Source organism: Corynebacterium sp. HMSC069E04, from assembly GCF_001813175.1.
In the GTDB taxonomy this organism is placed as follows: domain Bacteria; phylum Actinomycetota; class Actinomycetes; order Mycobacteriales; family Mycobacteriaceae; genus Corynebacterium; species Corynebacterium aurimucosum.
Map to the genome: position 1 here is coordinate 1 of NZ_KV811697.1, position 55382 is coordinate 55382.

General features: G+C 61.4%; 55 protein-coding genes, 2 tRNA genes and 1 pseudogene (1 of these 58 running past the window's edge). 37 read left to right on the forward strand and 21 right to left on the reverse strand.

All coding sequences use genetic code 11. The annotated features are described in order from the left end of the window. Positions 1 to 340 precede the first annotated feature (340 nt). The gene (gene pepN, locus HMPREF2896_RS11065) at positions 341 to 2881 is read right to left on the reverse strand and encodes an aminopeptidase N (protein ID WP_070719544.1); all 2541 of its coding nucleotides are present in this window, start codon (positions 2879 to 2881) and stop codon (positions 341 to 343) included. 101 nt (positions 2882 to 2982) lie between these two features. Between pepN and HMPREF2896_RS11070 the strand changes: the two genes are divergently transcribed. Further along, positions 2983 to 3597 (forward strand): mycothiol-dependent nitroreductase Rv2466c family protein, encoded by a 615-nt coding sequence (locus tag HMPREF2896_RS11070; RefSeq protein WP_070564389.1) that lies wholly within the window; start codon positions 2983 to 2985, stop codon positions 3595 to 3597. Here the strand turns inward: HMPREF2896_RS11070 and HMPREF2896_RS11075 are convergent. Then, positions 3594 to 3971 (reverse strand): MFS transporter, encoded by a 378-nt coding sequence (locus HMPREF2896_RS11075; protein WP_210388774.1) that lies wholly within the window; start codon positions 3969 to 3971, stop codon positions 3594 to 3596. The genes HMPREF2896_RS11070 and HMPREF2896_RS11075 overlap by 4 nt on opposite strands. 102 nt (positions 3972 to 4073) lie before the next feature. On the opposite strand from HMPREF2896_RS11075, the gene HMPREF2896_RS11080 reads away from it, so the two are divergent. Beyond that, positions 4074 to 4547: a ribose-5-phosphate isomerase gene (locus HMPREF2896_RS11080; RefSeq protein ID WP_046647313.1), complete on the forward strand. Its 474-nt coding sequence runs from the start codon at positions 4074 to 4076 to the stop codon at positions 4545 to 4547. Here HMPREF2896_RS11080 and HMPREF2896_RS11085 read toward each other — a convergent pair. Further along, positions 4544 to 5374 (reverse strand): aldo/keto reductase, encoded by an 831-nt coding sequence (locus HMPREF2896_RS11085; protein WP_070719545.1) that lies wholly within the window; start codon positions 5372 to 5374, stop codon positions 4544 to 4546. The two genes, HMPREF2896_RS11080 and HMPREF2896_RS11085, sit on opposite strands and share 4 nt — an antisense overlap. Before the next feature lie 172 nt (positions 5375 to 5546). Next, positions 5547 to 5621, reverse strand: a tRNA-Gly gene (locus tag HMPREF2896_RS11090). 202 nt (positions 5622 to 5823) lie between these two features. On the opposite strand from HMPREF2896_RS11090, the gene HMPREF2896_RS11095 reads away from it, so the two are divergent. The 3 genes from HMPREF2896_RS11095 (at position 5824) to tig (ending at position 8267) form a co-directional block, all read left to right on the forward strand. Further along, on the forward strand, positions 5824 to 6627 hold the full coding sequence (locus tag HMPREF2896_RS11095; protein WP_070719546.1) for a hypothetical protein: 804 nt from the start codon (positions 5824 to 5826) through the stop codon (positions 6625 to 6627). A gap of 137 nt (positions 6628 to 6764) precedes the next feature. Beyond that, positions 6765 to 6838: transfer RNA gene (locus tag HMPREF2896_RS11100), tRNA-Pro, on the forward strand. A gap of 73 nt (positions 6839 to 6911) precedes the next feature. Continuing rightward, complete coding sequence (gene tig, locus HMPREF2896_RS11105) at positions 6912 to 8267, forward strand: trigger factor (RefSeq protein WP_070719547.1); 1356 nt, start codon at positions 6912 to 6914, stop codon at positions 8265 to 8267. Between the two features lie 186 nt (positions 8268 to 8453). Here tig and HMPREF2896_RS11110 read toward each other — a convergent pair whose 3' ends face one another. The 6 genes from HMPREF2896_RS11110 to HMPREF2896_RS11135 all read right to left on the reverse strand — a co-directional run bounded on the left by HMPREF2896_RS11110 (position 8454) and on the right by HMPREF2896_RS11135 (position 13917). Next, the gene (locus HMPREF2896_RS11110; RefSeq protein WP_070645377.1) at positions 8454 to 9035 is read right to left on the reverse strand and encodes an NADPH-dependent FMN reductase; all 582 of its coding nucleotides are present in this window, start codon (positions 9033 to 9035) and stop codon (positions 8454 to 8456) included. A 39-nt stretch (positions 9036 to 9074) separates the two neighbouring features. After that, positions 9075 to 9410: a hypothetical protein gene (locus HMPREF2896_RS11115; protein ID WP_141740748.1), complete on the reverse strand. Its 336-nt coding sequence runs from the start codon at positions 9408 to 9410 to the stop codon at positions 9075 to 9077. Further along, on the reverse strand, positions 9331 to 10356 hold the full coding sequence (nrdF, locus tag HMPREF2896_RS11120) for a class 1b ribonucleoside-diphosphate reductase subunit beta (protein WP_083306556.1): 1026 nt from the start codon (positions 10354 to 10356) through the stop codon (positions 9331 to 9333). Before nrdF ends, HMPREF2896_RS11115 begins: the two co-directional genes overlap by 80 nt. 51 nt (positions 10357 to 10407) lie before the next feature. Next, a complete protein-coding gene (gene nrdE / locus HMPREF2896_RS11125) occupies positions 10408 to 12603 on the reverse strand; it encodes a class 1b ribonucleoside-diphosphate reductase subunit alpha (RefSeq protein ID WP_070447783.1) in 2196 nt (731 codons plus the stop codon). Positions 12604 to 12653: 50 nt separating this feature from the next. Next, positions 12654 to 13121 carry a class Ib ribonucleoside-diphosphate reductase assembly flavoprotein NrdI gene (gene nrdI, locus HMPREF2896_RS11130; RefSeq protein WP_005324049.1) on the reverse strand — a complete coding sequence of 156 codons (468 nt, stop codon included), beginning with the start codon at positions 13119 to 13121 and terminating at the stop codon, positions 12654 to 12656. Positions 13122 to 13236: 115 nt separating this feature from the next. Next, complete coding sequence (locus tag HMPREF2896_RS11135) at positions 13237 to 13917, reverse strand: metal-dependent transcriptional regulator (protein ID WP_010190918.1); 681 nt, start codon at positions 13915 to 13917, stop codon at positions 13237 to 13239. Positions 13918 to 14055: 138 nt separating this feature from the next. On the opposite strand from HMPREF2896_RS11135, the gene HMPREF2896_RS11140 reads away from it, so the two are divergent. Both HMPREF2896_RS11140 and HMPREF2896_RS11145 read left to right on the forward strand, forming a co-directional pair. After that, positions 14056 to 14655, forward strand: a complete 600-nt coding sequence (locus HMPREF2896_RS11140; RefSeq protein WP_010190917.1) for an ATP-dependent Clp protease proteolytic subunit — start codon at positions 14056 to 14058, stop codon at positions 14653 to 14655. 21 nt (positions 14656 to 14676) lie between these two features. Further along, positions 14677 to 15300: an ATP-dependent Clp protease proteolytic subunit gene (locus HMPREF2896_RS11145; protein ID WP_010190916.1), complete on the forward strand. Its 624-nt coding sequence runs from the start codon at positions 14677 to 14679 to the stop codon at positions 15298 to 15300. 53 nt (positions 15301 to 15353) lie between these two features. Here HMPREF2896_RS11145 and fabG read toward each other — a convergent pair whose 3' ends face one another. Next, positions 15354 to 16124: a 3-oxoacyl-ACP reductase FabG gene (gene fabG / locus HMPREF2896_RS11150; RefSeq protein WP_070645371.1), complete on the reverse strand. Its 771-nt coding sequence runs from the start codon at positions 16122 to 16124 to the stop codon at positions 15354 to 15356. Between the two features lie 40 nt (positions 16125 to 16164). Then, a complete protein-coding gene (locus tag HMPREF2896_RS11155) occupies positions 16165 to 17469 on the reverse strand; it encodes an MFS transporter (RefSeq protein ID WP_070719548.1) in 1305 nt (434 codons plus the stop codon). Positions 17470 to 17668: 199 nt separating this feature from the next. Here HMPREF2896_RS11155 and clpX point away from each other — a divergent pair, with 199 nt between their 5' ends. Continuing rightward, on the forward strand, positions 17669 to 18964 hold the full coding sequence (gene clpX / locus HMPREF2896_RS11160) for an ATP-dependent Clp protease ATP-binding subunit ClpX (RefSeq protein ID WP_010190911.1): 1296 nt from the start codon (positions 17669 to 17671) through the stop codon (positions 18962 to 18964). A gap of 265 nt (positions 18965 to 19229) precedes the next feature. On the opposite strand, the gene HMPREF2896_RS11165 is transcribed toward clpX, so the two are convergent. Next, entirely contained in the window at positions 19230 to 19973 is a 744-nt protein-coding gene (locus HMPREF2896_RS11165) for a TetR/AcrR family transcriptional regulator (protein ID WP_070447801.1), read from the reverse strand. Between the two features lie 175 nt (positions 19974 to 20148). On the opposite strand from HMPREF2896_RS11165, the gene HMPREF2896_RS11170 reads away from it, so the two are divergent. Continuing rightward, positions 20149 to 21111 carry a malate dehydrogenase gene (locus HMPREF2896_RS11170; RefSeq protein ID WP_070719549.1) on the forward strand — a complete coding sequence of 321 codons (963 nt, stop codon included), beginning with the start codon at positions 20149 to 20151 and terminating at the stop codon, positions 21109 to 21111. On the opposite strand, the gene panC is transcribed toward HMPREF2896_RS11170, so the two are convergent. Continuing rightward, entirely contained in the window at positions 21108 to 21929 is an 822-nt protein-coding gene (panC, locus tag HMPREF2896_RS11175) for a pantoate--beta-alanine ligase (RefSeq protein ID WP_070719550.1), read from the reverse strand. The two genes, HMPREF2896_RS11170 and panC, sit on opposite strands and share 4 nt — an antisense overlap. Positions 21930 to 21939: 10 nt before the next feature. Further along, complete coding sequence (gene panB, locus HMPREF2896_RS11180) at positions 21940 to 22761, reverse strand: 3-methyl-2-oxobutanoate hydroxymethyltransferase (protein ID WP_070719551.1); 822 nt, start codon at positions 22759 to 22761, stop codon at positions 21940 to 21942. A gap of 57 nt (positions 22762 to 22818) precedes the next feature. Here panB and HMPREF2896_RS11185 point away from each other — a divergent pair, with 57 nt between their 5' ends. Genes HMPREF2896_RS11185 through ndk form a run of 6 tightly spaced genes read left to right on the forward strand, consistent with a single transcriptional unit; the run spans position 22819 to position 29210 of the window. Continuing rightward, positions 22819 to 25557, forward strand: coding sequence for a valine--tRNA ligase (locus tag HMPREF2896_RS11185; protein ID WP_070719552.1), 2739 nt, complete (start codon positions 22819 to 22821; stop codon positions 25555 to 25557). Further along, positions 25557 to 27086, forward strand: a complete 1530-nt coding sequence (locus HMPREF2896_RS11190; RefSeq protein ID WP_070447816.1) for a bifunctional tetrahydrofolate synthase/dihydrofolate synthase — start codon at positions 25557 to 25559, stop codon at positions 27084 to 27086. Before HMPREF2896_RS11185 ends, HMPREF2896_RS11190 begins: the two co-directional genes overlap by 1 nt. Continuing rightward, complete coding sequence (locus HMPREF2896_RS11195; protein WP_070447819.1) at positions 27083 to 27529, forward strand: DUF4233 domain-containing protein; 447 nt, start codon at positions 27083 to 27085, stop codon at positions 27527 to 27529. The genes HMPREF2896_RS11190 and HMPREF2896_RS11195 overlap by 4 nt, the downstream gene beginning before the upstream one ends. Before the next feature lie 9 nt (positions 27530 to 27538). Beyond that, entirely contained in the window at positions 27539 to 28423 is an 885-nt protein-coding gene (locus HMPREF2896_RS11200; protein WP_246824023.1) for an alpha/beta hydrolase, read from the forward strand. Positions 28424 to 28428: 5 nt separating this feature from the next. Next, positions 28429 to 28740, forward strand: coding sequence for a hypothetical protein (locus HMPREF2896_RS11205; RefSeq protein ID WP_070447822.1), 312 nt, complete (start codon positions 28429 to 28431; stop codon positions 28738 to 28740). A gap of 59 nt (positions 28741 to 28799) precedes the next feature. Continuing rightward, on the forward strand, positions 28800 to 29210 hold the full coding sequence (gene ndk / locus HMPREF2896_RS11210; protein WP_039676402.1) for a nucleoside-diphosphate kinase: 411 nt from the start codon (positions 28800 to 28802) through the stop codon (positions 29208 to 29210). A 136-nt stretch (positions 29211 to 29346) separates the two neighbouring features. On the opposite strand, the gene HMPREF2896_RS11215 is transcribed toward ndk, so the two are convergent. Next, positions 29347 to 29697 carry an ArsR/SmtB family transcription factor gene (locus tag HMPREF2896_RS11215; protein WP_070447901.1) on the reverse strand — a complete coding sequence of 117 codons (351 nt, stop codon included), beginning with the start codon at positions 29695 to 29697 and terminating at the stop codon, positions 29347 to 29349. A 113-nt stretch (positions 29698 to 29810) separates the two neighbouring features. Here HMPREF2896_RS11215 and arsB point away from each other — a divergent pair. After that, positions 29811 to 30875: pseudogene (gene arsB, locus HMPREF2896_RS11220) on the forward strand (ACR3 family arsenite efflux transporter). Here the strand turns inward: arsB and HMPREF2896_RS11225 are convergent. Next, positions 30872 to 31675, reverse strand: coding sequence for a hypothetical protein (locus HMPREF2896_RS11225; RefSeq protein ID WP_070719553.1), 804 nt, complete (start codon positions 31673 to 31675; stop codon positions 30872 to 30874). The pseudogene arsB and the gene HMPREF2896_RS11225 sit on opposite strands and share 4 nt — an antisense overlap. A 155-nt stretch (positions 31676 to 31830) precedes the next feature. Here HMPREF2896_RS11225 and HMPREF2896_RS11230 point away from each other — a divergent pair, with 155 nt between their 5' ends. The 20 genes from HMPREF2896_RS11230 (at position 31831) to HMPREF2896_RS11325 (ending at position 51027) form a co-directional block, all read left to right on the forward strand. Further along, positions 31831 to 35022, forward strand: coding sequence for a translation initiation factor IF-2 N-terminal domain-containing protein (locus HMPREF2896_RS11230; protein WP_070719554.1), 3192 nt, complete (start codon positions 31831 to 31833; stop codon positions 35020 to 35022). Between the two features lie 200 nt (positions 35023 to 35222). After that, positions 35223 to 35528, forward strand: coding sequence for a 50S ribosomal protein L21 (gene rplU, locus HMPREF2896_RS11235; RefSeq protein ID WP_070447835.1), 306 nt, complete (start codon positions 35223 to 35225; stop codon positions 35526 to 35528). 42 nt (positions 35529 to 35570) lie between these two features. After that, positions 35571 to 35849 (forward strand): 50S ribosomal protein L27, encoded by a 279-nt coding sequence (gene rpmA / locus HMPREF2896_RS11240; protein WP_070447838.1) that lies wholly within the window; start codon positions 35571 to 35573, stop codon positions 35847 to 35849. 160 nt (positions 35850 to 36009) lie between these two features. Beyond that, positions 36010 to 37539 (forward strand): GTPase ObgE, encoded by a 1530-nt coding sequence (gene obgE, locus HMPREF2896_RS11245; RefSeq protein WP_070719555.1) that lies wholly within the window; start codon positions 36010 to 36012, stop codon positions 37537 to 37539. A gap of 91 nt (positions 37540 to 37630) precedes the next feature. Beyond that, positions 37631 to 38791 (forward strand): glutamate 5-kinase, encoded by a 1161-nt coding sequence (proB, locus tag HMPREF2896_RS11250; protein ID WP_246821823.1) that lies wholly within the window; start codon positions 37631 to 37633, stop codon positions 38789 to 38791. Further along, on the forward strand, positions 38791 to 39720 hold the full coding sequence (locus HMPREF2896_RS11255; protein ID WP_070719556.1) for a D-isomer specific 2-hydroxyacid dehydrogenase family protein: 930 nt from the start codon (positions 38791 to 38793) through the stop codon (positions 39718 to 39720). Before proB ends, HMPREF2896_RS11255 begins: the two co-directional genes overlap by 1 nt. Before the next feature lie 15 nt (positions 39721 to 39735). Next, positions 39736 to 40641 carry a D-isomer specific 2-hydroxyacid dehydrogenase family protein gene (locus HMPREF2896_RS11260; protein ID WP_070447849.1) on the forward strand — a complete coding sequence of 302 codons (906 nt, stop codon included), beginning with the start codon at positions 39736 to 39738 and terminating at the stop codon, positions 40639 to 40641. Next, a complete protein-coding gene (locus tag HMPREF2896_RS11265; RefSeq protein ID WP_070447852.1) occupies positions 40641 to 41147 on the forward strand; it encodes a DUF1707 SHOCT-like domain-containing protein in 507 nt (168 codons plus the stop codon). Before HMPREF2896_RS11260 ends, HMPREF2896_RS11265 begins: the two co-directional genes overlap by 1 nt. 74 nt (positions 41148 to 41221) lie before the next feature. Then, a complete protein-coding gene (locus HMPREF2896_RS11270) occupies positions 41222 to 42490 on the forward strand; it encodes a glutamate-5-semialdehyde dehydrogenase (protein WP_070719557.1) in 1269 nt (422 codons plus the stop codon). Between the two features lie 190 nt (positions 42491 to 42680). Then, entirely contained in the window at positions 42681 to 43586 is a 906-nt protein-coding gene (locus tag HMPREF2896_RS11275; RefSeq protein WP_070719558.1) for a cutinase family protein, read from the forward strand. Between the two features lie 10 nt (positions 43587 to 43596). Continuing rightward, positions 43597 to 44454, forward strand: a complete 858-nt coding sequence (locus HMPREF2896_RS11280; protein ID WP_070719559.1) for a cutinase family protein — start codon at positions 43597 to 43599, stop codon at positions 44452 to 44454. Next, on the forward strand, positions 44447 to 45064 hold the full coding sequence (nadD, locus tag HMPREF2896_RS11285; RefSeq protein ID WP_070711108.1) for a nicotinate-nucleotide adenylyltransferase: 618 nt from the start codon (positions 44447 to 44449) through the stop codon (positions 45062 to 45064). Before HMPREF2896_RS11280 ends, nadD begins: the two co-directional genes overlap by 8 nt. A gap of 96 nt (positions 45065 to 45160) precedes the next feature. After that, a complete protein-coding gene (gene rsfS, locus HMPREF2896_RS11290; RefSeq protein WP_070447864.1) occupies positions 45161 to 45628 on the forward strand; it encodes a ribosome silencing factor in 468 nt (155 codons plus the stop codon). Then, positions 45625 to 46323 (forward strand): histidine phosphatase family protein, encoded by a 699-nt coding sequence (locus HMPREF2896_RS11295; RefSeq protein ID WP_070447867.1) that lies wholly within the window; start codon positions 45625 to 45627, stop codon positions 46321 to 46323. The genes rsfS and HMPREF2896_RS11295 overlap by 4 nt, the downstream gene beginning before the upstream one ends. Next, the gene (locus HMPREF2896_RS11300; RefSeq protein WP_070447871.1) at positions 46323 to 47111 is read left to right on the forward strand and encodes a DegV family protein; all 789 of its coding nucleotides are present in this window, start codon (positions 46323 to 46325) and stop codon (positions 47109 to 47111) included. Before HMPREF2896_RS11295 ends, HMPREF2896_RS11300 begins: the two co-directional genes overlap by 1 nt. A 104-nt stretch (positions 47112 to 47215) precedes the next feature. Next, positions 47216 to 47818 (forward strand): ComEA family DNA-binding protein, encoded by a 603-nt coding sequence (locus tag HMPREF2896_RS11305; protein ID WP_070719560.1) that lies wholly within the window; start codon positions 47216 to 47218, stop codon positions 47816 to 47818. Continuing rightward, entirely contained in the window at positions 47815 to 49065 is a 1251-nt protein-coding gene (locus tag HMPREF2896_RS11310; protein WP_070711106.1) for a ComEC/Rec2 family competence protein, read from the forward strand. Before HMPREF2896_RS11305 ends, HMPREF2896_RS11310 begins: the two co-directional genes overlap by 4 nt. Beyond that, complete coding sequence (gene holA, locus HMPREF2896_RS11315; protein WP_070719561.1) at positions 49062 to 50009, forward strand: DNA polymerase III subunit delta; 948 nt, start codon at positions 49062 to 49064, stop codon at positions 50007 to 50009. Before HMPREF2896_RS11310 ends, holA begins: the two co-directional genes overlap by 4 nt. An 11-nt stretch (positions 50010 to 50020) precedes the next feature. After that, positions 50021 to 50389, forward strand: coding sequence for an ankyrin repeat domain-containing protein (locus tag HMPREF2896_RS11320; protein ID WP_046648995.1), 369 nt, complete (start codon positions 50021 to 50023; stop codon positions 50387 to 50389). Beyond that, a complete protein-coding gene (locus HMPREF2896_RS11325; RefSeq protein ID WP_070719562.1) occupies positions 50386 to 51027 on the forward strand; it encodes a LysE family translocator in 642 nt (213 codons plus the stop codon). Before HMPREF2896_RS11320 ends, HMPREF2896_RS11325 begins: the two co-directional genes overlap by 4 nt. Here the strand turns inward: HMPREF2896_RS11325 and HMPREF2896_RS11330 are convergent. The 4 genes from HMPREF2896_RS11330 to HMPREF2896_RS11345 form a co-directional block, all read right to left on the reverse strand. Then, entirely contained in the window at positions 51024 to 52202 is a 1179-nt protein-coding gene (locus HMPREF2896_RS11330; RefSeq protein ID WP_246824024.1) for a type II restriction enzyme, read from the reverse strand. The genes HMPREF2896_RS11325 and HMPREF2896_RS11330 overlap by 4 nt on opposite strands. Then, positions 52195 to 53004, reverse strand: a complete 810-nt coding sequence (locus tag HMPREF2896_RS11335) for a DNA adenine methylase (protein ID WP_070645329.1) — start codon at positions 53002 to 53004, stop codon at positions 52195 to 52197. The genes HMPREF2896_RS11330 and HMPREF2896_RS11335 overlap by 8 nt, the downstream gene beginning before the upstream one ends. After that, complete coding sequence (rpsT, locus tag HMPREF2896_RS11340) at positions 53005 to 53268, reverse strand: 30S ribosomal protein S20 (RefSeq protein ID WP_070447890.1); 264 nt, start codon at positions 53266 to 53268, stop codon at positions 53005 to 53007. It abuts the gene before it with no gap. A gap of 118 nt (positions 53269 to 53386) precedes the next feature. Further along, on the reverse strand, positions 53387 to 53908 hold the full coding sequence (locus HMPREF2896_RS11345; RefSeq protein ID WP_070447893.1) for a type II toxin-antitoxin system PemK/MazF family toxin: 522 nt from the start codon (positions 53906 to 53908) through the stop codon (positions 53387 to 53389). 18 nt (positions 53909 to 53926) lie between these two features. Between HMPREF2896_RS11345 and lepA the strand changes: the two genes are divergently transcribed. Continuing rightward, positions 53927 to 55382, forward strand: the 5' portion of a protein-coding gene (lepA, locus tag HMPREF2896_RS11350) for a translation elongation factor 4 (RefSeq protein ID WP_070447895.1). Its footprint extends 392 nt past the window's final position; only the first 1456 of its 1848 coding nucleotides appear in the window; it begins with the start codon at positions 53927 to 53929; its stop codon lies off the right edge, out of view.

A 55382-nucleotide genomic window follows, 5' to 3' on the forward strand; every position in this document is an offset into this window, starting at 1 on the left:
ATCAGAGGCATCCGCGCCGAGCACGCGGAGTTCATCGGGTGTGCCAGGTGCATGCTCCACCAGCGTAATCCCCGAGTTGCGAAGGCGGAGGTAGGTTTCGATATCCCCCATGAGCACAGAGACTAAAACAGCACCAGCAACCCCGCAACCGGAGGAAGAAAATTCCTGGATAGAGGGGTGCGTCACGGGTAACGGGAGGAAGGTTGGCCACAGGCGTGGCTAATGCTGACAAAGGGTAGGGGACGGGATTGGCTGGGTGAACGGTGGCGGCGGACAGGGGGAGGAGGAACTGGAGCACAAGCCCCACAGGTGAGGGGGCTTGATGTGCGTGCTCTGGGGACTAGCCGCGGTCGACGGCGCGGTTGCGCAGAGCGCGGGCGAGGCGGTCGCGCTGCTCGGTGACTGCGCGGCGCAAGCCGCCGGCCAAGTCGCGGGAGAGGAACTCGTCGGCGCGGTCGAGGGTCTCCTGGCTGACATCCCAGCGCGGGAACAACCCGGTTACCGTGGTCAGGGCAATCTCGTTGGATTGCGCGGACCAGATCTTTTCCGCCACGTCAAAGAACTCAGCGCTCGGCAGGAGCTCGTCGGAGCCTACGAACGCCAGGCCCGCTAGCTTGGATTCCAAGTCGCGGTTGCCCAGTTCACCGGCGACAATCTCGTCCCACACCGCGCGCTTGTTGTCCTCGGTATTAACCGCAGCCAACGCCTTAAGCGAGGCCTGGTAGCCCGTCGCGGTGTTATCGCGCTTGAGTTCCTCAGCCACCGCCGTCAGGGCGGCGCCGGCGGCTTCGGGCCCGGTGACGTCGGCAAGCGAGCCATCAGCAATGAGCGCGGTGAGCGCCTTCCAGCGCAGGCCCGCATCCGAGGAGGTCTCAAGAAGGTCCTGGAAGAAGGTGCGGGAGGCGTCGTGAAGCTTGATGCCGGCCAGCGCCTGGGTGAAGACGATGGAGCGCTCGGCGTCATCGGAGCGGGCGCCGGCCAGGAGGGCGTCGGCAAGCTGCGTGTCCTCCTTAGCCCACTCCGGGTCGGCATAGGTGGACTGGGCCAAAGCGGCCTGGGCGAGGATGCGCTCGAGCACGGCGAGCTCAGTCTCCGCCGCCGCACCGCGGGCGACGAGCGCGACGAAATCGCGGGCGCGCATGGTACCTGCACGGGTCATCTCCCACGCGGTGGACCAGCACAGGGTGCGGGCCATGGGGTCCTCGAATTTGTCGACATTCTCCAGCAGGAACTGCAAAGAACCCGCATCCAGATCGATGAGGCAGTAGGTCAGGTCATCGTCGTTGGGAAGGACGAAGGGGACGTCGGAAAGCGCGCGGCCCACAAGCTCCGGAATCTCAGTGGAGGAGCCGTCGATATCCATCTCGATGCGCTCGGTGCGCACCACCTTCTCACCCTGCAAGGCATAGACGCCGACAGCGACGCGGTGCGTGCGCAGGGTATCACCACGCTGGGTGAGGTAGGCCTGCGTGATGATGCCGGACTCGTCCGTACCCAACGCCACGCCCAGCGTGTTTACGCCCGTGGTCTTGAGCCACTGCTGTGCCCAGAAGGACAGGTCACGCCCTGAGGCCTCCTCCAAGTGGCGCAGCAGATCCCCGAAGGTGGCGTTCGACCACTGGTGTTCCTGGAAGTGGCGGCGCACGCCGGCGAAGAAGTTCTCACGGCCCACATAGGCCTGCAGCTGCTTGAGCACCGACGCCCCCTTGGCGTAGGTGATGCCGTCGAAGTTCTGCTCCACGGTCTCAATGTCAGAAGCATCCGTGGAAATCGGGTGCGTCGTGGGCAGCTGATCCTGCTGGTAGGCCCAGGCCTTCTCCACGTTGGCAAAGGTCACCCATGCGGTATCGTATTGGGTCTCCTCCGCCTGGGAAATCGCCGCTGACCAGGTAGCAAAAGACTCGTTGAGCCACAGGTCATCCCACCACTGCATGGTCACCAGGTCACCGAACCACATGTGCGCCAGCTCGTGCAGGATGGTATCCGCGCGGCGCTCGTACTTGTAGTGCGAGGCCTGAGACGTAAAGACGTACTCGTCCCGAATTGTTACGCATCCGGCGTTCTCCATCGCACCGGCGTTAAACTCCGGCACGAAGATTTGGTCATACTTGCCAAAGGGGTAGGCAAAGCCGAAGTTGCGGTGATAGAAATCAAAGCCCTGCTTAGTCTCGGTGAAGAGGCGCTCCGCGTCGAGCGAATCCAGCAGCGAGGGGCGGCAGTAAATCCCCAGCGGCACCTCAACGGTTTGTGCCGGCGAGCCCTCGGGATGCTCCGCCAACGTTCCGGTCCACGTATCCGTCACACCAACGTACGGGCCCGCGCACAGCGCAATCAGGTAGGTCGACAGCGGGTAGTCCACCGCAGCGCGCACGGTATTGCCCGAACGCGTGATGGGGGAGTTGGTAATGACCGCCCAGTGCTCTGGGACCTCAAAAGTCAGCGAGTACGTAGCCTTCAAGTCCGGCTGGTCAAAGCAGGCGAAGACACGCTTGGCGTCGGCAGTCTCGAACTGGGTGTAGAGGTAGGCCTCACCATCCACCGGGTCCACGAAGCGGTGCAGACCCTCGCCGGTGCGGGAGTAGCGGATCTTCGCCACGACCTTGAGCTCATACTCCGCCACCTGCAAACCCGAGAGTGGGATGCCGTACGTCGGGTCATAAGCGCTGGTGGGCAGGGGAGCGCCATTGAGGCGGACCTCGAGAAGCTCGTCACCGCGCAAATCAATGAACGTCGAACCAGCTTCCTTCACCCGGAATTTCACCACCGTGGTGGAGGTGAAGAACTCTTCCCCGGTGAGGTCGAGCGCGACGTCGTAGTGGCTTACCTCCACCATGTCGGAGCGCTGTTGGGCTTCCTCGCGGGTGAGGTTGATCGAGGTCATGTACTGTCTCTCCTCTTTCTCGGTACCTTTAGTCTCTGCACCAGCGTAGTCACACGCCTAGGGTGGGGTGCCAAAGCCCACACAAACAAAGGAGATTTACCGTGGCTCAACAAGTGACGTTCTGGTTCGACTGCTCTTGCCCCTTCGCCTGGCTGACCTCGCGCTGGATTAAGGAAGTGGAGAAGGTTCGCGATATCGAGGTGACCTTCGAACCGATGTCCCTGTCCGTGCTCAACAAGGGCCGCGACCTGGATCCGGAGTACATGAAGATGATGGAGGCCAACTGGGGCCCTGCCCGCGTAGCGGCCAAGATTGCCGTGGAAGCCCCGGACAAGGTCGATGCCTTCTACACCGCGATGGGCACCCGCATCCACACCGAGGGCCAGGGCGGTAAGAAGGGGTACGGCGCTTATGACGGCATCATCAAGCAGGCGCTTGACGACGCCTCCCTCCCCGCCGACTTCGCCTCCGTGGCCAACACCGAAGAGATGGATGACAAGCTCATCGAGTTCCACAACTGCGGCATCTCCGAAGTTGGCGACGAGGTCGGTACCCCAGTGGTGAAGTTCGGCGATACCGCCTTCTTCGGCCCAGTCATCACGCGCGTTCCCACCGGCGAGGAAGCCGGCGAGCTTTTCGACGCCTCCGTGCGCCTCGCCCAGTTCCCCTACTTCTTCGAGCTCAAGCGCTCCCGCACGGAAGCCCCGCAGGTTTAGCGAGTTCGATTCTGCGTCGCTGCGACGACGACGCAGATGAGGACCACCGGGCTAAGCGCGAAGGCGGGCAGCCCGGCAATGTTGATGATTGGGAGGGAGGCTTGCGCTCGAAATTCCTCCCACGCGGCGACTACCCACGTAGCCCATGAAGCGCCTGCGAGGAGAGCAAGCACACCGGCGGTGATCCCAGCTGCACGGTGTGGCTTCTGGGCTATCCACCATGCGCTCACCCCGAGGTGAGCCACGGTCATCACGATCGCCATGACCAGGGGCAGGAGGAAGCTGCGTTCCGTGAAGAAATTTGCGGCGAACAAGCCGGCGCCGATGAGAAAAGCTATGAGGTATAAGGCGGCCACGCGTCGTGTCATGGGCATGGAAAATCTCCTCTTTTGAGCGGGCCGCACCGAGCGTAGCAAACGCACGTTATTAATGGCAGGGCTCAGCGGGCAGTCGCCCTGCCCGCTAAGATGTGGGGCATGCGCGTTTATTTAGGAGCAGACCACGCAGGTTTCGAGATGAAGAACATCATCGCTGAACACCTGAAGAAGCAGGGCCACGACGTTATTGACTGCGGTGCCCACGAGTACGACGCCGAGGATGACTACCCGGCATTTTGCATTGAAGCCGCGTTGCGGACCGTTAATGATCCGGGCTCGTTGGGCATCGTGCTCGGCGGCTCCGGAAACGGCGAGCAGATCGCTGCTAACAAGGTCAAGGGTGCACGTTGCGCGCTGGCCTGGTCCCCTGAGACCGCACGCCTCGCCCGCGAGCACAATAATGCTCAGCTCATCGGCATCGGCGGCCGCATGCACTCTGAGGAGGAGGCGCTGGCTATCGTGGATGCCTTCCTGGATCAGGAGTGGTCCCGTGCCGAGCGCCACCAGCGCCGCATCGACATTCTTGCCGAGTACGAGCGCACCAACATTCCGCCGGAGCTTCCGGAGGCTTAGTAGTTCATCTCTGCGGGGTGAGTGCCGCCGCGGCCCTCTTCCCCGAGATCGAGATCGGTGATTGCAGCCATCTCGGATTCATCTAGCTCGAAGCCGAAAACATCGAAGTTCTGCGCGATGCGCTCCGGGTTTTCGGACTTTGGGAACACGATGACGCCGTTTTGTAGATGCCAGCGAATAATCACCTGGGCGGGGGAAACGCCGTATTTTTCGGCAGGCTCGGTGATTTCCGGCAGTTCGAAGAGGTCCGTCTTACCCTGGCCTAGTGGACCCCAAGCCTCAATCTGCACCTTGTGGGCGCGGAAGGCGTCGAGCTCGCGCCAGCGCTGCAGGTAGGGGTGCAGCTCCACTTGATTGACCACGGGGGTTTCATCAGTCTGGGTTTCCAGCTGGTCCAGGTGCTCCAGTTCGAAGTTAGAAACACCAATGGACTTGGCCTTGCCGGCCTTTTTCAGCTCGATGAGCTGCCTCCAGGCTTCGACATAAGTGCCATTATCCGGGCAGGGCCAGTGGATGAGGTAGAGGTCCACGTAATCGAGGCCCAGCTTTTCCAAGGACTCGTCGAGAGCAGCGGCCGCGTCAGTCTGGCGGTCATTCCACAGCTTCGTGGTGATAAATAGTTCTTCGCGCGGAATGCCGGACTTGGCGATAGCGCGGCCCACGCCTTCCTCGTTGCCGTAGATAGCAGCGGTGTCAATGTGGCGATAGCCCACCTTGAGGGCTTCGAGGACCAGCTCTTCGGTCTTGTCGGGGTCAACCTTGAAGACACCGAAGCCGAGCTGGGGGATAGTGTTGCCATCGTGGAATTCGATATTGGGTATAGTCATGCGGCCCACTCTACGTAGAGTGCGGCCATCCTTGCAGAAAAGATGCAAGGGGAAGCCGCACAACAAAATGACCCTTAAGCCCAGCTACCGCCTTAGCTACCATGGTTGCCGGTACAGGCCAGTACAAAGTCAGCCCCACTCCCTGTTTTCGCAGGTAGTGGGGCTGTTTTCTTGGAGGGAATGACGGGAATCGAACCCGCGTCTTCAGCTTGGAAGGCTGAGGTATTAGCCACTATACGACATTCCCACAACCGACGATCTTCAACTTTCAAAGCTCCGACTGTGAAAACACTGCGCTTGAAAGCCAATGAATCGGCGTGCGCACTACTTTAGCGCACGCGGGCGCTGAAACGAAAATGGGAACTAGAAAGGGGTAAAGGACGTTATTTTGGATAGGTACATAATCCCAACAACACACAATTCGACTCTTTAGTGAAAGTGGTGCTTTCGTGAGCTCGTTATTGCTCCTTATCCTCATCGTCGGCGGCGGCGCCTGGTTCCTTTCTTCGCGCAACGGGAAGAAACAGCAAGAGCTGCGAGAATCCCAGCGTTTTGAGGATGCGATGGCGGATGCGCGCCGCTGGACTGAGCGTTTGGGTGGCCAGGTGATGAACTTGAGCGGTACGGATACCGCCTCCCAGCAGGCTATGGCGGATGCCTCTGAGCGTTTTACCGCGGCCAATTCGGCAATTTCCCGCGCCACAACCGTCAAGCAAGCGCACCTAGCGCGCGAGTCCGCACTGGAGGGGCTCTATTATGTGGCGGCCGCGCGTGAGATTATGGGCATGGATCCGGGCCCGGAGCTGCCACCGCTGGAGGGCCAGCGCCAGGCCGGCAAGGTGACGGAGACCCGCACGGTGGAGGCCAACGGGGAGACGCTGACGGCGTCGCCAAGCGCATCTGCAGAAACCCCCAACTACTACCCGGGTGGTGTCGTGGCTGGACGCCCGGTCCCGGCCGGCTGGTACTCGCGTCCGTGGTGGGCTGATGCGCTGACCACCGGCGTGTGGATGGTGGGCTACTCCATGATGTTCAATGCGATGTTCGCGGGTATGTCCGGCGTTGGCTACTCCGCCGCAACCGCAGAAAACGGTGACTGGGGCGGAGACATGGGCGGTGCCGAGGGTATGGACGGCGGCGCCATGGATGGTGCCGGTGACTCCGGTGGAGGCGAGGAAGGCGGCTTCTTCGATGGCCTCTTTGGTGGCGACGGAGGCGATGGTGGAATGTTTGATTTCGACTTCGACTTCTAAAGCTAAAGTCGCCTCTGACATGCGGAAACAAAGTTTAATTGGGGCCGGTGTTGGGATAGTCAAGCGGCTATCGGTACACTAGCCCCAGTATGAAGCGCAGCTGCGTACGGAACTTCCGGGCGCAGAGGCTTTCCATACGGGGCGTGGCGCAGCTTGGTAGCGCACCTGCTTTGGGAGCAGGGGGTCGCAGGTTCAAATCCTGTCGCCCCGACGTATGGGGGCCTGGACACTCATCCAGGCCCCCTAATTTCATCTTTGAACGATCACAATCAGGAGAGTTTCTCGTGAAGACCACCGTAGACAAGCTGAGCGATACCCGCGTCAAGCTCACCGTCAACGTTCCGTTCGCTGAGCTGGACAAGGAAATCGATCAGGCCTACGCGGCGATCGCGCAGCAGGTTTCCATCCCGGGTTTCCGTAAGGGCAAGGCTCCGCGCCAGCTTATCGACGCCCGCTTTGGTCGTGGCCCCATCCTCGAGCAGGTCGTCAACGACATGCTGCCGTCCCGCTACGAGCAGGCCGTTGAAGAAAACGAACTCAAGGTTATTGGTCAGCCGGAGATTGACATTGCCAAGCTGGAGGACAACGACTTTGTCGAGTTCACCGCTGAGGTAGACGTTCGTCCCGAGTTTGAGGTGCCGGACTTCTCCAAGATTTCCGTCAAGGTGCCGGCGCTGGAGACTTCCGAAGAGGACGTCGACAAGGCGCTCGAGGACCTGGCTTCCCGCTTCGGTGAGCTCAAGGACACCAAGCGCAAGATGAAGACCGGTGATTTCGCTATCGTCGACATCACCACCGAAGTTGATGGCACCAAGCTAGATGAGGCTTCCCACGAGGGTATGACCTACCGCATCGGTGACGACAACCTGATTAAGGGTCTCGATACCGCACTGCGTGGCATGAAGACCGATGAGGACAACGAGTTCACCACCACCATCCAGTCCGGTGAGCACGAGGGCGAAGAGGCCACCGTGAAGGTCCACGTCCAGCAGACCAAGGAGCGCAAGCTGCCGGATCTCGACGACGAGTTCGCGCAGATGGCCTCCGAGTTCGACACCATCGACGAGCTGCGAGAGGACACCAAGTCCCGCGTCGAAGAGTCCAAGAAGTCCGAGCAGGCTGCTGCCATCCGCGATGAGGTCCTGAAGGCCGCTCTGGCAGAGGTTTCCTTCGAGCTGCCGTCCTCCATCGTTGATGAGCAGGTTCACGCTCAGCTGCACCAGGTCATGGGCCAGCTGGCTCACGACGAGAAGGCTCTGGCCCAGCTGCTTGAGGCACAGGGCACGACCCGCGAGGAGTTCGACGCTGATGCTCGCAAGTCCGCTGAGGAATCCGTCCGCACCCAGCTCTTCCTCGACGCCCTGGCTGAGATCGAGGAGCCGGAGGTGTCCCAGCAGGAGCTGACCGACCACATCCTGTTCACCGCGCAGTCTTACGGCATGGACCCGAACCAGTTCATCCAGCAGCTGCAGTCCAGCAACCAGCTGGGTAACCTGTTCTCTGACGTTCGCCGTGGCAAGGCCCTGGCAATGGCTATTTGCCGCGCCGAGGTCACCGACGAGGCTGGCAACAAGGTTGACGTTGACCAGTACTTCGGTGAGATCGACGAGGACGAGGCTGAGGATACCGACGCCGAGTAATAGCCCTTCATGCTCAAGGCCCAGCGTGCGTGCGCTGGGCCTTTTGTGTGTGGTCGAGGGAAATCGAAATCCCGGATTCAGGTAACTCAAGGATGAGTGTGAATCCGGGGTTTGTGTCTTTGAGAAGGCCCTTTAGAAGCCTTCAAGTACTTCGTAGAGGGCGGTGGCTAGGGTTAGTCGCCGTCGCTAGCTGTGCTTGGCTGTTAATGTCATGTCGACCAACTGCAGGAAGCGCATAACGTAATCCTTGACAAAGTCTGCGGTGCGTTGATTGAGATGTCCGGACTCTTCGAAAAGGGTGGGGGATTGGCCCAGAAATACTTCGGGCTGACCAGGGAGCGGCATATCGAAGTAGGACAGGGCGAGGCGAAGGTTCTTCTGTGAACTGTAGCCGCCCATGCGGCCTACAGAGTGGCTAATGATACCTGCGGGAAGGTTCTTCCACGCCACATCTGAGTTGGGCTTAGAGCCGATGTCCACTGCGTTCTTGAGGCAGGCAGGGATAGTGCGGTTGTTCTCTGGCGTAATGAAGAGGATCCCGCTCGAGTTCTTGATGGTCTCGCGAAAGGTGGTGTACTCAGCCGGAGTGGGCTTGTCCGTGACGGCGGGGTCATCGTAGTCGAAGTCATAGAGCGGCAAGTCACGGATTTCCACGATGTTTGCCTCGTAGTCTTCAGGGATCATCGTGAGCACCTCGTGTGCAATCTTGCGTGCAAATGACTCTCGGCGCAGGCTGCCGACGATAACGCTGATACGTGGGGTGGTCATGGTAAACCTTCTTTCTTAGTTGGGTGTAGGGAGACGTGGTCAAGGGAGAAAAGGCTTGCAGCCAAAGGCCGGTGGTGGGCCGGCAGCGTGGGCGGCGGTGAGGAAGCCATCTACTTTGTCTCCTTCTTCATGGCGGAAGTACAGTTCGATGAGCCCTAGAAGACCCCCGAGGACGGCCTCTCGTGCGGCGGATGTATTCAACAGCCGCATGGCTGCGGGTTGGTTTCCTTCGCGGATGGCTTCAAACAGCGCGATGGTCTCAAGCCAGCTTCCTTGGTCCGGTCGCGGAAAAGGTTTAGAAATCCCAGTCATCATCACTCGTTTCTTCAGCAGTACCAATGACATAGGAGGAACCAGATCCGGAGAAGAAGTCATGGTTCTCATCTGCTCCGGGGGCTAGGGCCGCGAGGATTTCTGGGTTCACTTCCGTTTCTTCGGGCGGGAAATAGTCCGGGTAGCCCAAATTCATGAGTGCCTTATTGGCGTTATAGCGAACGAACACGGCTACATCATCCATGAGTCCCAAAGGCTCGTATAGCTCGCCGGAATAGTCCAGCTCTAGTGCATAAAGCTCTTCGAGCAAAGAAATGGTGAAATCATGCATTTCCTTCTGCCGTAGCGGGGTCGTGGATTCCAAACCGCGCTGATACTTGTAGCCCGAGTAGTAGCCGTGCACTGCCTTGTCACGCAGAATGAGGCGAATCATGTCTGCCGTATTTGTCAGGGTGGCGTGGACAGAAAAGTGCAAGGGAAGATAGAAACCCGCGTAGAGAAGCAATGAGGAAAGCAGCGTCGATGACACCTTGCGTTTGAGTGGATCCGGCCCAAAATAGTGCGCGAGCACTTTCTTGGCGCGTGCCTGGAGAAGGTCGTTATTCACCGCCCAGCGGTATGCTTCATCAATTTCCTTTGTACTGCTCAGGGTAGAAAACACTGAAGAGTATGAACGGGCATGGACTGACTGCATGAAGGCGATGTTGGTATACACGGCCTCCTCGTGTTCGGTGCGGGCATCTTGAATCTGACAGATTTCTCCCACAGTGGCCTGGACAGTATCCAGGGTGGTGAGTCCCGTGAACACCCGCATGGTGAGGTTGCGTTCCTCGGGCGTCATCTTCTGCCACGCCGGGAGATCATTAGAAAGCGGGACCTTCTCTGGCAACCAAAAATTGGCGGTGAGACGGTTCCACACTTCAAGATCCTTGCCATCGCTCACCCGGTTCCAATTGATGGCGCGGATGCGGGCTGAAGGATCATGCCGGTAGCTCGGCGGGGTAACTGAAATGCTGGTTAGTTCAGCACTGTTCGATGTTGAAGACATAGCTTCCTTCTTTCTGAGTGAATGGTTGTAGACAAGGGGAGGACCGTGCTCCTACAAAGCACAGGAGACGCAGCCTTCGACCTCGGTTCCTTGGAGCGCGGATTGGCGTAAACGGATGTAGTAGAGGGTCTTGATTCCGGCTTTCCAGGCATAGATTTGTGCCTTGTTGATGTCTCGCGTGGTCGTATCAGCGGTAAAGAACAAGGTCAGGGAAAGTCCTTGGTCCACGTGTTGGGTGGCCATGGCGTAGGTGTCGATGATTTTTTTGTATCCCACGGCGTAGGAGTCATCGAAATACTCCAGGTTGTCGTTGGTCATTTCCGGCGCGGGGTAGTACACGCGCCCCAAGCGGCCTTCCTTGCGTATTTCAATTTTGGAGGCAATCGGGTGGATGGACGCGGTGGAGTCATTGATGTAGGAAATTGATCCAGTGGGTGGAACTGCCTGCAAGTAGGCGTTGTAGATGCCGTCTTGCATCACTTGTTTCTTGAGCCGTAGCCAATCCTCGCGTTGAGGAATCTGCACGCCTGCTTCATGGAAGAGCTGTTTTACGTGTTCAGTGGCTGGCACCCAGTCTTGGTCGATGTATTTGTCAAAGTAGGCGCCAGTGGCATAGGTGGATTCTTCGAAGCCTGTGAATCGTTGACCTTTTTCAACCGCGAGTGCATGGGATGCGCGGAGCGCATGGTAGGTCACCGTGAGGAAATAGATATTTGTAAAGTCCAGTGCCTCGGCGCAGCCATAAGGAATACGCTGTGAAGCAAGGAAGCCGTGGAGATTCATTTGGCCCAGACCAATGGCATGCATGGAAGCATTTCCGTGAGCGATGGAAGGAACAGCTTCGATATTCGTCAGGTCTGAAACTTTCGTGAGGGCACGCACCGCGGTTTCGACGGTCTCCCCGAAGTTCGGTGATTCAAAAGCCTTCGCTATGTTGAGGGAACCTAGATTGCAGGAAATATCCTGGCCGACGGTGGTGTAGTCACCCGAAGCTCCGTAGGTCGAGGGCGTGTTGACCTGGAGGATTTCACTACACAGGTTGGACATATTGATATGTCCTTTGAGGGGATTAGCGCGGTTGACCGTATCCTCAAAGAGGATGTAGGGGTATCCGGATTCAAACTGAAGCTCAGCCAGCGTGGTGAAAAACTCGCGGGCTTTAATGGTCGTGTGAGAAATTCGCGGATTGGCAACCAACTCGTCGTAGTACTCGGTGATGGACATGTCAGACATGGCTACGCCGTACTCGCGAGCGATGTCATACGGGCTAAAAAGATGCATATCCTTGTTCTCTTTGGCCAGCCGGAAGGTTATATCTGGAATAACAACCCCCAGCGAAAGAGTCTTGATGCGGACTTTCTCATCGGCATTTTCCCGCTTGGTATCCAGGAAGCGAAGAATATCTGGATGGTGCGCATGCAGGTAGACGGCTCCAGCGCCCTGCCGGGCGCCCAATTGGTTGGCATAGCTGAAGCTATCTTCGAGAATTTTCATGACTGGGACTACGCCGGAAGCCTGGTTCTCAATCTTTTTGATCGGGGCTCCGGATTCGCGCAGATTGCTCAGCAACAAGGCCACTCCACCACCGCGCTTTGATAGTTGCAGTGCAGAGTTCACGCTGCGGCCAATGCTCTCCAGATTGTCTTCGATTCGCAGAAGGAAGCAGGAGACCATTTCGCCGCGCTGGGCTTTGCCTGCGTTGAGAAAAGTAGGGGTGGCGGGCTGGAAGCGTCCGGTCATGATGTCATCCACCAGCTTTTCTGCGAGCTCTTCGTCGCCCTGTGCAAGGTATAAAGCTGTGGTGGCGACACGTTCTTCGTAGCCTTCTAGGAATCGGGAGCCATCAAAGGTTTTCAGTGCATATGAAGTAAAGAACTTAAATGCGCCGAGGAAGGTGCGGAACTGGTGCTTAGCTTGATGTGCTCTGTCGTACATGGCGCACAGAAAGGCGTCATCATAAAGCTCAAGGAAATCCCGCTCGTAGTACTCGTTATCAACCAACCATTCCAAGCGTTGCTTGGTGGAATCGAACTGATGCATGCGGGGAGCGACATGGTGCGTGACATAGTCTTGTGCTGCCTGAATGTCCTTGTCAAACTGGATTTTTCCAAAAGCGTCGAACAAGTTCAGCTGCGCGTTGAGTGCGTGGTAGCTTTTGCGCTTGCCGACACCGCCGGCATTGTCTGCTGAAGCAGTGCGGGGCGTAGCGCCAATAGTCTGTGTGGGGGTGGCATCAAGAGACCACATTGTGTTGTCCAATCTGTGTGATGCGGATGTGTTCTTCATCTTGTGGGGGATTAATGGGGTGTCATCGTTAGCTGCTTTTGCTGCTCCCAAAACTTTTGAAGGCCCTGCTTTACGGCGGCAATGTCCTTCTGGGTGCCGAGAAGCTCGAAGTGATACAGCTCCGGTACGTGGCACTTGGCGGAAATGATGCGTCCGGCGACGCAGTAAGCACTTCCGAAGTTGGTATTCCCTGAGGTAATAACGCCCCGGATAAAGGAGCGGTTGATTGGGTCATTGAGGAAGTCGATGACCTGTTTGGGGACTGCGCGTTTGAGCGAGCCTCCGCCGTAGGTGGGAACGATGAGTACGTACGGGTGTGAAACCTGGATCATCCCGGTTTTCTTGGGGCGCAGCGGAATGCGCACCGCGGGTCTATCTAAGCGTTCGACGAATCTTTTTGTGTTTTCTGAAACGCTAGAAAAATACACCAAATCTGGTGAGTCTGACATAGCAATCCTGCTCATCCTGGCCTTAGCCATAAGTGGGATAGGTGATATTCGAAAAGACTAACTACGCAATGGCGTAGTTGCAACTACGGCCCAACGTAGTTTTGAAAAGGGCAGGTGAAAGTAGGATTAATGCAAAGGGGAAGGTCTAACGGCTGTGGTGTGCTACAAACACTGCGTCGGTAGCTGGGCGTCCAAGCACTACCCACTGAGTGCTGCCGGCCACCTGTATTTCGAGAGAATCTGAAAAGGGCGCTCCCTCGCGCGTGCTAAGAACAGCCCCTGTGACAATGCCGCGCTCTTCAAGGAACTTCAGCAGTTGTGGGTCGGAATCAGAAATGCGTTCCACGGTCACTTGCGGTTGTGCACCGCTGTCGGTGAGACGGTGCGCACTGGGGATTGTGATCTGTCCATCAACCGTAGGGATAGGATCGCCGTGCGGATCCCTAGTGGGGTAATTAAGGAACTTATCTACACGTTCTATGAGCATGTCGGACACCGCGTGTTCGAGATTTTCGGCTTCATTATGGACTTCGTCCCACGTGTAGTCCAATGCTTGAACCAAAAAAGACTCAAGCAATCGGTGGCGGCGCACCATGACCAATGCGTACTGCCTGCCAAGTTCGGTTAACTCCACAGAGCCATAGGGCGTGTGTGACACGAGCCCTTGCTTCGACATTTTGCGCACTGCATCGGAAACCGAGGAGAGCTTGAGTCCCAACTGTTTCGCTATAAGTGTGGCGGTAACGGGCTCGGACGACCATTCCTTTAGCCCCCAGATTGCTTTCAAATAGTTCTGGGTACTGGTGGATAGCTCGGAAACAGACATGAGCAAATGTTAACCCAGCTTCCGTATGCGCCTTTGGTGCTGCGCCCCAACGCTCATAGCGAACAGAGGCCAAGTTTGAGAGGAATGCCGGTAAGGTGGGGCCAGTTAAAGCATTCTTCACTTGAAGGAGAACCATTAATGTCTGAGAAGATTTCAATGAACTCGTCGTCTACGGGTATGAATCTGAGCGATAGCGTGTATGAGCGCCTGCTGCGCGAGCGCATTATCTTCCTGGGAACCCAGGTGGATGATGAGATTGCCAACAAACTGTGCGCCCAGATCCTCCTGCTGTCCGCAGAGGACCCCACGCGCGATATTTCGCTTTACATCAATTCCCCGGGTGGCTCGGTCACCGCGGGCATGGCCATCTACGACACGATGAAGTACTCGCCGTGCGACGTGGCTACGTATGGCATGGGCCTGGCCGCTTCGATGGGCCAGTTCCTGCTCTCCGGCGGCACCAAGGGCAAGCGCTACGCGCTGCCGCACGCCCGCATCATGATGCACCAGCCTTCCGCTGGTGTGGGTGGTACCGCCGCAGATATCGCCATCCAGGCCGAGCAGTTCGCGCAGACCAAGCGCGAGATGGCTGAGCTCATCGCTGAGCACACCGGCCAGACCTTCGAGCAAATCACCAAGGATTCGGACCGCGACCGCTGGTTCACCGCCCAGCAGGCCAAGGAATACGGCATCGTCGACCACGTCATCGAGTCCGTCAACGGTCCTATCACCAACTAGGGAACAAGGAGCTTTATCACTATGTCTAACCTTCAGATGCCTTCTTCCCGCTACGTTCTGCCGGAGTTCATTGAGCAGAACGCACAGGGATCGAAGACCACCAACCCGTATTCCAAGCTCTTTGAAGAGCGCATCATCTTCCTGGGCACCCAGGTCGATGACACCTCCGCCAACGACATCATGGCGCAGCTGCTGGTCTTGGAGTCCCAGGATCCGGACCGCGACATCACGATGTACATCAACTCCCCGGGTGGCTCGTTTACCGCGCTGATGGCTATCTACGACACCATGCGCTACGTCCGTCCGGACGTGCAGACCGTGTGTCTGGGCCAGGCCGCATCCGCAGCGGCTGTTCTGTTGGCCGCCGGTGCTCCGGGCAAGCGCGCTGCGCTGCCGAACTCTCGTGTGTTGATTCACCAGCCGCGTACGCAGGGCACGCAGGGCCAGGTGTCGGACCTTGAGATCGAGGCCAACGAGATCGAGCGCATGCGCCGCCTCATGGAGGAGACCCTGGCTGAGCACACCGGCCGCACTGCGGAGCAGGTGCGCATCGATACTGACCGCGACAAGATTCTTACCGCGCAGGAAGCCGTTGACTACGGTCTCATCGATACCGTCTTTGATTACCGCAAGCTCAACGCCTAAGTAATCAAGCTTAAAGCCCCGCTGTCTAGTAGATAGCGGGGCTTCGGCCATGCTTAGGCTTCGTAGGGCGGCAGGATGGCCTCGGGGGACTCGGGGAGGATCTGGCCGCCGTCAATGATGATGGTCTGGCCCGTTATGTAGCCTGCTTCGCGGGAGGCGAGGAAGGCCGCGGCGTTGCCGATATCGCGCGGGGAACCTAAGCGGTGCATAGGGACGGAGCGTGCCATTTGGTCGAGGTACTCCTGACCCTGGCCCTCCAAACCCTCGGTGAGGATGTTGCCTGGCAGAACACCATTGATGGTGATGCCATCACGGGCAACTTCCAGTGCCGCGGAGCGCATGAAGCCTTGTTGTGCGGCCTTCGAAGCGCCGTAGTGCGCCCAGCCTGGGTAGCCGGTGTGCGAGCCGGTGATAGACGTCGTGATGACGATGCGCCCGTAGCCCGCTTTCTTCATGTAGGGCAGTGCTTCCTGCACCACGGTGAACGTGCCGTGCGTGTTGATGGCGAACATGGCGTCCCATTGCTCGTCGGTCATGTCCTCGAGCGGGCAGTTGGGGAAGACACCGGCGTTGGAACAGACGATGTCGATGCGGCCATAGCGCTTGACGACGTCCCTGTAGAGGTTGCGGACGGAGTCGCGCGAGGTGACGTCGACAAGCAGGGCGTCCGCCCCGAGTTCTTCGGCAGTCTTCTGCGCGGCCTCGAGGTTGAGGTCAGCGATGACGACGGTCGCGCCGGCTTCGCGTAGAGCGCTGACGATGCCGCGGCCGATTCCGGCGGCGCCGCCGGTGACGATGGCAACGTGGTTCTGAAGATTAAACATGTACTGCTCCTAAGCGGTTGGGGCTGTGTGCCCCTCCAGCCTAGGCCGCCACGGTCTGGGGTGCTGTCTGCTTGGTGGTTGCCGTGTAGGCGCGCACACCGATGAGGGAGATTGCGGCCAACACAGCGGTAGCGCCGGCGAGGGTGTAGAGCCCCGTTGGGGTCCAGCCGCTTTCGAGCAGATAGCCCGCCAGGATGGGAGCGAGGGTAGCGCCCACGCGAGCGATGCCGATGGCAGCGCCCGTACCCGTGGTGCGCAGCGCCGAAGGGTAAGCCTCCGGGGTGACGGTGTAAAGGCCGGAGATGCAGGCGTTGAGGGTAAGGCCTACGCCGACTCCGAGGGCAAACATGAGGGAAGGCACGGCGGTGGAGTTAATGAAGCCGACGAGGACGACGGAGGAGATAAGACAGAAGACGATGAGCAGGGGGCGGGCGTCGATGCGCGTGGTGAACAGGCCGAAGAGGATGGCGCCGATAGCACCGCCGAAGGAAAGCATGATGCCGCCGATGATGCCCTGCTGGGTGGTAAGGCCCTCGGCGGTAAGAAGCTTCGGGGTCCACTGCGAGGTGAAGTTGTAGGCAAACATGATGAAGCTGAAGGCCAGCCAGAGCTTGATGGAGGTGCGCAGGAACTGCGGCGAGACGAGGTCCTTGTAGGAGGCCTTGTGGCTGGTGCGCGGGCGGACGCTGACGTCTCCCGTGAGGCCGAGTTTGGCGGTGATGGTGCGCACCGTGTCCATGCGGCCACGGGCGGCGAGGAAGTCTGCGGACTCGGGGACGAAAGCAACCGTGAGGATAAGGGCGACAACTGTGAGTGCTGCGCCAACCCAGAATATGGGCTGCCAGGTATCGAAGGAGGAGGCGACAACGCCGCAGAAGGAGGCACCGAGGCCATAGCCGGAGGCGTAGATGGCGACGGCCAGGCCGCGGAAGCGCAGGTTGGAGTACTCGCTGACGAGCACGGTGACACAGACAAGGACGCCGCCGACGCCAATGCCGGTGATGAGGCGGCACAGCAACAGCAGGCTAAATGTAGGCGCGAGGGCGGTGAGCACGAGGCCGACGAGGTCAATGACGAGCGAGACCGTGATGAGGGTGGTGCGTCCAAGGCGGTCAGCCAACGGGGCGAGGAAGAGCGAGCCAAGGCCGATGCCGATGAGGGCGGAGGACAGGAGCCAGCCAAGGGAAGAATCGGACAGCGCGAACTCTTCGCTGACGGTGCCGGCGCCGAAGGCCATGGCCACCATGTCATAGCCGTCGAGTGCATTGAGGAAGAGGGCAATGGCGATGATGAGCCATTGGCGTGCGCCCATGGGGGAGCGGTCGATGAGTTCGCGGATGTCCATGAAAATCTTTCTGCTGATAGAGCGGTTTCGATGTAAGTTAGTGAACCGCTCTGTCTATGTCCACTAACTGCCGTTTTAAATTCAAGGGCGCGCCGCTGAGTGAGGAATAGCGCTCGAGTCTGAGTGGTTTACTAGAGTGGAACAAACTGCGGTAAAATCGCCCCACCATAACCCCAGAGAAAAGAGTTGAAAGGCCTTCATGGCACGTATGCAAGAAAGCGCTGACCTGCTCAAGTGTTCCTTCTGTGGAAAGAGTCAGAAGCAGGTGAAGAAGCTTATCGCCGGCGGCGGCGTCTACATCTGTGACGAGTGCATCGAGCTCTGCAACGAAATCATCGAGGAGGAGCTCGGCGCGGCTCAGGCCGAGGCGGACGAAGAGAAGGAGATGCGCCTTCCGCGTCCTTCGGAGATTTCGGCTTTTCTGGATAAGTACGTCATTGGCCAGGACCAGGCCAAGCGCGTGTTGTCGGTGGCTGTGTACAACCACTACAAGCGCATCAAGGCTGAGGAGGCCGCGGGCCTGGAGGGCCGCCGGAAGAAGGCGCAGGATGAAGAAGTTGAGATTTCTAAGTCCAACATCCTGATGCTGGGCCCGACGGGATCCGGTAAAACCTACTTGGCGCAGACCTTGGCGCGTTTGTTGGACGTCCCCTTCGCCATCGCGGATGCCACGAGCCTGACCGAGGCTGGCTACGTGGGCGAGGACGTCGAGAACATCCTGCTCAAGCTGCTGCAGGCAGCGGACTTTGATGTGGAGCGCGCGCAGCACGGCATCATCTACGTCGATGAGGTGGACAAGATCTCCCGCAAGTCGGAGAATCCATCGATTACCCGCGATGTGTCCGGTGAAGGCGTCCAGCAGGCGCTGCTGAAGATCCTTGAAGGAACCGTGGCGGCGATCCCGCCGCAGGGTGGGCGCAAGCACCCGAATCAGGAATTCATCCAGTTGGATACGACGAACATCCTTTTCATCGTGGCCGGTGCTTTTGCGGGCTTGGATAAGGTGATTTCGGAGCGCGTGGGCAAGAAGGGCGTGGGCTTTGGCGCCAAGCTGGAAACTAAGGATGAGAAGGAATCAGTCGACTTCTTCTCCCAGGTGCGTCCGGAGGACCTGGTGAAGTTCGGCCTCATCCCCGAGTTCATCGGCCGCCTGCCGGTGGTTGCCACGGTGGATAACCTGGACCGCGAATCGCTAGTTAAGGTGCTCGTGGAGCCGAAGAACTCGCTGGTCAAGCAATACCAGCGCCTGTTCAGCATGGATGGTGCGGAGCTGCACTTCGAGGATGAGGCGCTGGAGGCAATCGCCGAGCTCGCGCTCGAGCGCAAGACCGGTGCCCGCGGCCTGCGTGCCATCATGGAGGAGCTGCTCGTGCCCATCATGTATGACCTCCCAGACCGCGAGGACATCGCCAGCGTCCACATCACGCAGGACTGCGTGACCGACGGCGGCGAGCCGGAGTTCGTGTACTCGGATGAGGCGAAGGAATCCGCCTAAACGGCATCTCTTAAAAGGCATCTTCAAGGCTGAAGATGCCTTTTGTGCTGTCTACATGGCGTTTTCAGGTCTAAAAACGCCTTCTGTCAGATGCCATCTGCCTGTTGGGGAAAAGGAACCAGATGAATGGGACCATGTAGCTGTGGAGTGAGATTGTGACCTGGGCTTGTGCTCAGGCCGGCGCGCAGATGGTTCCTTTACTTTGGTTTCTTTGCTCGCGCGGTGCTGGGGAGAGGGCTCTAATCGTAGAGTCCCCGCCGGCGCGTCATTCGTAGAGGCTCGCTGACGCGTCGCCCTCGTCCTCGGTGGAGTAGACATCCAAGGGCGCGGACTCAGCATCGAGCTCGGTTTCGTTCTGGGTGAGGTAGGACTCGAAGCCGATGTCCGGGATGTTCGCTGTAAGGAAAGCCAGCACAGCATCGACCGCCATGCGGTGCAGCCCCTCAGTGTTGTTGTGGGTGTACATGTTGATGTCGAGCAGGTTGCTCATCATCGCGTGATTCGTCACCCGGTACATCGAGAGCGCAGAAATCAGCGTGAAAATATCGTTGGCGGAAATTCCCGGGCGGAACGCGCCGGAATCTTGGCCCAGCATGAGCAGCCTGTCGAGGTGGAGGGAGATCTCGGACACGTCGACAAGCGCCTGCGAGGACTCCAGCACACTGTGGGAGGATTCCATCGTTAGCATCCGGATGGCTTCGGGGTTATTCACATGTTGGCGGAACAACCAATCCACCAAGGTGCGCACGCCCTCGACTGGGACAGCAGAATTGATCTCGAGGCTGCCCTCTGGCGGGTTGAGGCGCCGCGCTGCCGCTGCCAAGGCTTGCTGGTAGAGCCCCTTCTTATCCCCGAAGTAGTAGTGGATCATGCGCTTGGACATCCCAGACAGCTTCGATACGGTCTCGAGCTTGGTTTCGGCATAACCATGCTCCGAAAACTCCGATATCGCAACATCGATCACGTGCTCAACAGAGCCGGAGTCGACCGATGAAGTCTCAGTGCTCATGGAAGGTCCCGTCTAGTCGATGGATATGCGTACAGTTGTCCACTATGCCGAAAAAAGACGGCCGTGGAGCTCAAGTACAAAGAACTCGCATCTTTCGGGGGTAAAATCACACCCCACGGGGGCGAAAAACGGGACTAGGGTGGGAAGGTGAATACCCAGCCGAAAGGACTCGCACATGACTGCATCGAAACCCGTCAAGATCACCGTGACCGGCGCCGCCGGCAACATCGCCTACTCCCTGCTGTGGCGCATCGCTGCGGGCGATGTCTATGGCAAGGACACCCCGGTGGAGCTGGCTTTGCTGGAAATCCCGGACGCCGTGGGCGCCGCTGAAGGCGTGGCCATGGAGCTCAATGACTCTGCTTTCCCTCTCCTGCGCGGCATTACCGTCACCGATGATCCGAACGTGGCCTTCAAGGACACCAAGGCTGCTTTCCTCGTCGGTTCCCGCCCGCGCAGCAAGGGCATGGAGCGCGCCGACCTGCTGGAAGCCAACGGTGCCATTTTCACGGTCCAGGGCAAGGCGCTGAACGACGTCGCTGCGCGCGATGTCCGCGTCCTCGTCGTGGGTAACCCGGCCAACACTAACGCTTATATCGCTGCCAACAGCGCACCGGACCTGGACCCGAGCCAGTTCACCGCGCTCATGCGCCTGGACCACAACCGCACCCAGAGCCAAGTCTCCCTCAAGACGGGCGTGCCTACCGCGGAGCTGACCAAGGTTGCCGTGTGGGGCAATCACTCTGCCTCCCAGTTTCCGGACCTGACCTTCTCCAACGCCGAGGTTGATGAGACCTGGTACAAGGAAGAGATGATTCCGAAGGTGGCCAAGCGCGGCGCTGAGATCATCGCCGTGCGCGGTAAGTCTTCAGCTGCCTCCGCAGCCTCTGCCGCGGTGGATCACATGCACGATTGGATCCATGGCACCGAGGACTGGCGTACCGCAGCCGTCGTCTCCGATGGCTCCTATGGCGTGGACGAGGGCCTCGTCGCAGGTTTCCCCACCGTCGCCCGCGACGGCAAGTGGGAAATCGTGCAAGGCCTCGAGCTCAACGATTTCCAGAAGGAGCGCATCGAGGCCTCGGTTCAAGAGCTGCGTGAGGAGCGCGAGGCCGTAGCCCACCTGCTCAAGGACTAAGACTCAAGCACTAAGTTATCGATGAGCCGCACCGGCCCCACCTGCGCTGCAACGAGCGCCAGGGCGGGCCGGTGTTGTGCATCAACGGGCTCGAGCGTGGCTGGATCCACCACGGTGAGGTAGTCCACCGTCACGCCGGGGGAGGAGGCGAGCTGCGCGCTCGCCTCGTCGAGGGATGCACCGTCCCGCAGCGCAAAGAGCGCCTGGGACAGCGCCACGGCTTGCTCTCGCTCGACAGGGCTCAGGCGAGAGTTGCGGCTGGACTCGGCCACGCCGTCCGCCGCGCGGACGATGGGCGCGCTGATGATGTCGAGTGGCAGGTCGAGGTCCGCCACTAAGCGCCGAATAATGGCCACCTGCTGGGCATCCTTCTGCCCGAAGTAGGCGCGGTCGGGGCGCACGAGAGTGAATAGCTTGCTCACCACAGTGGCTACGCCGTCGAAGTGGCCGGGGCGCGAAGCGCCTTCCAAGACCGAGCCCATCTCACCCGTGCGCACCCACACCCGCGGGGTGCCACCCGGGTACATCTCCTCCACGCTGGGGGCGAAGACCGCATCGACTCCCAATGAGTCCAGCAGCGCGGCATCCGCGTCGAGGTCGCGCGGGTAGGCGCGGTAGTCCTCGCAATCGCCGAGGTCGGTGAATTGGAGGGGATTGACAAAGACCGAGCACACCACGGTGTCATTCTCCTCGCGGGCGCGGCGCACGAGTGAAGCGTGGCCTTCGTGAAGCGCGCCCATCGTGGGTACCAAGCCCACGGTGCCGGATGCGGCCGCGCGGAAGGCGCGGAGTTCAGATTTAGTTGTAAGGATCTGCATGGCCCAAACTTTAGTCCTCGAAGGATTCCTCGGCGTTGGGGAAGGAGCGCTCGCCCACATCGGCCACGTAATTCTTCGCACCCTTCAGCAGCGCGCCGCGCAGGTCTGCGTAGCGGCGCACGAAGCGCGGCGCCTTGGGTCCGCCCAGCCCGAAGGCATCGGTCCACACCAGGATCTGGCCGTCGGTCTGCGCGCCGGCACCGATGCCGATGGTGGGGATGGGCAGTTCCTTGGTCACCTCCTCAGCCAACGCAGCTGGGACCATCTCCAGTACCACGGCGAAGGCGCCGGCGTCGGCAAGCGCGCGGGCGTCCTCGTGCAGCTTCTCCGCACCGGCACCGCGGCCCTGGACCACGAAGCCGCCCAAGGCGTGAACCTGTTGGGGCGTGAATCCGATGTGGGCGCAGACGGGGATGCCTGCGGCGGCAAGCGCGGCGACGATGGGCGCGCGCTCCGCACCGCCCTCGAGCTTCACGGCCTGCGCGCCGGTTTCCTTCATGACGCGCACGGCAGACTCCAGTGCCTGGGCGGGGCCGGCCTCATAGGAACCGAAGGGCAAGTCCACCACCACGAAGGCGCGGGAGGTAGCTGAAACCACGGCGCGGGCCAGCGGAATCATTTCATCGAGGGTAAGCGAGAGCGTGGTTTCGCGGCCCAGGACCACATTGGCCAGGGAATCGCCGACGAGCAGGAGAGCCACCCCGGCTTCATCGAAGATTTCGGCGGTCATGCAGTCATAGCTCGTCAGGCACGCAAAGGCCTGAGAGTTCTCTTTGGCTTGAGCAAAGAAGCGGGTGCGGAGACGGGCGCGGTGGCCAGGATTGTGAGACATGCTCTTACTCTAGACAGGGCGCTAGTGCCAGTTGACGTACAGGGTAGAGTTGGCCAGGTGACTGATCAGAATAAAGAGCAACTCGTTGGCACCAACCGCGCGGACCAGCTTCCCAAGTCCTGGGAGCCGCAGGCAGTAGAGAAAGACCTCTACGAAGGCTGGGTAAACGCCGGTTACTTCACCCCGGACGCGTCCTCGGAGGCCGAGCCCTATTCCATCGTGCTGCCGCCGCCGAACGTCACCGGCCAGCTGCACATGGGCCACGCGTTGGACCACACTCTGATCGATTCCATCATTCGCCGCAAGCGCATGCAGGGCTATGCCACCCTGTGGCTGCCGGGTGCTGACCACGCCGGTATCGCTACCCAGACCAAGGTGGAGGCCCGCCTGCGTGAGCAGGAGGGCAAGAAGCGCTGGGATTATGAGCGCGAAGAATTCATCAACAAGGTCTGGGAGTGGAAGGAAGAGTTCGGCGGCACCATCCAAAACCAGATGCGTGCCATCGGTGACTCGGTGGATTGGTCCCGCGAGCGCTTCACGCTGGATGATGGCCTCTCCCGCGCCGTCCAGACCATCTTCAAGACCCTCTACGACGAGGACCTGATCTACCAGGCCAACCGCCTGGTCAACTGGTCCCCGGTCCTGGAGACCGCCGTCTCCGACATTGAGGTGGTGTACAAGGACGTCGAGGGTGAGCTTGTCTCCATTCGCTATGGCTCGCTGAACGACGATGAACCCCACCTCATTGTGGCCACCACCCGTGTGGAGACGATGCTGGGCGACGTCGCCATTGCCGTCCACCCCGAGGACGAGCGCTACGCCCACCTGGTGGGCCAGGAACTGCCACACCCCTTCCGCGATGACCTGAGGCTGAAGATCATTGCCGATGACTACGTGGACATGGAATTCGGTACTGGTGCAGTGAAGATCACGCCGGCACACGATCCGAATGACTATGCCATGGGCCTGCGCCATGACCTGGACATGCCCACCATCATGGACACCACCGGACACATCGCGAATACCGGCACGAAGTTTGACGGCCTGACCCGCGAAGAGGCCCGCGTAGAGATCCGTGAGGCGCTGCGCGAACAGGGCCGCATTGTCAAGGAGATCCGCCCCTACGTCCACTCCGTGGGCCACTCGGAGCGCTCCGGCGAGCCGATTGAGCCGCGCCTGAGCCTGCAGTGGTTTGTGGCCGTGGAGAAGATGGCGAAGATGTCCGGCGACGCCGTCCGCGAGGGCGATACCACCATCCACCCGAAGTCCCTGGAGCCGCGCTACTTCGAGTGGGTCGATGACATGCACGATTGGTGCATCTCCCGCCAGCTGTGGTGGGGTCACCGCATCCCCATTTGGTACGGGCCAGAGGGCGAGGACGGCCAGCGCGACATCATCTGCCTTGGTCCCGACGAGGAAGCGCCGGAAGGCTACGTCCAGGACCCGGACGTTCTGGACACCTGGTTCTCCTCTGCGCTGTGGCCTTTCTCCACGATGGGCTGGCCGGAAAAGACCGCCGATCTGGAGAAGTTCTTCCCCACGAACGTGCTGGTTACCGCCTATGACATCCTCTTCTTCTGGGTCGCACGCATGATGATGTTCGGCACCTTTGCCGGCGCGCACACCCCGGAGCTGCTCGGCGAAGGCAAGGATGGCCGCCCGCAGGTGCCGTTCACGGATATTTACCTCCATGGTCTCGTGCGCGATGAGCAGGGCCGCAAGATGTCGAAGTCCCTGGGCAACGGCATCGACCCGATGGATTGGGTGCGCGACTATGGTGCGGACGCGCTGCGTTTCACCCTGGCCCGCGGTGCCAACCCGGGCGTGGACCTGCCGCTGGCAGTCGACGCTGCCGCCGCCGGACGTAACTTCGCCACCAAGCTCTTTAACGCCACCAAGTTCGCGCTCATGAACGGCGCGGGCGTGGCGGAGCTGCCGGCACGCGACGCGCTGACCGACGCCGACCGCTGGATCCTCGACCGTTCCGAGGAGGTCCGCGCCAAGGTCGACGCCTACCTGGATGACTACCAGTTCGCCAAGGCCAATGAGCTGCTCTACCACTTCGTGTGGGATGAGCTATGTGACTGGTACCTGGAGATTGCCAAGACCCAGATCCCGCGCGACTTCGATGCGGCGAGCGCCGAGGAGCAGGCCACCGGACGCACGACCCAGATCGTTTTGGGCCGCGTGCTTGACCTGGTTCTGCGTTTGCTGCACCCGACCATGCCTTTCGTCACCGAGGTCCTGTGGAAGGCTCTGACTGGCGGGGAGACCATCGTCACAGCGCAGTGGCCTACCCAGGAGCACACCAACGGTGGCGCGGAGAAGGATGAGGTGGCTGCCCGCCGCATTCAGGATGCCGACAAGCTCATCACCGAGCTGCGCCGCTTCCGCTCCGATCAGGGCGTCAAGCCTTCCCAGAAGGTCCCGGGACGCCTCGACTTCGCCGCGGCTGACCTGCAGGAGCAGGAGGGACTCATCCGCAACCTGGCCAATACCACGGAGCCGGGCGAGGACTTCACCGCGTCTGCTTCCATCGAGGTGCGTCTGTCCCAGGCCACCGTTGAGGTCACCTTGGATACCTCCGGTGCCGTCGACGTCGCCGCTGAGCGCAAGCGCTTGGAGAAGGATCTGGCCAAGGCCCAGAAGGAACTGGACCAGACCGGCAAGAAGCTGGGTAACGAGGCCTTCCTGTCCAAGGCGCCGGAGGCAGTCGTGGAGAAGATCCGCGTGCGTCAGCAAGTGGCCCAGGAGGAGGTCGAGCGCATCACCGCACGTCTGGAGGGACTCAAGTAGTGGCGGAGGAGAAGAACCGCGAGGAATTTGAGGTCGTTGATGCCCTCGCGGAGGGCACCGATGGTGGGCCGGTGGAAATCACCGACTCCGGCCTGACCCTCAACCTCGGTGGCGAGGAGGATTACGAGGAGGCCGCCCCCGAGCAAGCTTCGCCGGAAGAGCTCGCGGAGCTGGCCGAGGTCACCGCGGAGCTCAACGCCCGCGCCCCAGAGACCATCATCGAGCCGAGCCTCGAGCGCATCGAGATGCTCATGGATCTCTTGGGTAACCCGGAGCGTTCCTTCCACGTCATCCAGGTCGCTGGCACCAACGGTAAGTCCTCGACCGCCCGCATGATTGATTCGCTGCTGCGCGCCTTCCACCGCCGTGTTGGCCTGGTGACCAGCCCGCACCTGCAGCTGGTCACCGAGCGCATCGGCATCGACGGCCACCCCATCCACCCGCGCGACTTCGTGCGCATCTGGCGTGAAATCAAGCCCTATGTGGAGATGGTGGATTCCCGCTCCGACATTCCTATGTCCACCTTCGAAGTGCTTGTTGCCATCTCTTACGCAGCCTTTGCCGATGCCCCCATCGACGTCGCCGTCGTCGAGGTCGGCCTCGGCGGCACGTGGGATGCCACCAACGTGGTCAACGCAGAGGTAGCCGTGGTCATGCCGGTAGGCCTCGACCACACGGACTACCTCGGGGATACCATTACGGAGATTGCTGGTGAGAAGGCCGGCATCATCAAGGCCCGCGAGCACGATGCCGAGGACGTGCTCACGCCAGGGGAGAACATCGCCATCGTTGCTGAACAAGACCCCGAGGCGATGCGCGTTATCCTGCAGCGCACGGTAGACGTCGGCGCCGGCGTGGCCCGCGCGGGCTCCGAATTCGCTGCACTGGAATCGCGCATCGCAGTGGGCGGCCAGCAGCTGACCATCCAGGGCCTGGGTGGGATGTACGAAGACATCTTCCTGCCGCTGCACGGCGAGCACCAAGCCAAGAACGCGGCCGTGGCTTTGGCCGCGGTGGAGGCCTTCTTCGGGGCGTCGGCAGGCCACCCGCTCGACATTGCTTCAGTGCGCACCGGCTTTGCCAAGGCCATTTCTCCCGGCCGTCTGGAGCGCGTGCGCACCAGCCCCACGACCTTCCTTGACGCCTGCCACAACCCACACGGCGCTAAGGCTTTGGCTGCAGCCCTCGACCGCGACTTCGACTTCGCGCGCCTCATCGGCGTGGTGTCCATCTTCACGGACAAGGATGCAACCGGCATCCTCACCGCCCTGGAGGCTGTGCTCACGGAGATCGTCATTACTCAGAACACCTCCCCGCGCGCCCGCGATGCCTATGAGCTGGCGGAGCTGGCCCGCGATATCTTCGGCGAAGAGCGCGTGTATGTCGAGCCCGACCTCCCTAGTGCCTATACTCAGGCCGTCGAATTGGCGGAGGATGCCGACGTGCAATCAGGTTCCGGCATCGTGATTACTGGTTCGGTCGTCACTGCCGGTGACGCCCGCGCACTCTTTGGAAAGGAACCCGCATGAGCCCCCGTAAACCCGTCCCCGAGGAGGAGATTGGTCCGCTTGGCTTGGGCCAGGCACCGGCCAAGGATCCCCTCAAGCAATTCGGCGGCATGGTGGTGGCGAGCTCCCTCACAATGGAGCTGATCACCCTGGTCCTCGCACTGCCGATGCTATACAAGCTTTATGACGGCACCCTGTGGACCCCGTTCAACTATGGCGTGGTCATTGGTTTTATGGTGTTGCTCCTGGCGTCTTTCCCCTTCATGAATAAGCCGTGGATCGTCGGGGTACAGATTGTCCTCCACGTCATCGGTATCGTGCTCGGTTTTATGGTCCACTGGTCTGTGGCGACTATCTTCATCATCTTCGCCCTGCTCTGGGCGCTCGCGGCCTATATGCGCTCGGTGATCGTCGCCCGCATGGAGCGCGGCTACCTCACCACGCAGCACCTGACTGAGAAGTAGGTCGCTGCGGTGTACATCCGTCCGGAGCTGCGCGCGGGAGCGACGGTCATGTCGCTATTCGATCCGACTAATCCGCTCATCCGCCGTGCCGGGCGCATCGTGCCAGCGCTGTGGCCGGCACCTTTAATCCAGGGCGTGCGCACGCGGCGGGTGAAGAACACCGAAATCCACGCGACCATCTATAGCCCGGAGAACCCGCGCGGCGCGGTGCTGTGGATCCACGGGGGCGGTCTGCTCATGGGACATCCGCGCCAGGACGTCAAGCACCTCAAGGAGACCGCCGCAGAGGTTGGAGTCACCGTCGTCGCGCCGCACTACCGCTTCGCCCCGGAGAACCCTTTTCCGGCTGCGCTTGATGACGTCCACGCGGCCCACCACTGGCTCCTCAGGCATGCGGAAGAGCTGGGAATCAGCCCGGATCGGATTGTTATCGCCGGCCAAAGCGCCGGGGGAGGGCTGGCTGCCGCGTTGTGCCAGCGCCTCCACGATGAAGGCGGGGTTCAACCAGCGGGGCAGTGGTTGTTTTGCCCGATGCTCGATGACCGCACAGCATCCACCGACCGCAACCCCATCTGGGACGTAGATTCCAACGCGCAGGCGTGGCGCTTCTACGTCGATGGCAACCCGGAAGCACCCTATGCCGTGCCCGGCCGCCGCACGGATCTGTCGGGGCTACCGCCAGCGTGGCTCTACGCGGGTAGCAGCGAGCTTTTCTACGGCGAGATTATGGATTACGCCGAGCGCCTGAAAACTGCTGGTGTGCCAACACAGTGCGAGGTTGTAGAAGGCGGCGTGCATGCCTTCGAGTTGTGGGCTCCCCATACCGCGGCGGCAAAGCGCCTGCTCATGCGCTCTCGCGTTTGGCTGCAGTCGACACTCAACGCGCTAGACTAACGGGCATGCTCTTTCTGCTCTACGGTCTTTCCGCACTGCTGTGCATCGCCGCGCTCGTGGCCAAGCTGTATTTCGGTGGCTTCGCGTTCCCGCTCGCACTGCTGATTCCGGCCTTCGTCTTCCTCGTCGTCGGTATGCTCAAGCAGCAGCGCGATGAGCGGCCGGTGGAGTTTGCGGATCTGGAAGAGTGGCACCGCGAGGAGCTAAAAAGCCTGCTGGAGAGCGGTCAATACGGCACGGCCGTGCGCCAAGTGCAGATGTGGTTTCGTGGCACGAGTCATGAGCGCGCGGAAGAAATCGTGCAACACCTCACGTAGCGCTTAGAATTAGCCCCACTGTCAGGACGCGGGAGCACCTGTTCTGTACTATGTGCCCTATGACTGAACGTACACTCATTCTCATCAAGCCGGATGGCGTCAAGAACGGCCACGTGGGCGAGATCATCTCTCGCATCGAGCGCAAGGGCCTGAAGCTCGTCGCCATGGATCTGCGCGTCGCCGACGAGGAGACCGCTAAGAAGCACTACGCCGAGCACGAGGACAAGCCTTTCTTCGGCGAGCTCGTTGACTTCATCACCTCTGCACCGTTGGTTGCTGGCATCGTCGAGGGCGAGTCCGCTATCGCCGCATGGCGTCAGCTGGCCGGTGGCACCCACCCGGTGGAGAAGGCCACCCCGGGCACCATCCGCGGTGACTTCGCTCTGACCGTTGGCGAGAACGTCGTCCACGGTTCCGACTCCCCGGAGTCCGCTGAGCGTGAGATCTCCATCTGGTTCCCGAACCTCTAAAGAAGTTCATCGCGCCTAGCGCGCAATAAAGCCCGAGCAGTTCACAAAGATGAGTGAACTGCTCGGGCTTTTGTCATTTCTGACCCTTAGCCCGAACCCGTCCTGTGTGCTCGAGTGCAGATAATCTGGGCGCGGCTTAGTCGAACGAGAGCAGCGTGCGCAATGCCATAAAGGCGTCTTTGTGCACCTGGTGGGTGACGGTGCGGCCGCGTTGCTGCTTCGATAGCAAGCCGGCCTCCCGCAGGCGCGCTAGGTGGTGGGAGACCGTGGGCTGGCTCAGCGCAGTGAGCTCGGTGAGTTCCGTGACGCTCATGGGTCCACAGCCTTCATCGCACAGGATGGACAAAAGACGCAGGCGTGCTGGGTCTGCCAGCACTTTGAATTGCTGCGAAAAATGCCTCGCCTCGGCGTCGTTGAGCGGGCCCGTGCTTAAGGAGCAACACTCAGTGCCGCGCGCGCTGGTCTCGGGCGTGGAAGAGGAAGCCATGCGATCAGTATAGGGGTTATTCTTGCGCCCTACGTTATATTGACGCATATCAATACGTGCTGTACATTGCATGTTTGTATCGTGCTCTGTTCAACGTTGAAGGAGGGGGAGACATGGCTGTGCCGCAGCGCCCGACGTTGTCTTTTCTTGATCGGTTTCTACCCGTGTGGATCATTCTGGCGATGGCCGCCGGACTGCTCATTGGCCACCTCATTCCCGGGATTGGCCAAGCCTTGGGCGCCGTTGAAGTCGGCGGGATTTCCATCCCGATCGCCATTGGCCTCCTCGTCATGATGTACCCACCCTTGGCCAAGGTTCGCTACGAGAAGACCAAGGAAATTGCCACGGATGGCCGCCTCATGGCAGTATCGCTCGTCCTCAACTGGCTGGTGGGGCCGGCGTTTATGTTTACTCTGGCGTGGCTGTTCTTGGCGGACCAGTCGGAGCTGCGGACCGGCCTCATCATTGTGGGGCTTGCGCGCTGTATTGCCATGGTGCTTGTGTGGTCGGACCTCTCGTGCGCTGACCGCGAGGCAACGGCTGTGCTTGTCGCCCTGAACTCCATCTTCTAGGTCGCTATGTTTGGTGTTCTGGGCTGGTTCTACCTTCGCGTTCTCCCCGGATGGCTGGGCCTGGACACGACGAGCGCTGACTTTTCCTTCTGGGCCATTGTTAAGTCCGTACTTGTCTTCTTGGGCATACCGTTCCTGTTGGGTGCGCTGTCTCGCGTGTGGGGCGAAAAGGTAAAAGGACGGGAATGGTTTGAGAACCGCTTCCTCCCAGCCGTATCGCCCCTGGCCATGATTGGTCTGTTGTACACAATTGTGTTGCTCTTTTCCCTGCAGGGCGAGCACATTGTGGAGCAGCCAGCAACGGTAGTGCGCGTGGCCGTGCCGCTGGTTATCTACTTCGTGGGCATGTTTGTGCTGTCGCTGGGCGTAGCAAAGGCCGTTGGCATGAATTACGCGCAGTCTGCCAGCGTGGCGTTTACTGCAGCAGGAAATAACTTTGAACTAGCCATTGCAGTATCCATCGGCACCTTCGGAGCGATGTCTGCTCAAGCCCTTGCCGGAACGATTGGTCCCCTTGTTGAGATTCCAGTCCTCGTTGGTCTGGTTTATTTCATGCTGTGGATTGGCCCGAAACTCTTCCCGGGAGATGCCACTCTTCCGCGCTAGCGCGTGCGTGCGGCGTCCATGCTGCGCACGCCTGCTTCGGTCAGAGTGATGTTAAAGGTCCGCTCACCACTCCACTTGATGAGACCAGGCAGCTTCACCACGCCGGCCGCTTCGAGTTCACGGAGTTCTTCTTCGAGCCCCTCCTCGTAGCCGATCAGCCGCCCCAGCTCAGAGATGGAGGTGGTATTGCCAGTGACTGCACCGGCGGCGACCAGCCCGCTGAGGACTTCCGGGTGAGTTTCTACTGCGGTGATGCTCGCTTGAGTGACGCCTTCGAGGCTTCCTTGTTCGGTGATGGCCTCGATGCGGCGCTTGCCAACGCGAAAAGAGGTCGTGCCGAAGGCGCGGCCGCCGAAGATGAACGCGGGGATGGAGAAGGCAGTAAGTCCAGCGGCGATAAGGATGGGGTTGGGTGAGGTATCGCCGATAATCCCGGTGGACTTGATTCCCTCAGTGATGAGAGGGGAGAAGATAGCAAGCACCGGTAGAAAGTAGGCGAGAAGAGGGTAATCGCCCGCCCGGTACTCTTCTTGCGCAGCTTGGACGAACTTTGGCTTGCTGCGAATGATGCGGATGGCGCCGTAAAGCATCACCATGATGAGCACCGCATAGACAGGGACCGCATAAGGGAAAGGAAAATCGACGACGCGAAGGCCGGAGGCGATGCCCGCCGGTACAGCAACTGTGATGATATCCCGCAGCGCAATCTCGTTGCGGGCGCGCGCCTGCGCCACGGTGCGTGGCGCCTGTTTAGGTAATTTCCGTTCTGCCGGTGTGTTCGTGGGCGCGCTGTCGGACATAGCGGCGATACTAACATGTGAGCCTCGGTCGAGCTCTGTGCCAGAATGGAAGGCGCTGACAACTTAATAAAGACGAAGAGAATTTTTCAAAGACTCACTACCGTGTGGCGGCAACCTGCGCCCGGGGTGAGCAGACGTCAGGAGATTAGCCACTGATGGCATCCAAGAAGAAAACAGAAGAAGCACGTAGTGAATCGACGTTGGCCGCGGCGGTAGCGGGGATCGACCGCGAGGCGCTCGCCCCCAAAACCCGCCTCTATGCCCTGGCTAAGCAGGTGGGCGTGGCCTCCAAGGAGCTGGTGGCTCAGTTCGCACATATGGGAATTAAGAAGTCCGCACAGTCTTCGCTGACACCGGAAGAGGTGGGCCAGCTTATCGACGCCCTCGTACCCGCAACCGAAGCCCCCGAGCAGGCCGCAACCGAGGACAACCAGGTCGCGGCCGAGGACGCCGACCAGCCGGAGGTTTCGGCAGAGGATAAGCCCACGAAGACCGTCAAGAAGAAGCGCGCCAAGCGCGCGGTCAAACGCGTGAGCAAGGCAGGCAAGAAGGCTGAGTCGAAGGAGCAGACACAGACAAAGGAACCCGCACCGGAAGAGTCTGCTGCGCAACCGGACAGCGCGGGGGAGTCCCAGGAAGCCGCGCTGGCGCAGGATGCTGAGCAGGCCGCGCAACCGGAGCAGCTGAGCGAGGAAGAGGAGAAGCTGCGCGAGCGCGTGCGTAAGAACGTTGATAACGAGATTTCGCAGATCGTCGACAAGGTCGATGCTGAAATGCTGCACGAGGCGCTCGCCGAGGCCGGTGAAAGCGACGAGGGGGACGACCTCACCCCACTGATTACCCCGATGGCTGAAGAAGACCCGGACGTGTACGACTTTGCGCCAGTCTTCATGGCGCCGAAGATCACGCCGCTGTCCAAGCGTCAGAAGCCAGAAGAGCACGAGGAGGAATCCGAGGAGGATGCAGCGCCGGTAAGCCAGCCGCGGGGTCGTCGGCGCGGCAGCCGCGGCACCTCCCGTGGCCGCGGGGCAGAAGGCCGTGGGTCCGCCCGTGAGGAAGTCGAGCACATCGAAGAACCGAAGGCGATTAAAGGCTCAACCCGCATCGAGGCACAGCGCCGTCGCCGCGCGGAGCTGCGGGAGAAAGGTCGGGAGCGCCAGCACATTGTCTCCCAAGCGGAGTTCCTGGCGCGCCGCGAATCGGTCGAGCGCACTATGGTGGTGCGCGATAAGCAGCGCACCGACGGCGCGGGCGTCATCACGCAGGTGGGCGTGCTCGAAGACGACCTTTTGGTAGAGCACTTCGTCACGACCGAAACGCACCCATCCCAGATAGGCAATATCTACTTGGGCCGTGTGCAGAATGTCTTGCCTTCGATGGAGGCGGCCTTCGTGGATATCGGACAAGGCCGAAACGGCGTGCTGTATGCGGGCGACATCGACTGGCGTGCCTTGGGGATTGGTGGGCGCAGCCGCAAGGTAGAAAACGCGTTGAAGTCCGGTGATCAGGTGCTGGTCCAGGTGGCCAAGGACCCCATCGGTCATAAGGGCGCACGTTTGACCACCCAGATTTCCCTGGCCGGTCGCTTCCTGGTGTACGTTCCGGGCGGGCGCAGCGCGGGAATCTCCCGCAAGCTGCCGGCACCGGAGCGCAAGCGCCTCAAGGGAATCCTGGAGCGCGTCATCCCGGGAGATGGCGGTGCCATCATCCGCACGGCCGCGGAAAACGTGTCGGAGGAGGACATCGCTTCCGACGTCAACCGCCTGCACTCGCTGTGGGAGGACATCAGCGCCCGCGCCGCACACGAAAAGGCAACGAAGGGCGCCAAGCCCGTCACCCTGTATGAAGAGCCAGATCTGCTCATCAAGGTGGTGCGTGACCTCTTCAATGAAGACTTCAGTACCTTGGTGGTGGACGGTAAGCGTTCCTACAACACGGTCAGCGCCTACGTGGACTCGATGGCACACGACCTGGCCGATCGCGTCGTGCGCTATGACGCGCGCGAGCACGATGGCGAGGATGCTTTTAACGCCTACCGCATCGATGAGCAGCTGCAGAAGGCTCTGGGCCGCAAGGTGTGGCTGCCCTCGGGCGGCACGCTCGTCATCGATCGCACGGAGGCCATGACGGTCATTGACGTCAACACGGGCAAGTTCACCGGCTCCGGCGGCAACCTCGAGGAGACGGTGACGCGCAATAACCTTGAAGCAGCTGAGGAGATCGTGCGCCAGATGCGCCTGCGCGATATCGGCGGAATGATCGTCGTCGACTTCATCGATATGGTCCTGCCGGAAAACCAAGACCTCGTGCTGCGCCGACTCAAGGAAGCATTGGGCCGCGCCCGCACCCGCCACCAGGTTTCCGAGGTCACCTCACTGGGCCTAGTACAGATGACGCGCAAGCGCGTGGGCACCGGCCTCATCGAGACCTTCTCCACCGAGTGCGAGGCCTGCCATGGCCGCGGAATTATCATCCACGACTACCCGGTTGATGAGGACACTGAGGAAGAAAACTCGAAGCCGCAGCGCCGGACTCGTAAGGAGCGTCGCGCACCGCAGCGCGATCCGAAGAAGCACCCGGCAGCCGTCCGCATGCACCGCCATGACGAAGACGCACCATCTGAGCACGAGGTTTCCCAAACTGATAGCGAAGAAGCGGCGCGCGACGAGGAATCCTCACTCGAAGAGCTCGTGGCTAGCGTGGTCGTTGTCGATGAGGATGACACGGATACGCCAGATAGTGCCTCCATTGGCTATGCCGTAGCGGAAAACCTGGAAGCGAAGCGTTCGAAGCCGAAGTCAAAGCAGAAGCGCTCGCGCAAGTCGCGCCGGGCAACGCGTACTTTCCGGGAGCCGCAGCGTGCGGATACGAGCGAAGACTCGGCTTCTAAGCAGGAAGCGCAGAACAAGCAGGCCGAAGCGGAAGAATCTTCCGCCCAGCGCTCGGAGCAGACCTACGAGGAGGCCGTCGCCGCCTTCGAGAACTCGCCGCGCCGCAAGCGCCGCACGCGCGGAAATTCCCGCTCGGATATTCGCCCGAAGCGCGAAGACTTCGTGCAGGAGGAGACGCCGGCCAAGGAAGCCCAGCTGGCTACCCCCAAGAAGCAGGATAAGGCTGAGCGAAAGAACGCGGAGTCGGGCGAGACAACGGGCGTGCGCTCCACCCGTGGTCGCGGTCGTCGTCGGGTGGTGCGCAAGATGTCGCAGCGTCAGCCCACCCCGGCATCGAATGAACGCGGACAGGGAAGCGACGCTAAGGAGCGCGAGGCCTCCGTACGGACTACGGCGTCGACAAGAAGCAGGGGCGGGCGCGGGAGGCGTCGTGTAACACGGCGCAGGTCGCGCTAGAAAAGGCGTTTTGCCTTTTCGCCCCCTCACGGGGTAGTCTTTGACAGTCGCTGTTTAGACCATGAATGCGCTGGATGGGACGAACGCGGTTTTCGCGCGTCTCTCGCGGCTTATGATCTGAACGCAATTGTCCAATGTCCATTCGCTAGCGGCGCCACCCAGCTGCTAGCGAGCCGAGTTTAGATAAGGGGTAGCCCTCTATGTACGCGATCGTCAAGACCGGCGGAAAGCAGTACAAGGTTGCTGAAGGTGACCTCGTCAAGGTCGAGAAGATCGAGGGTGAGCCGGGTTCCTCCGTTGCTCTCACCCCGGTTCTGCTCGTCGATGGCGCAACCGTCAAGTCGAAGGCTGCAGACCTGGAGAAGGTCTCCGTCTCCGCTGAAATTGTCGAGCAGGGCAAGGGCCCGAAGATCGACATCCTCAAGTACAAGAACAAGACTGGTTACAAGCGTCGCATTGGTCACCGTCAGCCGGTGACCACGCTGAAGATTACCGGTATCAAGTAAGCCTTAACCGGCTGTAATTCATCCCTGAAGGAGGGAAACCACATGGCAACTAAGAAGGGTGCTTCCAGCTCCAGCAACGGTCGCGATTCCGAGTCCAAGCGTCTCGGTGTCAAGCGCTTCGGTGGTCAGCAGGTTAAGGCCGGCGAGATCATCGTGCGTCAGCGCGGCACCAAGTTCCACCCGGGTGAGAACGTTGGTCGCGGCGGCGACGATACCCTGTTCGCTCTCGCTGCAGGCTCTGTTGAGTTCGGTGTCAAGCGTGGCCGTCGTCTGGTCAACATTGTTCCGGCTGAAGAGGCTGCTGCAGAAGCAACTGCCTAAGAGCTTAATGGCTTAATCCCGAGCATCCGCTCGGGATTTTGTCGTTTTCACGCCAGCTGGTGCGGCCTAGCTGCGCGGAGGAAACTGAGAGGACACTAGCGTCGGGTTCACGCCGGTGGCCAACTAGGACGGCATGCAAGGAACCGTTAGACTAGCGGGCATGGCACGATTCATTGACCGAGTGGTCTTGCACCTACAGGCAGGCGACGGCGGACACGGCTGCGCCTCCGTCCACCGCGAAAAGTTCAAGCCGCTCGGCGGGCCCGATGGCGGCAACGGCGGCCACGGCGGAGACATCCTGCTGGAGGTCTCAACCCAAATCCACACACTGATGGACTTCCACTACCGCCCGCACATCAAGTCTGAGCGCGGCGGCAATGGTGCTGGCGATATGCGCAACGGTGCGCGCGGCAAGGATCTCATTCTCGAGGTACCGGCGGGCACCGTAGTTTACGCCGAGGACGGGGAGATGCTCGCGGACCTCACGGTCCCGGGAACCCGCTTCGTGGCCGCGGAGGGGGGATTCGGCGGACTCGGCAACGCCGCACTGGCCTCCGCAGCCCGCAAGGCTCCGGGCTTTGCGCTGCAGGGAGAACCGGGCGAGGCGCGCGATCTCATTCTGGAGCTGAAGTCCATGGCAGACGTCGGCCTCGTCGGATTCCCTTCCGCAGGCAAGTCATCGCTCATTTCGGTCCTTTCGGCCGCCAAGCCGAAGATCGGTGATTATCCTTTCACCACCCTCCAGCCCAACCTCGGCGTGGTGGATATGGGCCATGAGTCCTTCACCATGGCGGATGTTCCGGGCCTAATCCCCGGGGCCGCCGAGGGTAAAGGTTTGGGCCTCGACTTCTTGCGTCATATCGAGCGCACCGCGGTGCTCGCACACGTCGTGGACACCGCCTCCATTGAGCCGGGCCGCGATCCGCTCTCGGATATCGAGGCCCTCGAAACCGAGCTGGCCAAGTACCAAGAGCTGCTGGAGCAGGACACTGGCCTGGGTGATCTGCGCGAGCGCCCGCGCGTCATCATCCTCAACAAGGCTGACGTTCCTGAGGCCGAAGAGCTAGCTGAATTTGTCAAGGGCGACCTCGAGGAAAAGTACGGCTGGCCGGTCTTCATCATTTCCGCAGTCGCCCGGAAGGGGCTTGACCCACTCAAGTACAAGCTCATGGAGATGGTCAACGAGCACCGCAAGGCCCAGCCCAAGGTCGCTGCGGACAAGAACCACACCATCATTCAGCCCAAGTCCGTAGGCAAGAAAAAGAAGGGCCGGTTCGCCGACTTCACCGTCACCCCGGACCCCGAGGTGGAGGGCGGCTTCATCGTTGAGGGCGAGAAGATCGACCGCTGGATTCGCCAGACCGACTTCGAAAACGACGAGGCCGTGGGCTACCTCGCGGACCGCCTGGCCAAGGCTGGTGTTGAAGACGAGCTGCACCGCCAAGGCGCGCAGGAAGGCTGCCCGGTGACCATCGGGGATATCACCTTTGAGTACGAGCCCATGGCCGGTGGCCGTGCTACCGATGCTGGCCGCGGACAGGATGGCCGCCTCATGAGCACCGAGCGTGTCTCCGCTGCCGAGCGCAAGCGCGCCTCCCAGGCGCGCCGTGGTCTCGTCGACGAGTTTGACTATGGCACCGATGGTGAGGTCACGCGCGAGTCCGCAAACCGCGATCGCTGGCAAGGCTAGCCCGGTATACTGAGCCGGTATGTCATCCGAAAACGACAACCAGCTCGACTATCCGCTTCCCCTCGAACCCTTCGAGGGACCAACCCCGGATATGGATTATCCGGAGACGACTACGCTGTCGGAAAAATCCAGCGGTTTCTCCTCACCCCTGCGTGAGGAGATCTCCAAAGCTAAGCGCATCGTCATCAAGATCGGCTCCTCGTCGCTCACCCGCGATGACTTTGTGACCTCCACCGAGAAGATCGACAAGATCGTCGATGCCGTCTGCGCCCGCATGAATGTCTCGGACATCATCATCGTCTCCTCCGGTGCGGTGGCCGCGGGCATGGGCCCGTTGGGTTTGACCACCCGCCCCACCGATTTGGCCACTAAGCAGGCTGCTGCCGCGGTGGGCCAGGTCCACCTCGCCTACGAGTGGGGCGTGTCCTTTGCCCGCTATAACCGCACCATCGGGCAGGTGCTGTTGACCGCGTCGGACGTCGGCAAGCGCGATCGCGCCCGCAACGCTCAGCGCACCATTGATCGCTTGCGTCAGTTGCGCACGGTGCCGATCGTTAATGAGAATGACACCGTCGCGACGTCCGAGATGCATTTCGGCGATAACGACCGCCTGTCCGCGCTTGTGGCCAATTTGGTTGGCGCGGATGCCCTCTTCCTCTTCTCCGACGTGGACGGTCTCTACGACAAGAACCCCGCGGAGCCCGATGCCAAGTTCGTGGAGGAGGTGCGCACCGGTAAGGACCTCAAGGCGGTTGTTGCTGGCGACGGCGGCAAGGTGGGCACCGGCGGCATGGCCACGAAGGTCTCTGCTGCTCGCCTGGCCACGCGCGGCGGCATCCCTGTGCTGTTGACCTCGGCGGACAATATTGGGCAGGCGCTTGACGACGCCTCCGTAGGCACCGTCTTCCACACCCGCGAGGAGCGCCGCCTGTCCGCGTGGAAGTTCTGGGCACTCTACTGCGCGGATACCGGCGGCTCCCTGCGCCTCGACGAGGGCGCCATGGAGGCCGTGGTTCGCGGCGGAAACTCCCTGTTGGCCGTGGGCATCACGGATATCAAGGGTGAGTTCAGCGCCGGCGAGATCGTGGACATTATGGGCCCCAAGGGCCAGATTATTGGCCGCGGTGAGGTGGGCTATGACTCCGTCACGCTGCGCAACCTGCTGGGCAAGCACACCGAGGAGCTGCCGGAGGATATGCGCCGCCCCGTTGTCCACGCCGATTACCTGTCCAACTTCGCGTCCCGAATTTAATGCGTTATTTCATGGGGCCCGATGTGTGGGCAGCAACCGTGGCAGATATCGATGCTGCCGGGCACGAGCGCGTTGAGAGTTTGGAGCAGGCGGAGGTCTTTGTGAACACCGCCTCGGATCCAGCGCAGACCCCGGAGATTCCGGAGAATATCCAGTGGGTGCAATACTGCTTCACCGGGGTCAACCGCCATATCGATGCCGGGCTCATCCGGCGCGATGGCCTGCCGTGGTGCAATTCCGCCGGCGCTTTTGCCAAGCCCGTGGCGGAATCCGCGCTGGGGTTGATGCTCTCCCAAGCGCACCACCACAAGGCTTTCGCCCTGGCAAAGTCGTGGTCGGTGGCGCGCGAGCTTGATGAATCCCAAGCCTGGCTCTATGACCAACAGGGGCCAACACGCGTGCTCATCGTGGGTGCGGGAGGAATCGGCACGCAGCTCATGGCCTACCTTGCGCCCTTTGGCGCGCATATCACCGCGGTGAACCGCTCAGGCCGCCCGGTGGACGGCGCGGACGTAACACTGCCGATTGAGCGCGTTGCTGAGGTATGGGGCGAAGCGGATTTCGTGGTGAGTATCCTGCCGGCGACGGCCGCTACGGAGGCTCTCTTTGATGCCGCTGTGTTCCGCGCCATGAAGCCCTCGGCGGTGTTTATCAATGTCGGCCGCGGCAGCACGGTGGTGACCGATGATCTCGTGGACGCACTGCGCACGGGCGAGATTGCCGGCGCAGGCCTGGAGGTCATGGACCCGGAGCCGCTTCCGGATGGCCACCCGCTTTATGATTTGCCCAATGCCACGCTGACGCCGCACATGGCGGCCTCGGATCACGTGGCCCAGTACCACTTGGGTGCTATCTTCAATGCCAACGCTGCCGCGTGGGAGCGCGGCGAGGAAATGCCCACGCGCGTCGACCCGGACGCCGGATACTAACAAAGGAGGACGTTCATGAAGTACGCCATCGAACCTCACCCCTGGGAGGAAACCATCGAGGTGCTCGATGCCGCAGGGTTTGAGCGCGCTCCGCTTGATGAGGCCTCTTTCCTCATTTACACCGGCAACGGCACTGATTTCCCGGATCCGCTGCCGGAGAACATCGGTTTCGTGCAGATTCCCTCGGCGGGCGTGGATCACGTCTTGGATGCGATGAAGGGCACTTCGGTTCCGTGGTCGAATGCCGCCGGCGTCTATGACAACACGGTGGCAGAATCCACCATCGCGCTGCTGTTGGCGCAGCTGCATGCGCATCGCCGCGTTAATGGCACGTTTGGTTCCTATGCTGAGATGGAGGCACACACTTCCTACCTCTACGACGACAAGACGGTGGCCATTATTGGTGCCGGTGGTATTGGCAAGCGCCTGATCAGCATGCTCTCCGGTTTTGGGCCGCGCATCATCGCGGTCAACCGCTCCGGCAACCCGGTGGAGGGAGCAGAGGAGACCTACCCGATTTCCCAGGTGGACAAGGTCTGGCCGAAGGCGGATTACTTCGTTCTCATCGCGCCGCTGACCCCGGAGACCCGCCATATGGTGGATGCGGAAGCTTTCCAGCAGATGCCGGAGCATGCCGTGGTGGTCAACGTGGGCCGCGGCCCGCTCATCAAGACCGAGGACCTCGTTGCGGCGCTGGAGGCAGGCGAGATCGCGGGTGCGGCACTCGACGTCACCGACCCTGAGCCGCTGCCGGAGGATCACCCGCTGTGGCAGGATAAGCGCGTGGTTATTACCCCGCACATTGCTAATACGCAGCGCTCCGTGCGCGAGAAGATCGGCGCGCATACTATCAAGGTGGCCGAGGCCTTCGCAGCGGGGGAGCGGCTGCCCACCCTGGTTGATCCGAAAGCTGGCTATTAATGGAGAATCCCGAAATCCGAGTCGGCGATGCCGAGCGTTCCGCGGCCTTGGAGCAGTTGAGCCAGCACTTTGTCAACGGCACGTTAGACCCCGATGAATTTGAGCAGCGCACCGGCGAGGCTGCCGCGGCGCGCACGCGCGGGGACGTCGAAAAGCTCTTTGCGGACCTGCCAGAGCTTTCCACCCCCAGCGCCACAGCACCCGCCACCCGCCACGAGGCGGAGCTGGAGGACATGCTCGCCCGCGGACGCAAGGTGCAGATAGTGGATTCCGTCATCTGGTCGGTGGCGATGATCGCGCTCTTCCTGGGCCTCTTCGTCTTTGACTGGAGCTATTTCTGGATCTCTCCCGTCATTGCATTCTTCGCTTCCTGGGCTGCGCGCGGGGTGTTGAAGTTCAGCGAGTCGGATGAAGAGCTCTTCGATGAGCTCACCGAAGGGGAAGAGAAAAAGCGCGCCGAGCGCCTGCGTGCCGCAGCTGAGCGCCGCCGCGAGCTCGAGGCCTAACTAAAGGCCGATCCGCGCCTATAGCTGCACAAAATTCCTGACAAGCGGGCAGACCTTCCGTACGCTGGTATGGCATGAGCAACACCGAACGTGAAGAAGTTCTGTCCAAAGCCCGCGCCGCCAAGGCGGTGGCGCCACAGTTCGCGCAGCTGCCCACCCCGCGCAAGAATGAAATCCTCCACCGCGCCGCTGAGAATCTGATTGCGCACACCGAGGACATCCTTGCTGCCAACCAGCTTGATATCGAGGCCGGCCGCGATAACGGCATGTCCGAGTCCCTCATCGACCGCCTGTCGCTGGACGCCGCCCGCATCGAGGGCATTGCCGGCGGCTTGCGCCAAGTGGCCTCCCTCCAAGACCCGGTAGGGGAGATCCTGCAGGGCCGCACCATGGATAACGGAATCCAGATGAAGCAGGTCCGTGTGCCGCTCGGCGTGATGGGTATGGTCTACGAGGCCCGCCCGAACGTCACCGTCGATGCCTTCGGCTTGGCCCTGAAGTCCGGAAACGTGCCGCTGCTGCGCGGTTCCAAGTCCGCGAAGAACTCCAACGCCAAGCTCGTGGAGCTCCTCCAGGACACCCTCGTGGAGTTCGATCTGCCGCGCGAAGGCGTGCAGCTTCTGCCCTGTGAGACCCATGATTCCGTGCAGGATCTCATCACCGCCCGTGGTTTGGTGGACCTGGTCATCCCGCGCGGCGGCGCACGCCTTATTAACGCCGTGGTGGAAAACGCCACCGTCCCTGCCATTGAGACGGGCACCGGCAATTGTCACTTTTACGTCGACGCTTCGGCTGACCTGGACAAGGCAATCGACATGGTGGTCAACGGCAAGACCCGCCGCACGTCCGTCTGCAATGCCACGGAGGGCGTGCTGATCGACGCCGCGCTGGACGACGCCTCGAAGCTCCGCATCATCACCTCCCTCCAGGAAGCCGGGGTCACCATCCACGGTGATGTCAAGGAGCTCGAAGCCTTCGGAGTCAAGGACGCCGTGGAGGCCACCGACGAAGAATGGCGCGAGGAATTCCTGTCCATGGATATCTGCGCCAAGGTGGTCGACGGTGTCGATGGCGCCATCGCACACATTGCTGAGTACACCACCGGCCACACCGAAGCCATTGCGGCTCAGGACGCCGACGTGCTGCTGTCTTTTGCCAATGAGGTAGATGCTGCAGCGGTCATGCTCAACGCCTCCACTGCTTTTACTGACGGTGAGGTCTACGGCATGGGCGCCGAGATCGGCATCTCTACCCAGAAGCTGCATGCGCGCGGCCCAATGGCTTTGCCGGAGCTGACGTCTACCAAGTGGGTGCTGCAGGGTACCGGCCAGACCCGCCCCTAGAACCAGCTCGAAAAGCTACTCGAAAGCTACTCGAAAAGAATTTTTCGAGTCTGACCTGCACAAAACACTCTACTCGAAAAGTTTTCGAGTAGAGTGTTTCGCCTTGTGCAGGGTTCGTGCCGCGCGGCGAAGGAGGACTGGGTACTCTAAAGCGCGGTAATAGCAAAGAACTGATTGGTGCCTTCCTCTCATGCTGTCCCGCATTGCTTCCTCCGTCGCCGCCGCCGTCGTGGCCGCGGCCGCTCTCATCGTCCCCCACCCCATTTCTGCACCCGCCGCGCATGCCGACGAACAGTGCCCCGCCGTGGTGGTCGTCGCCGCGCGCGGCTCCGGCCAGAACGGCCAAATCTACCCCACGCAGTATTCCAACCAGGGTGGCCGAGCCTCCAATGGGTGGGAGGGCGAATCCATCCGCGCCATGCTGCAGGGCGCCGAGGTGCGCTACCAAGCCACTCACGGCGGCAACTCGCTGATGAAGGACGTCTATGTGCTGGGGCTGGAGCCGCAATACTACCCGGCGACGTACCCGGAATACTCTGTTCCGAACGAGTCGGTTCCGAACACCGCGGCTGACCTCGTGCGCTTGGCCACGCAGTACGCCAACCCGGTCATCAACACCGCGGTCTCCGCCATCAACCAGTTCATGTACTCGGTCCAGACCGGCAGGCGCGGCGTTACCAGCGCGGTCAATAACTACGAAGCTTCCACAGGCTGCCATCCGCAATACATCCTCTCGGGCTACTCCCAGGGTGCTATGGTCCTGTCCAACCACGAGCTGGAGCTAGCCCACCGTGGCCAGCTTGCTGGTGTCGTGACCTTTGGTAACCCGCTGACCCGCGCCGGGGATCCGGCCGTTGTCGGCGCGACCCAGGGCGCGGGCGGCCCGATGGGCCACTTCCCGCAGCTGCGTGCCAACGTCAGCCGCGTGGACTACTGTTTGCCGCTCGACGCCGTGTGCGATCTTTCCGCCAACACCCTTTACGCCGCGCAGCCCACCGGAGGCTCCCACGGCCAGTACTTCTTCACCAACCACCAGTGGGATACCCAGGTCTACGATTCCATTGGCCGAATGGTGGATGACGTTCGTTTCCGCTAAACAGGAAAGGGTGAAGTCTCTTTCCTTATCTCTTGCGATATCCACTGCTGTGCTTGGCATGGCAGCCTCGGTGATGAGTGCGCCCGCGGCCTCGGCGGGTGGCGTTGAAACCTGCCCTGAGACCGTGGTGCTTGTCGCGCGCGGTTCGGACCAGAACGAGGAACAAGGCGAATACGTGGGCCCGCAGCGCTACTCCGCGAAGGCTCCAGAATCCACCGGTTTTGAGGGCCGTAACTTCGCCGCTCTGTTCCACCAGGTAGAGCAGCGCCACTCGGGCGCCATGGATGGTGTGTATGTGCTAGCACTGGACTCAGAGGCTTACCCGGCCGCCATGAACTTGCCGCCATTGGCGCAGGAAGGCGAGGACTTAGGCCCGCTGCAGCTGGTCCAGCGAGCGTTTGGGATTCTACAGCAGCACTCTCTTGGGGAGTTGGCTTATTCAGTGACATTCGGGGCCGTCGAGAGTCTGCGCACCGGTGCCCGCAATGCCCCGAAGGTGGTAGACAACTATGAGGCCACCACCGGTTGCCGCCCACAGTGGGTAGCTGCCGGCTACTCGCAAGGAGCGCTTGTTGCAACGAGCGTGGAGGGCCATTTGGCCGAAACCGGGCGCCTGCACGCCATGCTCACCTTCGGCAACCCGCTTCACCAGGTCCCGTGGGCTAAGAACCGCGCCGGGCTCCCAGGGAATCGCTTTGTCGATTACTGCCTAGACGGTGATTTCGTGTGCGACTTTTCCCTCGACGCCGCCAACCGCGCTTTAGCCACCAAAGCGGAGCGTCACGCCTCCTATTTCTTGGGGGAGCCTTCCGGGCAGGACGTGCAGGTCATTGATGCGGTGGCCGGTATACTCACCAGCCATGACTAGTCCACAACGCATCGGCATCATGGGTGGCACCTTCGACCCCATCCATAATGGTCACCTCGTCGCCGCCAGCGAGGTAGCCCACCGCTTCCGCCTCGACACGGTGGTCTTCGTGCCCACCGGCCAGCCCTGGCAAAAGGCCGATAAGCAGGTCACCGCCGCCGAGCACCGGTACCTGATGACCATGGTGGCCACCGCATCAAACCCGCGCTTTACCGTCTCCCGCGTAGACATTGACCGCGAGGGGCCCACGTACACCATCGATACGTTGCGTGATTTGCGCGGAATTTTCCCAGATGCCGAACTCTTCTTCATTACTGGTGCCGACTCGGTGGCGTCCATCATGAGTTGGCGCAACTGGGAAGAGATGCTGGAGATGGCCCATTTCGTTGGCGTTACTCGTCCCGGCTATGAGCTGCGCAAAGACATGCTGCCGGAGGATTCGCAGGATGACATCGAGCTGATTGAGATCCCCGCCATGGCCATTTCCTCCACCGATTGCCGCGCCCGCGCCCAGCAGGGCCAGCCGGTGTGGTACCTCGTACCCGATGGGGTAGTGCAATACATTGCCAAGAACCACCTTTATGGCCCGCACCCGGAAAAGCCCCTGTAGCCTCCGCGCGTCCTTGAGGGGGAATTCGACTAGGAAAATGAGCCTTGTCGTGTAAGACTAGAGTTCTTAAGAAAACGTAACTGTGTAGGGATTGTCATGTCGATTACTGATGAAGCACGCCAGATGGCGGAAACCGCCGCCTTGGCTGCGGATGAAAAGCTGGCCACCAACATCGCCGCTATTGACGTTTCCGACGTGCTGGCGATTACCGAGGTCTTCGTCTTGGCCTCCGCCGATACCGAGCGCCAGGTGGGGTCCATCGTGGAGGAAGTTGAAGACGAGCTGACCAAGAAGGGCTTTGAACCCAAGCGCCGCGAAGGCAATCGTGAGAACCGTTGGGTCCTGCTCGATTACGGCCCCATCGTGGTCCACGTCCAGCGCAACGATCAGCGCGAGTTCTACGGCCTAGACCGCCTGTACCACGACTGCCCGCTTCTCGACATCCCCGGTCTGGACACCCCGGAACGCCCCGGCGAGTGGTCTGATGAAGTCAACCCGCGCGATGTTGAATCGATCGATGAGATTCCCCTGGCCCAGCCAGAGCCGGAAGACGACGAATTATGACCCGCCGCCTCCTCCTCATCCGCCACGGCCAGACCACCTACAACGCCACCGGCCGGATGCAGGGGCACTTGGACACCGAGCTATCAGAGGTAGGCTACTCGCAGGCGCGCGCGGCTGCTGACCTGCTCGAGGGCAAAGACATCACCGCGATCCTCTCCTCGGATCTCATCCGTGCCCGCGACACCGCGGAGATCATCGCTCGTCAGTTGGGGCTTGAGGTGTCCGTCGATAAGCGCCTGCGCGAAACCCACCTGGGTGAGTGGCAGGGGATGACATCGGCTGAAGTGGACGAGCAGTTTCCCGGGGCACGTGCGCTGTGGCGCCACGACCCCACCTGGGCCCCGCCCCAGGGTGAGAGCCGCGTCGACGTGGCTAACCGCGCGCGCCCCGTTATTGATGAGCTCATGCAGAAACATCCGCAGTGGGATGAGGGTGCGGTGCTTGTCGTCGCGCACGGCGGTGCTATTTCCGCGCTGACCTGCCACCTTTTAGGCCTTGAGCACCACCAGTATGGAATCCTCTCCGGGTTGAAGAATACCCACTGGTCGCAGCTGACCGCGCGGCCCGAATTCGATGCCGCTCGTCCGCTGTCCCCGCTGCAATTCACCCCGGAGAACGTCGCCCGCGCCCAGTGGTACTTCGACGGCTGGAACATGGGTGGTGCTGTCGTTGGTGGTGCAGGGGCGGACGTCTAGTGATTCGCGTCGTCACCGATTCCGCTGCGGGCTTGCCGGCGGATATCGTCGAGGAGCTTGGAATCTGCGTCGTCGACTTGCACGTCATGGAAAGCCACGGCAAGGACGGCGCGGAGCTGTCCACCTCGGGTCTGACTGCCCTCGAATTGGCCGCTTTATACGGCCGTCAGATGGAGCGCTCCGGCGATGACGGGGTGCTGGCCATTCACCTCTCGAAGGAGCTGTCCTCGACGTGGTCGGCGGCGGTGACTGCCTCCGGCGTTTTCCCCGATACCGTGCGTGTTATCGATTCCGGTACCGCCGGCATGGCGATGGGCGCGGCTGCGATGGCGGCGGCCAAGCTTGCCCAGGAAGGCGCTTCACTCGACGAGTGCTATGCCGCAGCCATCAATACCCTTGAGCGCGGGCACACCTGGGTCTATCTCAACTCAACGGAGGAGCTTCGCCGTTCCGGGCGCATGTCTGCGGCCACGGCGATGCTGTCCACCGCGCTGCTCGCTACCAAACCCATCATGGCCATCCAAGGCGGCAAGCTGGAGATGGTGGGCAAGACCCGCACCCAAACTAAGGCCTTTACCAAGCTCGTGGACCTGGTGGCCTCCCGCGCGGAGGGCAATCCGGCGTTCATCGCGGTGCAGTACAACGAGGATAAGGTTTCGGCCCGCCGGCTGGAGGACTTGCTGCGCTTGGCGCTGCCGGATTCTTCCTTCATGCTGGTGCCGCTTACCGACGTCCTCTCCGTCCATGTCGGCCCTGGGGCCATCGGCGTCTCCGCAGTCTTTAGCTGACGGCGGAGCCGAGCTAAAGACGTTGTTGATGCCTTCAACAAGTTATCCACAGGCTGCGGCTTAAGCCCTCGACGGGGGTGAGGGCGCTGCGTAGCGTCGCGGGCATGAATGCCATTGCTGATCGCCTCCGTGACCTCACCCGCCCAACCGGCGAAGAAGAACTGCTCAACGTCGATTTCCCGCGCGTGCGCGTGCCACCCTGGCTGGCGCTTGTCGCGGCGGGCGTGGCCGGCGTTGCGCTCCTGGCCTGGCTGGGGATGAGCCGTAGTGCGGAGAACCCCTATGAGGTGGCCGCGCCGAGCAGCGAGGTAGCGGCCGATATCGTGGTCTCTGTCGTGGGGGAGGTAGAGCAGCCGGGGCTGGTGACCCTGGCGCCGGGTGCGCGCATCAACGACGCCCTCGAGGTGGCGCGCCCGCGCGTGCCCACCGATAACCTCAACCTGGCGCAGAAGCTTAACGACGGCGAACAGATCACCGTCGGCGCTCCTGCCGCTGCCCCGGGTGCTGCTGACGATGGCACTATCTCCCTCAACTCGGCTTCCGCCGAAGAGCTCACCGAGCTTCCCGGGGTGGGGCCGGCCACGGCCGCGGCGATCATCGCGCACCGCGAGGAGGTCGGCAGCTTCACCACCGTGGAGCAGCTCATGGATGTCTCCGGCATTGGTCCGGCGAAGTTTGCGCAGCTGAAGGATAAGGTCCGTCCGTGAGGGAACTACGGCTCGTGCCTGCCGCGGTAGTGGCGTGGTTGGCCACGCTCTCAGTGCTTTTCGGCCACCCGTGGCTGTTGTGCGGGCTCGTGCTTTTCGCTTTCGCGCGCGGTCAGTGGCGCGGGCAGGGCATTTTATGTGCGGCGAGCGGAGTCATCTTCGCCGCCCTGGCTTATGTGCGCTCGGTGCGCGCCGCGGGCTTTCACTTCGGCTCGGAGGTGACGGGAAAGCTTGCCGCCGATCCGGTTCAGACGGCATCCGGGTGGATGGTGCGCCTGCGCGTGCCGGGCTACCCGGCGCAGCTGCCGGTCTTCCTCAAAGAAAAACCGGAGGCCTTTGGCGGCTCGCTGGTGACGGTGCACGGCCACCCCGGCCCCTCGGATCAGGTTGGCGTGGGTACAACCGTCTTTAGTGGCGAGCTCACCGCGCACGCCCATAGCTGGACGGCAGCGGTGGCAGAAAACTTCCGCGCCGTGTGCGATAACGGCCTCATCCCCGGCATGGTGCTGGGCGATACCAGCCTGCAAAGCCCCGAGGACAAGCAGCTCTACATCGATACCGGACTATCGCATTTGAGCGCCGTGTCCGGATCCAACGTTGCCATCGTGTGTACCGCGGCCGCGTTGGTGGTGTCGGGGCAGCGGGTGCGGGTGGGGGCGTCGGCAAGCGCGTTGGCGTTATTCGTAGCGCTGGTGGGGTGGGAGCCCTCCGTCCAACGCGCCACCGTTGCCGGGCTGGCGGGTCTAGTAGCGGTGCTGAACTCTTCGAGGATGGAACCGCTGCACGCGCTGTCCCTCGGGGTGCTCTTCCTACTGGCGGCGGATAGCGACCTAGCCGTCAGCTTCGGCTTCGCGCTTTCCGTGGCGGCCACCGCCGGCATCGTGGTGCTCAGCCCCCTGTTGCTACGGGTGCTGGGGACTGGCATCGTTGCGCGAGCCTTCGCTGTGGCCATTGCCGCGGATATCGTGACCATGCCGCTCATCGCGTTGATGACCGGGCGGGTCTCGGTGGTTTCTGTGATTGCTAACGTGCTGGTGGCGCCTGTCGTGCCGGTCATCACCGTCGTGGGTCTCATCGCCGCCGCGCTCGCGCAGGTGGGGCTGGGCAGGCCGCTTGTTATCCTCATCGAACCGCTGGCGGATTGGATCCACCTCGTCGCCTCCTCCATGCCGGTGACCACCGTGGCGGCGGGGCCCGTTGCGATGCTCCTTCTCTGTGGGTGGGTCATTGCGGCGTTGCTAAGATGACAGGCATGTCTTCAGCCCCCGTGCACCTCATTCTCGGCGATGATGAATTCCTGGCCGAGCGCGCCCGCCTGAGTATCCAACACGGCGAGGTAACCAAGCTCAAGGCCTCCGAGGTGAGCGAAGGCGAAATCCTGGAAGCGACCAGTCCGTCGTTGTTCGGGGAAGACCGCGTCATCGTCATCAGTGACGTGGAGAGGGTCGGCAAGGAGGTCACGAAGATCCTTCTCGATGCCTGCGCCAACCCCATGCCTGGTATCACGCTCATCCTGATGTACTCGGTGACGGCGAAGACGCTGAAGAAAAAGAAGAAGCCGCCGGAGCTCATCGCGGCGCTGCGCAAGACGGCCGAGGTGCATGAGGTCTTCTCCCTCTACCCGAACGAGCTCGCGCAGTGGGCTACCCGGGAGTTCGCCTCGCATGGGGTGCGCCCCACCCCGGATGTGGTGCAGGCGCTTCTCGACGGCGTCGGCTCCGACCTACGCGAACTCGCCTCCGCCATCTCCCAGTTGGTCTTCGATACGGGGGGCAAGGTAACCCGCGAGGCGGTGCACGCGTATTACGTGGGCGTGGCTGAGGTAGCCAACTGGGATATTGCGGATGCTGCTGTGGCTGGCCGCGTGGAGGCGGCGGTCTCCACGTGCCGCCGGGCGCTGCAGTTGGGGGCGAGCCCTGTGGCCATCGCCTCTGCTCTGGCCAACAAGGTGGGCAACATCGCGCGCCTCTACTCCGCGCGCGGGGATCAGTACTCGCTGGCCTCCCAGACCGGGATGGCGCCCTATGCGGTGAAGCTCACGCAGCCCGTGGCGCGGCGCTGGTCGGGGGAGAATATCACCAAGGCCGTCATCCTCATGGCGGAGCTGGATGCTGCGGTCAAGGGACAAGGCGGTGATGAAGATTTCGCCATCGAGGCGGCCGTTAAACGGGTGGCGGAGCTGGCGCGCTAGACTAACCCTCCATGGATGATATCCAGAACTTTGCCACCAAGCTTTTCGACTTTGCCCGTAACGGCGATGCCACGCTGCTCGAGTACATCAAGCAGGGCGTCAACGTGGACATGGTGAACCAGGATGGGCAGTCCTTCATCATGCTTGCCGCCTATCATGGCCATGCGGAGCTGGTACGCCAGCTCGCTGCGGCGGGGGCCGACGTCAACCTCCTCAACGATCGCGGCCAGTCGCCACTGGCCGGGGCGATTTTTAAGAAGGAGGACGCGGTGATCGACGCGCTTCTCGACGCCGGCGCCGACCCCTCCGCCGGCCAGCCCAACGCCCTCGACTCGGCTCGCATGTTCGGCCGTGAGGATCTGCTCGAGCGCCTGTCATGAGCTGGTCCGCGTTTGCGGCCATCCTCCTGATGAACCTCGTCGGTGCGGCAGCACCCGGCCCCGACATCGTCCTGGTGACGCGCTATGCTACGCGCTCGCGCCGCCACGCCATCGCGGCAGCAACCGGCATCCAGGTGGGCGTGCTGTTCTGGTGCACGCTGACCGTGTTCGGCGCGGCCGCCCTGCTCACCGCCTTCCCCGGCGTCCTCTCCCTGATTCAGGTGATTGGCGGTTGCTTCCTCGTCTTCATGGGCGTGCTCTCCATCCGTTCCGGGCTGGAGCTGCGCAAGCAACCGCCGGTGGATGAGGAAGAGGCGGCCGCTCGCTTGGGCTCGGTGGGCAAGGTCTTCCGCACGGGTTTGGCCACCAACCTGTCCAACCCGAAGATCGTGCTCTTCCTCGCCGCTATGGTCGCCCCGTTGTTGCCGCCGCACCCGCCGGTGTGGGTATCGGTGGCGCTGGTGCTGAGTTTGTCGTTGTCGAGCTACCTGCTCTTCGTCTTCCTCTCGACGGTCATTTCTACCCGCGCGATTCGCCGCCGCCTCCTCGTCGCAGGCCCGTGGATCGACATCGCCTCCGGCGTTTTCTTCGTGGTGGCTGGCTGCGCCCTGGTGTGGGCCGGCATCCAGGCCGCCTAGGCCTGGTTGAGGAGCTCCGCCAGCCACTGCGACCACGCCGCGACCGTGCCGGAGCGGCGGCGCAGGGTCGTATCGTTGAGTCCCAGATTGGCCGCGCGCATGAAGACCATTGCCTCTTCTTTATTCACCGCTCGGCGGGTAGTCACGACGTGCTGCACCATGTCCCGGAGCACCGGCCGGGAGGCCAGCGCCTCGATGAGGGTGAGGTTGCGTTCATCGCGCGTGCCGCTGAGTTTGCTTAGGCCTAAGTAGCGGGCGGCGTTGGTGTAATAATCCGCCTGGCGCGGGGTAAAACCAAATTCCTCGGGCATCTCCGCTTTGTCCACTGGGTTCTCCAGCAGGCTGATGACCCTTGCAAAGGAGTCCGCCTGGGGGAAGGGAACGCGCGTGCCCTCGACCTGCGTGCGCGCCAGCACCGCGCGCACCGTCGCCTCAGTCACGCCAGACTCGCCCAAAACATAGCGCGCCGCGCTGACCAGCTCGATGCTGCGGAAGTCCTCCGGCTGCCTAAACGCGTAGCGGTAGAAGTGGAAGATGCCGTTGGAATAGACCACGTAGACCGGCACCACTTCCTTCTCCAAGGCCAGCGAGAAGCGCCGGAAAGGGAAGTAGAGCTGGCGGATGTTGAAGTCGGGGGAGAGGTGGTTCTTCGCCTCCACGAGCACGAGGTGCTCGGCGGACTCGAAGCCGGCATCAATCTCCATCTGGGCGCGGTCCACCACCACGTCGCGCCCGCCGATACGCATGGGCAGAGTGAGCGTCGACATGCGCCCGCTGACCGTCGGCACCAGCTCACCGCCCAGGAAATCATCGAGCATGCCGCTTAAGCTCGCCGCGGTGAGTGCGGCGGCCTCCGAGGTCAGGTTCTCGAAGTCAATGGACTTAATGTGGCGGGGAACCGGCATCGACTTCAGCGGCCCGGCTTGCTCCGGGAAAGGCTGGTACAGGTCAAAGCGGCCAATGAGATAGGCATCGCGGCGAATCGGCAGCATGGATAACCCGTGCTCTCGAAAGACCTCGGGGCGCGCTGCCGAAAAGTCATGCTTGGCCATCAACCGTGGCTCGCGGTCCGATAGCTCCTTAATCTTCGCGGCGGGCAATATCGCGAAACCCTGGTCCGCGATGTCGGCGGCGATGTGAGGGTAGACGAGGTCCCAAGCGGCGTCGTTAAGCATAATTGCGCACGAGCACCTCATCGACCTTGCCGCGCTTCGAGGCCACGGAATTGACCGCGCGCGTGGCACCCACAATGTCGATGCGGTAGTCCGCGTACAACTCCTTGATGAAGTCCGTCGCCGAATTCGACAGCAGGAACTTCACCCCGCGGGCGTTGAGGTCGTCGCAGGTTTCCTTCAGCCGAATCTGGTCCGCGCGGCCAAAACCACCCGACTGGTAGCCGGTGAAATTGCTCGTGGGGTTGACCGGATCATAGGGCGGATCGAAATAAACGAAATCCCCTTCGTTGGCCTCCACCGCAGCGTAGTCGCCGTTATAAAACGTCACGTCGTGGGTGGACAAGTACTCCGAGACTGCGCGCAGATTGGGTTCATCGCAAATCTTCGGGTTGGCATAGCGGCCAAACGGGGCATTGAACTGGCCGGCGTTATTCACCCGGTAAAGCCCGTTGTAGCAGGTCTTATTCAAATAAATCGTGCGGGCAGCCCGTTCGACAGGGCTTAAGTGCGCAAAACCCGGCTCGCGGTCGCGGGCGCGCATCTCGTAGAAGAAATCCGAATCATTCGGATAGCCCTTTAACAGGGCGATGAGCTCGTCCACGTTATCGCGGACCACCTCGTAGACGGTGATGAGCTCGGTGTTCAGGTCATTGACCCGGGCGCGTTCGGGCGCCAAAGAAAAAAGAACCGCTCCACCGCCCAAGAAAGGTTCGACATAAGTGTCGAAGCTCTCGGGCAGCACGGAGTGGATAACGGGCAGCAGTTGACGCTTTCCCCCGACCCACTTCAGGAGCGGTTTCATTTAGGCCATCTTGTTGAAGGCGGTGGCCATGCCGGACTTCTTGTTAGCCGCGGTGTTGCGGTGGAAGACGCCCTTAGACACGGACTTGTCCAGTGCGCGGGAGGCAACGCGCAGCTGCTTCTCGGCTGCAGCCTTGTCGCCAGCGGCGACGGCCTCACGGAACTTGCGGATCTCGGTACGCACGGCGGAGCGTACGGACTTGTTGCGCTGACGAGCCTTCTCGTTGGTTAGGATGCGCTTCTGCTTGGACTTGATGTTTGCCATCGTTATACCTCTTAGAGTCGTAGGAATGTGCAACCGAGGAAGGCGGACCCAAGGTCCTGACCGCCAGCGTGCCCCGGCATCCCAAAAAATTTAGCAGGGCGCGGGCCGAATCCCCAAATCAGGCCCAGTGATAACGCGAGCGTAGCCGGTTGGCAATGCGTTCGAAGCGGCGTTCTGGGAAGAGTGTGCCTTGCCGGCGGCATTGTTCCTCGGAGATTTCCAGCACGCGGTCCATCCGCACCCAGCACTGCCGGCCGGATTCGTCCCATTCGCCGGTGCCGATATCGAGCCATTCCTCCTTGTTGGCGTGGCCCGGGTTGGAGGAGATGAGCAGGCCCAGCACGGTGGTGCGCGTGCGCGAGACAATCAGCACGGCGCGCTCGCGCGGCGGGGATTGCTTGCCATCCGAGGGCGCCCATACCCACACGACTTCCCCGGAGTCTGCCTGCCCGTCCATGTCGGGGGTGAAGAAGACGCTGCGCGGGTGGGCGTCAGCGCACTCGACGCGAATGTCGGCGGCTTTGCGGGGTTCCGTTACGGAATCATTCTGGTTTAGTCCTAGGCCTTCGGTGATGCGCTCGAGACCGACGTCGACAGGCTCAGGGCCTCCGATACCGAGAATGCGTGCCAACCTAGACATGTCGTCTATTCTAAACACATGTCTACAAACTTCGCGGCCACTACGTTTACGGATCCGTCCAAGATCCGAAACTTTTGCATTATCGCCCACATCGACCACGGCAAGTCGACGCTGGCTGATCGCATCCTGCAGTTGTCGCAGGTGGTGGAGGAGCGCGACATGCGCGACCAATACCTCGACAACATGGATATCGAGCGTGAGCGCGGCATCACCATTAAGGCGCAGAACGTGCGCCTGCCCTGGATTCCTCAATCTGGTGCCATGAAGGGGGAGGAGATCGTCATGCAGATGATCGATACCCCCGGCCACGTGGACTTTACCTACGAGGTCTCGCGCGCGCTCGAAGCCTGTGAGGGCGCCATCCTGCTTGTCGACGCCGCCCAAGGCATCGAAGCCCAAACCCTGGCCAACCTCTACCTGGCCATGGAAAATGACCTGGAGATCATCCCGGTCCTCAACAAGATTGACCTGCCGGCAGCCGATCCGGAGAAGTACGCCCTGGAGATTGCCCACATCATCGGCTGTGAGCCGGAAGAGGTGTTGCGCGTTTCCGGCAAGACCGGCGAGGGCGTGCCGGAGCTGCTGGATAAGGTGGCGGAGCTTATCCCGGCACCGACGTCCGAGTTCGGCGAGGATGCCCCGGCCCGCGCGATGGTCTTCGACTCCGTTTACGACACCTACCGTGGCGTGGTGACCTATATCCGCATGATGGACGGCAAGCTGACCCCGCGCCAGAAGGTCACCATGATGGCCACGGGTACCAACCATGAGCTGCTGGAGGTGGGCATTGTCAGCCCGACCATGCAGAAGTGTAAGGGGCTGGGCCCGGGTGAGGTGGGCTACCTGATTACTGGCGTGAAGAACGTGCGTGAGACCAAGGTGGGTGACACGATTACGTGGGCGTCGAATGGCGCGAGCGAGCCGCTCAAGGGCTATGCCGACCCGAACCCTATGGTCTACTCCGGCCTGTTCCCCATCTCCCAGGCAGACTTCCCGGACCTGCGTGATGCGCTGGAGAAACTGCAGCTTAACGACGCCTCCCTCACCTTCGAGCCCGAGACCTCCGTCGCCCTAGGCTTCGGCTTCCGCTGCGGGTTCTTGGGCCTGCTGCACATGGAAATCACGCGCGACCGTCTGGAGCGCGAGTTTGGCTTGGACTTGATTTCCACGGCACCGTCGGTGACCTACCGCGTGGTGGCGGAGGATGGCGAGGAATCTATGGTGCACAACCCGTCTGACTGGCCCAGCGGCAAGCTGCGTGAGGTCTACGAGCCGATTGTGAAGATGACCATCATCGTGCCGGAGGAGTTTGTGGGCCCGACGATGGAGCTGTGTCAGTCCAAGCGCGGCCAGATGGGCGGCATGGACTACCTGTCTGAGGACCGCGTGGAGCTGCGCTACACCATGCCGCTGGGTGAAATCATCTTCGACTTCTTCGACATGTTGAAGTCCCGTACCAAGGGCTACGCTTCCC

What these genes read in the sequence shown, in the direction of transcription:
- proB (WP_246821823.1), top strand. Translation starts at nt 37,631, where the DNA reads ATGGATTATCCGGAGACGACTACGCTGTCGGAAAAATCCAGCGGTTTC.
- HMPREF2896_RS11110 (WP_070645377.1), bottom strand. Translation starts at nt 9,035, where the DNA reads ATGACCACCCCACGTATCAGCGTTATCGTCGGCAGCCTGCGCCGAGAG.
- ndk (WP_039676402.1), top strand. Translation starts at nt 28,800, where the DNA reads ATGACTGAACGTACACTCATTCTCATCAAGCCGGATGGCGTCAAGAAC.
- HMPREF2896_RS11195 (WP_070447819.1), top strand. Translation starts at nt 27,083, where the DNA reads ATGAGCCCCCGTAAACCCGTCCCCGAGGAGGAGATTGGTCCGCTTGGC.
- HMPREF2896_RS11205 (WP_070447822.1), top strand. Translation starts at nt 28,429, where the DNA reads ATGCTCTTTCTGCTCTACGGTCTTTCCGCACTGCTGTGCATCGCCGCG.
- rpmA (WP_070447838.1), top strand. Translation starts at nt 35,571, where the DNA reads ATGGCAACTAAGAAGGGTGCTTCCAGCTCCAGCAACGGTCGCGATTCC.
- HMPREF2896_RS11265 (WP_070447852.1), top strand. Translation starts at nt 40,641, where the DNA reads ATGGAGAATCCCGAAATCCGAGTCGGCGATGCCGAGCGTTCCGCGGCC.
- HMPREF2896_RS11335 (WP_070645329.1), bottom strand. Translation starts at nt 53,004, where the DNA reads ATGAAACCGCTCCTGAAGTGGGTCGGGGGAAAGCGTCAACTGCTGCCC.
- rpsT (WP_070447890.1), bottom strand. Translation starts at nt 53,268, where the DNA reads ATGGCAAACATCAAGTCCAAGCAGAAGCGCATCCTAACCAACGAGAAG.
- HMPREF2896_RS11325 (WP_070719562.1), top strand. Translation starts at nt 50,386, where the DNA reads ATGAGCTGGTCCGCGTTTGCGGCCATCCTCCTGATGAACCTCGTCGGT.
- HMPREF2896_RS11085 (WP_070719545.1), bottom strand. Translation starts at nt 5,374, where the DNA reads ATGACTATACCCAATATCGAATTCCACGATGGCAACACTATCCCCCAG.
- HMPREF2896_RS11140 (WP_010190917.1), top strand. Translation starts at nt 14,056, where the DNA reads ATGTCTGAGAAGATTTCAATGAACTCGTCGTCTACGGGTATGAATCTG.
- nrdE (WP_070447783.1), bottom strand. Translation starts at nt 12,603, where the DNA reads ATGTGGTCTCTTGATGCCACCCCCACACAGACTATTGGCGCTACGCCC.
- rsfS (WP_070447864.1), top strand. Translation starts at nt 45,161, where the DNA reads ATGTCGATTACTGATGAAGCACGCCAGATGGCGGAAACCGCCGCCTTG.
- nrdF (WP_083306556.1), bottom strand. Translation starts at nt 10,356, where the DNA reads ATGTCTTCAACATCGAACAGTGCTGAACTAACCAGCATTTCAGTTACC.
- panC (WP_070719550.1), bottom strand. Translation starts at nt 21,929, where the DNA reads ATGCAGATCCTTACAACTAAATCTGAACTCCGCGCCTTCCGCGCGGCC.
- HMPREF2896_RS11080 (WP_046647313.1), top strand. Translation starts at nt 4,074, where the DNA reads ATGCGCGTTTATTTAGGAGCAGACCACGCAGGTTTCGAGATGAAGAAC.
- pepN (WP_070719544.1), bottom strand. Translation starts at nt 2,881, where the DNA reads ATGACCTCGATCAACCTCACCCGCGAGGAAGCCCAACAGCGCTCCGAC.
- HMPREF2896_RS11155 (WP_070719548.1), bottom strand. Translation starts at nt 17,469, where the DNA reads ATGGACATCCGCGAACTCATCGACCGCTCCCCCATGGGCGCACGCCAA.
- HMPREF2896_RS11145 (WP_010190916.1), top strand. Translation starts at nt 14,677, where the DNA reads ATGTCTAACCTTCAGATGCCTTCTTCCCGCTACGTTCTGCCGGAGTTC.
- HMPREF2896_RS11225 (WP_070719553.1), bottom strand. Translation starts at nt 31,675, where the DNA reads ATGTCCGACAGCGCGCCCACGAACACACCGGCAGAACGGAAATTACCT.
- clpX (WP_010190911.1), top strand. Translation starts at nt 17,669, where the DNA reads ATGGCACGTATGCAAGAAAGCGCTGACCTGCTCAAGTGTTCCTTCTGT.
- HMPREF2896_RS11230 (WP_070719554.1), top strand. Translation starts at nt 31,831, where the DNA reads ATGGCATCCAAGAAGAAAACAGAAGAAGCACGTAGTGAATCGACGTTG.
- HMPREF2896_RS11320 (WP_046648995.1), top strand. Translation starts at nt 50,021, where the DNA reads ATGGATGATATCCAGAACTTTGCCACCAAGCTTTTCGACTTTGCCCGT.
- nrdI (WP_005324049.1), bottom strand. Translation starts at nt 13,121, where the DNA reads ATGGCTAAGGCCAGGATGAGCAGGATTGCTATGTCAGACTCACCAGAT.
- nadD (WP_070711108.1), top strand. Translation starts at nt 44,447, where the DNA reads ATGACTAGTCCACAACGCATCGGCATCATGGGTGGCACCTTCGACCCC.
- HMPREF2896_RS11330 (WP_246824024.1), bottom strand. Translation starts at nt 52,202, where the DNA reads ATGCTTAACGACGCCGCTTGGGACCTCGTCTACCCTCACATCGCCGCC.
- holA (WP_070719561.1), top strand. Translation starts at nt 49,062, where the DNA reads ATGACAGGCATGTCTTCAGCCCCCGTGCACCTCATTCTCGGCGATGAT.
- HMPREF2896_RS11260 (WP_070447849.1), top strand. Translation starts at nt 39,736, where the DNA reads ATGAAGTACGCCATCGAACCTCACCCCTGGGAGGAAACCATCGAGGTG.
- rplU (WP_070447835.1), top strand. Translation starts at nt 35,223, where the DNA reads ATGTACGCGATCGTCAAGACCGGCGGAAAGCAGTACAAGGTTGCTGAA.
- HMPREF2896_RS11115 (WP_141740748.1), bottom strand. Translation starts at nt 9,410, where the DNA reads ATGACTTCTTCTCCGGATCTGGTTCCTCCTATGTCATTGGTACTGCTG.
- HMPREF2896_RS11295 (WP_070447867.1), top strand. Translation starts at nt 45,625, where the DNA reads ATGACCCGCCGCCTCCTCCTCATCCGCCACGGCCAGACCACCTACAAC.
- HMPREF2896_RS11345 (WP_070447893.1), bottom strand. Translation starts at nt 53,908, where the DNA reads ATGTCTAGGTTGGCACGCATTCTCGGTATCGGAGGCCCTGAGCCTGTC.
- panB (WP_070719551.1), bottom strand. Translation starts at nt 22,761, where the DNA reads ATGTCTCACAATCCTGGCCACCGCGCCCGTCTCCGCACCCGCTTCTTT.
- HMPREF2896_RS11275 (WP_070719558.1), top strand. Translation starts at nt 42,681, where the DNA reads ATGCTGTCCCGCATTGCTTCCTCCGTCGCCGCCGCCGTCGTGGCCGCG.
- obgE (WP_070719555.1), top strand. Translation starts at nt 36,010, where the DNA reads ATGGCACGATTCATTGACCGAGTGGTCTTGCACCTACAGGCAGGCGAC.
- HMPREF2896_RS11075 (WP_210388774.1), bottom strand. Translation starts at nt 3,971, where the DNA reads ATGCCCATGACACGACGCGTGGCCGCCTTATACCTCATAGCTTTTCTC.
- HMPREF2896_RS11170 (WP_070719549.1), top strand. Translation starts at nt 20,149, where the DNA reads ATGACTGCATCGAAACCCGTCAAGATCACCGTGACCGGCGCCGCCGGC.
- HMPREF2896_RS11255 (WP_070719556.1), top strand. Translation starts at nt 38,791, where the DNA reads ATGCGTTATTTCATGGGGCCCGATGTGTGGGCAGCAACCGTGGCAGAT.
- HMPREF2896_RS11270 (WP_070719557.1), top strand. Translation starts at nt 41,222, where the DNA reads ATGAGCAACACCGAACGTGAAGAAGTTCTGTCCAAAGCCCGCGCCGCC.
- HMPREF2896_RS11165 (WP_070447801.1), bottom strand. Translation starts at nt 19,973, where the DNA reads ATGAGCACTGAGACTTCATCGGTCGACTCCGGCTCTGTTGAGCACGTG.
- fabG (WP_070645371.1), bottom strand. Translation starts at nt 16,124, where the DNA reads ATGTTTAATCTTCAGAACCACGTTGCCATCGTCACCGGCGGCGCCGCC.
- HMPREF2896_RS11305 (WP_070719560.1), top strand. Translation starts at nt 47,216, where the DNA reads ATGAATGCCATTGCTGATCGCCTCCGTGACCTCACCCGCCCAACCGGC.
- HMPREF2896_RS11215 (WP_070447901.1), bottom strand. Translation starts at nt 29,697, where the DNA reads ATGGCTTCCTCTTCCACGCCCGAGACCAGCGCGCGCGGCACTGAGTGT.
- HMPREF2896_RS11135 (WP_010190918.1), bottom strand. Translation starts at nt 13,917, where the DNA reads ATGTCTGTTTCCGAGCTATCCACCAGTACCCAGAACTATTTGAAAGCA.